General features: G+C 64.3%; 41 protein-coding genes and 1 riboswitch (2 of these 42 only partly in view). Of the genes, 15 read left to right on the plus strand and 26 right to left on the minus strand.

Annotated elements, in window-relative coordinates:
• The 4 genes from OU999_07920 to OU999_07935 all read left to right on the plus strand — a co-directional run.
• A protein-coding gene (locus OU999_07920) for a glycosyltransferase family 4 protein (GenBank protein WAC25098.1) crosses the window boundary here: on the plus strand, positions 1–465 show its final stretch. Its footprint begins 1,812 nt before the window's first position; 465 of the gene's 2,277 nt are visible here — the last part of the coding sequence; the start codon falls outside the window, past its left edge; its stop codon occupies positions 463–465.
• Complete coding sequence (locus OU999_07925; GenBank protein WAC25099.1) at positions 462–1,754, plus strand: glycoside hydrolase family 130 protein; 1,293 nt, start codon at positions 462–464, stop codon at positions 1,752–1,754. Before OU999_07920 ends, OU999_07925 begins: the two co-directional genes overlap by 4 nt.
• A gap of 181 nt (positions 1,755–1,935) precedes the next feature.
• A complete protein-coding gene (locus tag OU999_07930) occupies positions 1,936–4,092 on the plus strand; it encodes a prolyl oligopeptidase family serine peptidase (GenBank protein ID WAC25100.1) in 2,157 nt (718 codons plus the stop codon).
• A gap of 178 nt (positions 4,093–4,270) precedes the next feature.
• Positions 4,271–5,569: an amidohydrolase family protein gene (locus OU999_07935; protein ID WAC25101.1), complete on the plus strand. Its 1,299-nt coding sequence runs from the start codon at positions 4,271–4,273 to the stop codon at positions 5,567–5,569.
• Between the two features lie 145 nt (positions 5,570–5,714).
• Here OU999_07935 and OU999_07940 read toward each other — a convergent pair whose 3' ends face one another.
• The 4 genes from OU999_07940 to OU999_07955 all read right to left on the minus strand — a co-directional run bounded on the left by OU999_07940 (position 5,715) and on the right by OU999_07955 (position 9,975).
• On the minus strand, positions 5,715–7,745 hold the full coding sequence (locus OU999_07940; protein WAC25382.1) for a catalase: 2,031 nt from the start codon (positions 7,743–7,745) through the stop codon (positions 5,715–5,717).
• 365 nt (positions 7,746–8,110) lie between these two features.
• Positions 8,111–8,323, minus strand: coding sequence for a hypothetical protein (locus tag OU999_07945; GenBank protein WAC25102.1), 213 nt, complete (start codon positions 8,321–8,323; stop codon positions 8,111–8,113).
• A 182-nt stretch (positions 8,324–8,505) separates the two neighbouring features.
• Entirely contained in the window at positions 8,506–9,051 is a 546-nt protein-coding gene (locus tag OU999_07950; GenBank protein WAC25103.1) for a group 1 truncated hemoglobin, read from the minus strand.
• An 18-nt stretch (positions 9,052–9,069) separates the two neighbouring features.
• Positions 9,070–9,975 carry a DUF3034 family protein gene (locus OU999_07955; protein WAC25104.1) on the minus strand — a complete coding sequence of 302 codons (906 nt, stop codon included), beginning with the start codon at positions 9,973–9,975 and terminating at the stop codon, positions 9,070–9,072.
• Positions 9,976–10,083: 108 nt separating this feature from the next.
• On the opposite strand from OU999_07955, the gene OU999_07960 reads away from it, so the two are divergent.
• Positions 10,084–10,740, plus strand: a complete 657-nt coding sequence (locus OU999_07960; GenBank protein ID WAC25105.1) for a carboxypeptidase regulatory-like domain-containing protein — start codon at positions 10,084–10,086, stop codon at positions 10,738–10,740.
• 12 nt (positions 10,741–10,752) lie between these two features.
• The gene (locus tag OU999_07965; protein ID WAC25106.1) at positions 10,753–13,098 is read left to right on the plus strand and encodes an EAL domain-containing protein; all 2,346 of its coding nucleotides are present in this window, start codon (positions 10,753–10,755) and stop codon (positions 13,096–13,098) included.
• A gap of 71 nt (positions 13,099–13,169) precedes the next feature.
• Here the strand turns inward: OU999_07965 and OU999_07970 are convergent, their stop codons facing one another.
• Positions 13,170–14,324, minus strand: a complete 1,155-nt coding sequence (locus OU999_07970; GenBank protein ID WAC25107.1) for an aminotransferase — start codon at positions 14,322–14,324, stop codon at positions 13,170–13,172.
• Positions 14,325–14,488: 164 nt separating this feature from the next.
• Between OU999_07970 and OU999_07975 the strand changes: the two genes are divergently transcribed.
• Positions 14,489–15,034 carry a nuclear transport factor 2 family protein gene (locus OU999_07975; protein WAC25108.1) on the plus strand — a complete coding sequence of 182 codons (546 nt, stop codon included), beginning with the start codon at positions 14,489–14,491 and terminating at the stop codon, positions 15,032–15,034.
• A gap of 2 nt (positions 15,035–15,036) precedes the next feature.
• Here OU999_07975 and OU999_07980 read toward each other — a convergent pair whose 3' ends face one another.
• The 14 genes from OU999_07980 to OU999_08045 all read right to left on the minus strand — a co-directional run bounded on the left by OU999_07980 (position 15,037) and on the right by OU999_08045 (position 28,551).
• On the minus strand, positions 15,037–15,963 hold the full coding sequence (locus tag OU999_07980) for a TraB/GumN family protein (GenBank protein WAC25109.1): 927 nt from the start codon (positions 15,961–15,963) through the stop codon (positions 15,037–15,039).
• Positions 15,964–16,214: 251 nt separating this feature from the next.
• Positions 16,215–16,868 carry a CDP-alcohol phosphatidyltransferase family protein gene (locus tag OU999_07985; GenBank protein ID WAC25110.1) on the minus strand — a complete coding sequence of 218 codons (654 nt, stop codon included), beginning with the start codon at positions 16,866–16,868 and terminating at the stop codon, positions 16,215–16,217.
• Positions 16,869–17,046: 178 nt separating this feature from the next.
• Complete coding sequence (locus OU999_07990) at positions 17,047–17,592, minus strand: histidine phosphatase family protein (GenBank protein ID WAC25111.1); 546 nt, start codon at positions 17,590–17,592, stop codon at positions 17,047–17,049.
• Positions 17,592–18,383, minus strand: a complete 792-nt coding sequence (locus OU999_07995) for an adenosylcobinamide-GDP ribazoletransferase (protein WAC25112.1) — start codon at positions 18,381–18,383, stop codon at positions 17,592–17,594. The genes OU999_07990 and OU999_07995 overlap by 1 nt, the downstream gene beginning before the upstream one ends.
• A 1-nt stretch (position 18,384) precedes the next feature.
• Complete coding sequence (cobT, locus tag OU999_08000) at positions 18,385–19,383, minus strand: nicotinate-nucleotide--dimethylbenzimidazole phosphoribosyltransferase (GenBank protein ID WAC25113.1); 999 nt, start codon at positions 19,381–19,383, stop codon at positions 18,385–18,387.
• Positions 19,383–20,021, minus strand: coding sequence for a 5,6-dimethylbenzimidazole synthase (bluB, locus tag OU999_08005; GenBank protein ID WAC25114.1), 639 nt, complete (start codon positions 20,019–20,021; stop codon positions 19,383–19,385). Before bluB ends, cobT begins: the two co-directional genes overlap by 1 nt.
• Positions 20,018–21,475 (minus strand): cobyric acid synthase, encoded by a 1,458-nt coding sequence (locus OU999_08010; protein WAC25115.1) that lies wholly within the window; start codon positions 21,473–21,475, stop codon positions 20,018–20,020. Before OU999_08010 ends, bluB begins: the two co-directional genes overlap by 4 nt.
• Positions 21,463–22,389: an adenosylcobinamide-phosphate synthase CbiB gene (gene cbiB / locus OU999_08015; protein WAC25116.1), complete on the minus strand. Its 927-nt coding sequence runs from the start codon at positions 22,387–22,389 to the stop codon at positions 21,463–21,465. Before cbiB ends, OU999_08010 begins: the two co-directional genes overlap by 13 nt.
• Entirely contained in the window at positions 22,386–23,168 is a 783-nt protein-coding gene (locus OU999_08020; protein WAC25117.1) for an ABC transporter ATP-binding protein, read from the minus strand. The genes cbiB and OU999_08020 overlap by 4 nt, the downstream gene beginning before the upstream one ends.
• The gene (locus OU999_08025) at positions 23,165–24,136 is read right to left on the minus strand and encodes an iron ABC transporter permease (GenBank protein ID WAC25118.1); all 972 of its coding nucleotides are present in this window, start codon (positions 24,134–24,136) and stop codon (positions 23,165–23,167) included. The genes OU999_08020 and OU999_08025 overlap by 4 nt, the downstream gene beginning before the upstream one ends.
• Complete coding sequence (locus tag OU999_08030; protein ID WAC25119.1) at positions 24,133–24,975, minus strand: ABC transporter substrate-binding protein; 843 nt, start codon at positions 24,973–24,975, stop codon at positions 24,133–24,135. Before OU999_08030 ends, OU999_08025 begins: the two co-directional genes overlap by 4 nt.
• On the minus strand, positions 24,972–25,583 hold the full coding sequence (gene cobO / locus OU999_08035; GenBank protein ID WAC25120.1) for a cob(I)yrinic acid a,c-diamide adenosyltransferase: 612 nt from the start codon (positions 25,581–25,583) through the stop codon (positions 24,972–24,974). Before cobO ends, OU999_08030 begins: the two co-directional genes overlap by 4 nt.
• Entirely contained in the window at positions 25,580–26,590 is a 1,011-nt protein-coding gene (locus tag OU999_08040) for a pyridoxal phosphate-dependent class II aminotransferase (protein WAC25121.1), read from the minus strand. The genes cobO and OU999_08040 overlap by 4 nt, the downstream gene beginning before the upstream one ends.
• Positions 26,591–26,610: 20 nt before the next feature.
• A complete protein-coding gene (locus tag OU999_08045; protein ID WAC25122.1) occupies positions 26,611–28,551 on the minus strand; it encodes a TonB-dependent receptor in 1,941 nt (646 codons plus the stop codon).
• 142 nt (positions 28,552–28,693) lie between these two features.
• Positions 28,694–28,898: riboswitch (cobalamin riboswitch) on the minus strand.
• Between the two features lie 41 nt (positions 28,899–28,939).
• Here OU999_08045 and cobU point away from each other — a divergent pair.
• Entirely contained in the window at positions 28,940–29,470 is a 531-nt protein-coding gene (gene cobU / locus OU999_08050) for a bifunctional adenosylcobinamide kinase/adenosylcobinamide-phosphate guanylyltransferase (protein ID WAC25123.1), read from the plus strand.
• Between the two features lie 85 nt (positions 29,471–29,555).
• On the opposite strand, the gene OU999_08055 is transcribed toward cobU, so the two are convergent.
• The gene (locus OU999_08055) at positions 29,556–30,140 is read right to left on the minus strand and encodes a hypothetical protein (GenBank protein WAC25124.1); all 585 of its coding nucleotides are present in this window, start codon (positions 30,138–30,140) and stop codon (positions 29,556–29,558) included.
• 343 nt (positions 30,141–30,483) lie between these two features.
• Here OU999_08055 and OU999_08060 point away from each other — a divergent pair, with 343 nt between their 5' ends.
• From OU999_08060 to OU999_08085, 6 genes are all read left to right on the plus strand, one after another.
• Positions 30,484–31,281: a hypothetical protein gene (locus tag OU999_08060; protein WAC25125.1), complete on the plus strand. Its 798-nt coding sequence runs from the start codon at positions 30,484–30,486 to the stop codon at positions 31,279–31,281.
• Between the two features lie 95 nt (positions 31,282–31,376).
• Complete coding sequence (locus OU999_08065) at positions 31,377–33,056, plus strand: ABC transporter ATP-binding protein (GenBank protein WAC25126.1); 1,680 nt, start codon at positions 31,377–31,379, stop codon at positions 33,054–33,056.
• Complete coding sequence (locus OU999_08070; GenBank protein ID WAC25127.1) at positions 33,053–34,876, plus strand: glycosyltransferase; 1,824 nt, start codon at positions 33,053–33,055, stop codon at positions 34,874–34,876. Before OU999_08065 ends, OU999_08070 begins: the two co-directional genes overlap by 4 nt.
• Complete coding sequence (locus tag OU999_08075) at positions 34,863–35,267, plus strand: PqqD family protein (protein ID WAC25128.1); 405 nt, start codon at positions 34,863–34,865, stop codon at positions 35,265–35,267. Before OU999_08070 ends, OU999_08075 begins: the two co-directional genes overlap by 14 nt.
• A gap of 8 nt (positions 35,268–35,275) precedes the next feature.
• Positions 35,276–35,953: a glycosyltransferase family A protein gene (locus tag OU999_08080; GenBank protein WAC25129.1), complete on the plus strand. Its 678-nt coding sequence runs from the start codon at positions 35,276–35,278 to the stop codon at positions 35,951–35,953.
• 121 nt (positions 35,954–36,074) lie between these two features.
• Positions 36,075–37,181 carry a nucleotidyltransferase family protein gene (locus OU999_08085; protein ID WAC25130.1) on the plus strand — a complete coding sequence of 369 codons (1,107 nt, stop codon included), beginning with the start codon at positions 36,075–36,077 and terminating at the stop codon, positions 37,179–37,181.
• A gap of 105 nt (positions 37,182–37,286) precedes the next feature.
• Here OU999_08085 and bla read toward each other — a convergent pair whose 3' ends face one another.
• Positions 37,287–38,219: a subclass B3 metallo-beta-lactamase gene (gene bla / locus OU999_08090; GenBank protein ID WAC25131.1), complete on the minus strand. Its 933-nt coding sequence runs from the start codon at positions 38,217–38,219 to the stop codon at positions 37,287–37,289.
• Between the two features lie 95 nt (positions 38,220–38,314).
• Between bla and OU999_08095 the strand changes: the two genes are divergently transcribed.
• On the plus strand, positions 38,315–39,205 hold the full coding sequence (locus tag OU999_08095) for a LysR family transcriptional regulator (protein WAC25132.1): 891 nt from the start codon (positions 38,315–38,317) through the stop codon (positions 39,203–39,205).
• Between the two features lie 206 nt (positions 39,206–39,411).
• On the opposite strand, the gene OU999_08100 is transcribed toward OU999_08095, so the two are convergent.
• The 5 genes from OU999_08100 to OU999_08120 form a co-directional block, all read right to left on the minus strand.
• A complete protein-coding gene (locus tag OU999_08100) occupies positions 39,412–41,148 on the minus strand; it encodes a hypothetical protein (protein WAC25133.1) in 1,737 nt (578 codons plus the stop codon).
• A gap of 5 nt (positions 41,149–41,153) precedes the next feature.
• Positions 41,154–48,533 carry an MBG domain-containing protein gene (locus OU999_08105; GenBank protein ID WAC25383.1) on the minus strand — a complete coding sequence of 2,460 codons (7,380 nt, stop codon included), beginning with the start codon at positions 48,531–48,533 and terminating at the stop codon, positions 41,154–41,156.
• Complete coding sequence (locus OU999_08110) at positions 48,431–49,750, minus strand: MBG domain-containing protein (protein WAC25384.1); 1,320 nt, start codon at positions 49,748–49,750, stop codon at positions 48,431–48,433. The genes OU999_08105 and OU999_08110 overlap by 103 nt, the downstream gene beginning before the upstream one ends.
• A gap of 359 nt (positions 49,751–50,109) precedes the next feature.
• Complete coding sequence (locus OU999_08115) at positions 50,110–54,216, minus strand: MBG domain-containing protein (GenBank protein WAC25134.1); 4,107 nt, start codon at positions 54,214–54,216, stop codon at positions 50,110–50,112.
• Positions 54,217–54,455: 239 nt separating this feature from the next.
• Positions 54,456–57,671: the 3' portion of a filamentous hemagglutinin N-terminal domain-containing protein gene (locus OU999_08120; protein ID WAC25135.1), read on the minus strand. It continues 153 nt past the right edge of the window; 3,216 of the gene's 3,369 nt are visible here — the last part of the coding sequence; the start codon falls outside the window, past its right edge; its stop codon occupies positions 54,456–54,458.

The following is a 57,671-nucleotide window of genomic DNA, read 5'->3' on the forward strand; positions in this document are numbered from 1 at the left end:
TGCCGCCTGCCCGAGGCGCTGTTGCGAGCGGGCGTCCATCTGGGCGATGATGGCATGATCGCCTGCGGCCTGGAAACTCTCAGCTGGCTGATGGACCTGCAGACCGCCCCCCAGGGCCATTTCCGCCCCGTGGGCTCTGACAGTTTCGGCCAGCGTTTTGCCCGGCCCAAGGTGTTCGATCAGCAAGCTGTCGAGATATGGGCGGCGATCGATGCGGCTGCCGCAGCCTGGGAGGTGACCCGTGACCCGAACTGGCTGACCCATGCGCGCCGCGCCTATGACTGGTTCGACGGGGGCAACGATCGCTGCGTGAAGGTCGGCGATCCGCACAGCGGAACGAGCCGGGACGGAATCAACCCGCGCGGACTCAACCTCAACGAAGGGGCGGAATCGGTATTGTCCTACCAGCATGCACATTATTCCCTGCAGGCCTTGATGGCCAAGGCGGGGGTACATCATCCGTGAGCAGGCTCGCCCAGCACGAACTACGGCTGCACGCCGACCCCACCCGCGTCGTGGTCCGCCCCTTTCACCTCGCCTGGCAGGCAACCGGCCCGGATCTGGAACGGGTGCAACGGCTGGCGCGTGAAATCATCGCGCTCGACCCGCGAACCGTGCGGTCCGAACTGGCGGTGGTGCTGCGCGATTTCGCCGACCGCCACTGGCAGATCGAACGGGTGTTCCAGGATCGATTTGACGAGATCGAGCCGCGCCTTGACCTCGATGTCCCGCTGCGCCGCGAGACCCAATTGCTGATCGGTGCCTATTTCTGCCACGAATACAGCTATGCTGCAGCAGCGGTGATGAACCCCAGCGTGGTGCTGCATCCCGATCAGGACGGGCTGGACCCCGGCAGCATCCGCATCCTGATTTCGCTGCGCGCGGTGGGCGAAGGCCATATTTCGACCATCGCCTTTCGCGAAGGCACGATCTCTGCACAGCGTGAGCTGTGCCTGGTTCCGCAACCGACCTTTGCTACAGCCGCGATGGCTGGGCCGCTCATGGACCCTGTCACGCACGATGCGGTCACGCTGCACCGTCAGCCCGACAGCAGCCTGTCGGGCACCGTCATCTTCCCGATCACCGAGGCCCAGCGCAACGGGCTTGAAGACCTGCGTCTGGTGCAATTTTCAGACGATGATGGTGGGCAGCAGTGGATCGGCACCTATACGGCCTATAGTGGCCGCGACATCCGGTCGGAACTGCTGCAAACCCGGGATTTCCAGGACTTCACGCTGACGCCGATCAAGGGTGGGGCCGGTCGCAACAAGGGCATGGCGCTGTTTCCGCGCAAGATTGACGGGCGCTATTGCATGATCGGGCGGCAGGACGGCAAGAACCTGTATCTGCTGCGCTCAGACAGCCTCGACCATTGGGAAGGCGGCGAACTGCTGCTGGAGCCCCGCTATCCCTGGGAGCTGGTGCAGATTGGCAATTGCGGGGCCCCGATCGAGCTGGAGGAAGGCTGGCTGGTGCTGACCCATGGCGTCGGCGCGATGCGCAAATATGCCATCGGCGCCATGCTGCTGGACAAGGATGATCCATCCCGAGTGCTGGGGCGGACACCCAATCCCATTCTTTCCGCAGCCGATGAGGACCGCGAGGGCTATGTCCCCAATGTCGTCTATACCTGCGGCGCGATCAGGGTCGGCGACGATCTCTTCCTGCCCTATGGGGTCGCGGACAGCTCGGTCTGCTTCGCCTTTCTGGCCATTTCGGACATGCTGGCGGCGATGGACTTTTCCGCAAGCTGACCAGCTGCATGAGCCGACGACGCGGCCAGGGCCAGCAGGCGCTGACCCTGCGATAGCCGGCTGGCCTTTGATCGTCTGAGACGCCCGCTCACCGACACGATCTGCCCGTTCGCGGCAAAATCCTCACGCGCATGGCAAAGGCGGCGATGTGACAGCTCCCTGTCCCAACGGAGCCTCGCCGATGACCCTGACCGCCCCTCCCCCGATGCCGCTATCGGCCAGCACCGACCGAAGGAGCCTGTTATGCGGCCTGACCTCAGCCGGGCTGCTGGCAGGTTTGCCAGGCGCTCCGGCCTGGGCGGGTGGGCCGGCTGCATCCGGGGCCCGCAGCCGCACGATCCATGGCGTGACGATCACCGATCCCTTTGGCTGGCTTGACGAGGCGTCGCTCGATGACCCGGAAGTGGCGGCGCTGATGGCCAACCTTGCCGCTGCATCAGAACAGGTCATGACACCGCTCGCCGGGCTGGTGCAACGTCTGCGCGCCGAGGCCGATGCCGCCACCCCGTCGGCGCCCCCGCCCGCTCCCGTCGTGGACGGCGACCATGGCTATTGGAGCGCATGGGGCTCGGGCGGCCGCCAGCTCTGGCGCGCTCATCGGGTGACCGGCAAGCGCGAATTGCTGCTCGACGCCGCCGAGCCCGCTGCCGATGGAAAGCCGATTGGCGATTTCGTCGCCTGGGGGCTGTCGGATGACGGGAAGTTGCTGGCGTTCGCGACGATGAGTGCCCCCGAACACCATGACATCCGCTTCAAGCATGTCGCGACGGGCCGGATGCTGACCGATATCGTGCGCGATGTGGGCGTGCAGATCACCTCCGAGAGGATCATATGGAGGGCTGACAGCCGCAGCATCATCTATGGCGAAGTCGATGCCGCAGGCCGCCCCTGGCGCGCACGCATCCACCGGATCGGCCATCTGCAGGCCGATGGGCCGGTGTTGTTCGAGGAAACCGACCCCGCATTCTTTGTCGAGATCCGGCAGACGACATCGCGCCGCTTTGCGCTGATCAACAGCGTGTCGGTCGACACCAGCGAGGTGAGGCTGCTGGCCCGTTCGAGCCTGCAGGCTCCTCGGCTGGTCAGCGCCCGCCGGGCGGGCCGCGGCTATGCGGTCGATCATGGCGGCGGCGGAGCGCTCGATATCCTGACCAACGACACCCACCCCAATTTCCGGCTGGTGCGCGCCACGCTGGCAGAGCCGGACCGCTGGAGCGAAGTCCTGTCAGCGCAGGACCGAACCGGCCTCACATGGCATCAGGCGTTCAAGCGGCATCTGGTGGTGGCCGAGCGCAACGAGGGGATCAGCCGGGTACGGGTGCTCGACAGGGCGGCTCGCCAATGGCGTGCGATCGCATTTCCCGACGCCATCGCCGTCGCCGGGTTCGACCGCTGGACCGCCGGCCCCGAGGCCAATCGCGAACCCGATCCCGCCAGGCTCAGGCTGGGGGTGGAGTCGCTTGCTGCACCCAGGACGCTGTTTGACTACCGCTTTGCCGATGCCACGCTGGAACCGCTGCAGGCCGGATCAAGCGCCGCTGCAGGCTTTGTGTCAGAAAGGCTTTTCGCGACCGCACCCGATGGCACCGCGATCCCGATGTCGATGATCCGCCCGCATGGCCAGGCGCTGCGCGGTGCGGTTCTGTATGGCTATGGTGCCTATGGTGTTCCGTCCAATCCCGATTTCGATCCGCAGCGGCTCAGCCTGCTGACGCGCGGGGTGGCCTATATCATCGCGCATGTGCGCGGCGGTGGCGATCTGGGCGGCGCGTGGCACGATGCCGGGCGAGCCGAGCGGCGCGCCCAGCCTGTCGAGGATTTCATCGCCTGCGCTCGTGCGCTGACCGCGCAGGGCATCGTGCCAGCGGGCCGGATCGTCAGCATGGGCCGCTCTGCCGGGGGGTGGCTGGTCGGCGCGGCGCTGAACCGCGCTCCGGATTTATGGGCCGGGGTGATGGCTGATGTGCCATTCGTGGATGTGCTCACATCGCTGGTCGATCCGCGCAGCCCTGTTGCCGCTGCCGAGCTGTCGGAAGTCGGCGATGTCGCCCGCGATCCGGCTGCCTTCGCGCGCGCCCTGCGCCTGTGCGCCTATCAGAACATCCCCTCGGCCGGGCTGCCACCGGTCTATCTCACAGCCTCGCTTGCCGATGTGCGCATCGCCTGGAGCGGGGTGCTGAAATACGCGGCCCGGCTGCGCGCTGCGCACCCTGACAACGCCGTCGTGCTGAGACTGGACCGCGATGGCAACCATTGGGGCCCAGCCGATCCGGCAACCGGAGCGACATGGCGGGCCGAGCGGATAGCGTTCACGCTCGAGGCGCTGAGCATCGCCTAGAGCATCACCCAGCCAGGGTCGGCCAGGTGTGAATCTGGCGGCGCACAGATGTTTGGCGTTCCAGGCTATTGCGGTTACACCCCATGGGCACCGTGCGCCGCAAAGCCGCTCCGCCCGATGCACAACGGCAGCGCTTGGTGCACAAGCCACATGGCGGGTCTGGAACAGGGGAAAATGCATGAAGGCGGGAATTCTTGGCGCGTTTGTTGCGATGGCGATCGCGCTGCCTTCGGTGGCCTCGGCGCAGACATCCATCATTCATGCCGGTCGCCTGATCGACGTGCCCGGCAAGGCACCACGCGGACCATCCACGATCGTCGTAAAGGATGGTCGGATCGCATCGGTCGATAATGGCCATGCCAAGGTGCCCGAAGGTGCCGCATTCATCGACCTCAGCGATCGGACTGTGCTACCCGGACTGATCGACAGTCACGTGCATCTGACGAGCGACTCCGCCGGGCCCGCAGGGCAGCTGGAGGCCGTCACCCTGTCGCCCGCTGCTCAGGCCTTCAACGCCCAGGCCAATGGGATGAAGACGCTGCGCGCCGGCTTTACCACGGTCCGCAATCTGGGTGATGGCGACGGCGCGGTGCTCGCGCTGCGCGATGCGGTCAATGCCGGCAAGGCGATGGGGCCGCGGATCCTGGATGCCGGCAGCAGCCTGTCTGGCACCGCGGGCCATTCCGACAATGCACTGAGCTATCGCGACGAATTGCGTCCCTTCTTTGCCGGCGCGGGCAATATCTGCAATGGGGCCGAAGACTGCCGCCGCGCGACGCGACAGCAGATCGGGCGCGGGGCCGATGTCATCAAGGTGACCATCACCGGCGGCGTCAACAGCCGGATCGGCGCGGGGCTGGGCAGCCAGATGTTCGATGACGAGGCAGCGGCCATTGTCGCCACCGCACGGATGTTCGGCCGCAAGGTGGCGGTCCATTCGCATGGTGCCGACGGCACGCTCCAGGCCTTGAAACTCGGCGTCGATTCGATCGAACATGGCACGATGCTGACCGAGGAGGTCATCGCGCTGTGGACCAGAAGCAAGACCTATTATGTCCCGACCCTGTCGACCGTGAACGGGTACAAGGAACGGCTTGCGGCCAACCCAGATGCCTATGAGCCCGATGTCCTCGCCAAGATCAAATGGCGCATCGACATCACCGGCAAGACGCTGCAGACGCTCGCTCCGCGCGGCGTTCGGATCGCCTTTGGCACCGATGCAGGCGTGTCGAAACATGGCCGCAATGCCGACGAATTCGAGCTGATGGTCGCAAACGGCATGACGCCCGAAAGCGCGCTGATAGCAGCCACAGTCAACGCGGCTGACCTGCTCGGCCTTTCCGATAAGATCGGCACCATCGCTCCGGGCAAAAGCGCCGACATCATCGCTGTGGCGGGCGATCCGCTGACGGATGTGTCGGTCTACAAGGACGTCCAGTTCGTGATGGCACGCGGCAAGGTCATCGCGCTGGAGTGATGGAACAGCCCCCAGAGTTCTGACCGTCGTGCGTCTGATGTTGGGCACAGCGGCGATGAAGGGCATGCCGCGCCCCAGCGGCAAACCGAAGCATGGAGGGGAATGGCCTTGACCACCCCCGCCCCTCACCGCGTTGCGAGCCCCGTCAGGCCAGATCGCGAACCTTGGGTTCCCGATCCCAGTGCCTGACCGGCCCGACCTGCATGAATTCATCCGGATGGACCACGCCTGCGTCGGGTTCGATATTGGCCTTGGGCAACAGATGCTGCCGGGTGCCTTTACAGGCCCCGATGGTCTTGCAGTGATACCAGGCATCCGCAAACCAGGCGACTGCACCGACATCCCGGGCCAGCATCTCTGCCCGTTCCGGCGCCAGCATCGCCACAACCGCATCGAACAGGACCGAGGGTGACCCGGCCAGTTGCCCGTCAGCTTTCAGTTCGCCGCCGTCCAATGCCAGCGGGCCGATTTTCGGGGCGACCAGAAACGCCGATCCGCCCGCCTTTTCGATGTCGCTCACCAGATCGGTGATGGCGGATTTGCTCGAGCCCTGATCGAACAAGATGCCGATCTTGCGCCCCTTAAACGTGGGCTTGGCCTGTTTCTGGATCGACAGGGCATCGGAAGTGCCGAGGTCGACCGGTTCCCTCGCAGCCTTTGCCTTGGCCGGCAGATCCGTGCCCAGTCCTGCAGCCACCCGCTTGGCCAGATCCTCGTCCACGTTGCGCAGCCGCGCGATGACCCTGGGCGGGACATGCGCAATCGTCACCTTGGACAATTCGAAGACCAACGCCGATGCGATATGCGCTTGCTCATTCTCGGTCTGCGACCGGTAGAACAACCTGGCCTGGCTGTAATGGTCCGCAAAGGCCTCGGCGCGCACCCGCAGCTTCTCGGTCGGATCGTTGCGCTCCGCATTCTCCCGGAACGAGGTGAAACCCGTATCCGGGCAAGCGCGCGGTCCGCCGTCTTCTCCTGCCTCAGCCAGGCTGTTGGGCTCGTAATTGGCACGGCCTGTGGGCACGAGCGTCTGCATCAGACCATCGCGCTGGAAATTGTGAAACGGGCATTTGGGCGCGTTGATGGGAATCTGATGGAAATTCGTCGTCCCAAGCCGCGACTTCTGCGTGTCGAGATAGCTGAACAGACGCCCCTGAAGCAGCGGGTCGTTCGAGAAATCGATGCCGGGAACGAGGTTGGTCGGCATGAATGCCACCTGCTCGGTCTCTGCGAAGAAATTATCGACATTCCTGTTCAGCGTCATCCTGCCGATGACTTCCACCGGGATTACCTCCTCGGGTATCAGCTTGGTCGCATCGAGCACGTCATAAGGTTGCTGCGCAGCCCATGCCTCGTCGAATATCTGGACCGCCAGGTCCCATTGTGGATAGTCGCCCGCGTCGATGGCCTCCCACAGGTCGCGGCGATGGAAATCGGGGTCGGCACCGGCGATCTTGACCGCCTCGTCCCAGGTCGTGCTCTGAAGCCCCAGCACCGGCTTCCAGTGGAACTTGACGAACCTGCCCTCGCCCTCGGCATTGATGAACCGGAAGGTGTGGACGCCAAAGCCCTCGATCATGCGCAATGATCTCGGGATACCGCGATCCGACATGGCCCACATGACCATGTGCATCGCCTCGGGCATCAGACTGATGAAATCCCAGAACGTGTCATGCGCGCTTGCCGCCTGCGGATAGCCGCGATCAGCCTCCATCTTGACGCTGTGGACAAGGTCGGGAAACTTCATCGCATCCTGGATGAAGAAAACCGGAATGTTGTTGCCGACCAGATCCCAATTGCCTTCTTCAGTATAGAGCTTCACCGCAAAGCCCCGCACATCGCGCGGTGTATCGACACTGCCGGACCCGCCTGCGACGGTGGAAAAGCGAACGAAGACCGGGCAGCTATTGCCCTTGGTCTGGAAAAGCGATGCCTTGGTCCATTCCGGGATAGCGCGCGTCACCTCGAAGGTGCCGTGCGCACCCGAACCGCGCGCATGAACGATCCGCTCGGGAATGCGCTCATGGTCGAAATGAAAGATCTTCTCCCGCAGGACAAAGTCTTCCAGCAGGGTCGGACCGCGTTCCCCCGCCCTCAGGGAATTCTGATTGTCGGAAATTCGGTGGCCGAAATTGTCGGTCAGATGCGTATCGCGGCTGGCCGACTTGCCCTTCATGTCAACGTTTTGATGGACCTCGCCGCCATTACCGGTGGTCGCGATCAATTCCGCCGAACCCGCACCCGGTTGGTGATCGGCAAGCGCGTTGTCCGTGGCGGGCGATGCGAGGCTTGGTTTCTGTCTGGCCGGCATGTGCTGGGCTCCAATGTTAAGGGGTATACAGGCGGTGCGGCCATGCACTGAGTGGCATGGCCGCACGCCCGATCCTGAGGGACGGTGCCTGGCCGATTGATCGGTCATGCGGATCGATGTCCGGAAAAATGGCCGGGCTTCGGAAGACCTGAGCGGCAGCCGCGAAATCGTTCCCGAACGAGATGTCGCGCGCCTGGCTCATGCGCCAGCCGACATGCCGGTTGCGCCGCTTAAGCGGCTCGACCATTCTTGTCGTAATGCTTCTTGATGTAATAGCCCGCCACACCCACGGCGAGCATCGTGGGCAGGCTCATGCGGGACAGAACGAACGGAATGGCCGACGCGGCCAATGCACCCGTTGTGGCACCCTTTGCGCTGTCCGCTTTCGATGTCGGACCTGCGAGCTTGGCTCCGATGACGGCACCGATAACATTCTTGATCATAGGCTTTCTCCTGCGTTTCCCCAGTTACCGAGAGGATCGCAGAAGGTTCCAATCCGTGATGCGTTTGATGGCCACGCGAAAGGCCGGACACGCCTTTTCAAGATCGCCCCAGGTTCCGCGCGTCGAGTCCGTAATGCGGGGTGCTCGCACGGGGCCTTGCGCCACCGGCGCTGCGTATTCGGTCAGCGGGTGACCACGTCGCGCTTCATCGGAGCCAGCTTGGACAGGAAGCGGTTCTGCGCGGCAAAGCTGATCTTTTCCTTCGCCATGGCCGCCTGCAGGTTTTCGACGAGCACATTGAGGTCATCAATCTGCAGGCCGAGATCCTTGTGCGAACTGACCATGTCGCGCCCGCTGTAATCGCAACCCGCGTTGAGGATGTAGCAGAACTGTTCGAACAATGTGCGGCGCAGGCGGACCAAATCGTGCGAGACGAAGACTTCGGAAATCCGCGGGTCTGCAACGGAGAGATCGACCATGTCGTTGACGACGCGCCGGATGCCGTCCTGTCCGTGAAACGCATCGCGCATGCCGGACCCGGCAAACGGTTTCGAGCCTGCATTGGCATTGGACATTTCATAGGGATCGACCGGCACTTCACCCGTGACGGGATCGCGCTGCGGCTCTGGCGGCATCGTGGTCGCCTCCGATGCCTCGGCCTCGGCGGCGGGCGTGTCGGGCATGTCCTGCGCTGCGGACAGGGCAAGGGCGAGAATGAGGCTGATCATGATAGGTCCTGTCCGGTATCAGAATGCGGCTTGCAGCGAGAGAAAGGCGCCGCGCTGATTGTCCGCCGTGGCAATGCTGCCAAGATCGACATAGGCCGCCGTCACCGTCACATTGCGGGTTACGGCATAGGCGGCAAACAGATCGAACCAGTCATCTTCCCGCGCAATGGCCAGATTGTCCGGCTTGGTGCGATATTCGCCGCCGACGACGAAGCGGCGCGAGAACTGATAGGCGATCGACCCTTCGAACTGGGGCTTGTGATCGTTATCGGTTGCGCTGCCGAAGCCCAGCAGACCGTTCTGATTGGCCTTGGTGAAGCGCACCGTCGCATTGGCCAGGACGCTATGCGAAAGGAAGAGCTTGGTCGCGCTGATATAGAAATCGGTGCCATGGGGTGATGCCCCGCCGACTGCCGCGACCACCGCATCGTCGCTCGAGCGCTTGTGCTGCACGCCGACCGCGATCTGGGGCATGAGACTGGAGCCATAGACCGCATCTCCCGCGATCCTCAGCTTGGCTCCGAAGACATCCTGATTGAGCGTATAGCCACGCCCGAGCCCAAGCGCGGCGCCGATATCGATCGTATCGAGGTTCTGCCGCGCATAGCTCAGCTCAACGCGATCGAAGAACCCGACCGACAGACCGTAGCTCGTCCAGTTATAGTCGGGCAACTCGATGACCGTGCCATGCGCCGATCCGCCAATACCTTCCTGCGTGCCATTGCCGGCAATCGTGCTCCAGGTGGCAAGTCCGCCGCCGCCCGATCCCTCGATGGTGCTGACGCCATTGGTCAGCAGCAGCTTGCCGCCGTTGCGAATGTCCTGCGCCTGGGCTGCGGTGGCTGCACAAACGGACAGCGCGATCAGACAGGCAGTGCGGGTGAATATGTTGATGGCAATCATGCCGCTGGCCGTATCGGTCAAATCCTAACGCTCGGTTAACCAAAAGTGCCGACGAGCGAGTTGGGCACAATGGATCCAGAATTTGGTCAGGGCTCGCGCCGAACAACTTGTTTTTAACCACTTAAGGCCATGATCAAGGTCATGTTTGATCTTCGCTTCCCCTGGCATCTTGCCTTTTCAGCATTGGCAGCGATGCTGCTTCTGGTCCCGGGATCTGAGGCAGCCGCCCCGGCCACACTGGCCATTACGGTCAGGCAGGCCAGTGGCATGCCCGTGAAGGACGCGGTGGTCATGGTGTACCCCAAGTCCGGTGCTGCCCAGGGACCGATTCGCTTTGGCTGGAAAAATGAGATGGCCCAGTCGAACGTCACCTTCCTGCCAGGGACGCTCATCGTGCCTGCTGGTGCCACGGTGCGTTTCCCGAATTTCGACAAGGTCCGGCACAGCATCTACAGCTTCTCCAAGGCGGCAAAGTTCGACATCCAGCTGTATGGCCGCGACGAGACGCGCACCCACACTTTCGCGGTCCCAGGGAGCGTGTCGCTTGGCTGCAAGATCCACGACAAGATGCGTGGCTATATCAAGGTCGTGGATACCCCCTATGCGGCCAAGACCGATCATAACGGCCAGCTGAAACTGGCGCAGCTGCCCGGCGGCCCGGCGACCATCAGAGTCTGGCATCCCGCGCTGCGCAGCCGGACGGGCGAGCATCAGGAGGCGGTCACCCTCGCCCCCGGTCAGCCTGCGGCGCGTTCGGTCACCGTTGAACTGCGACCCAATCCATAAGCCGCCATGACAATGCCTGACCCCTCTGCCAACGACCGCTTCCGATCGCTCTCGACCCGCATAACCTTGTGGTATGCCGTGGTGATCGCGCTGACCTTCGGTGCCTTCATCATTGTCGCGGCAGACGGGGTGGAGCGCTATGCGCAGAACGTCGCGACCGGCGAGATGGCCGCCAACGGGGCAACCTTCGACAAGATCCTGGAGCTGGAAGCGGCGCAGATGCGCACATCAGCTGATGTGCTGGCGGCCGATTTCGGCTTTCGCGAGGCATTTGCCATCGGCGATGCGCCGACCATCGCCAGTGCGCTCGACAGCCTGCGCCAGCGCGCCGGTGCCCCGCTGGCGATCATGATCCCGCTGCAGGGCGACATCATCAGCACCGGGACCACGTTGCTGCCTGCCGACCACGATATGCTGTGGAGCGCGGTGGACTCAGGGGTCGATCGCGGTGTTTTTCAGGTTGGCGGCCGTTTCTACAACGGGGTCGCCGCACCCATCAAGATTCCCGATCTGGCAGGCTGGCTGGTCCTCGCCCGCCCGCTGAATACTGTTGCGATGCGCGACATGGCCAGGCTTGCCCCCGAAGGCATGTCGGCCAGCATTCGGGCAGGCGGCACGCTGTCCCATGGCATCACCCTGGCGCAAGCCAGCGGCAAGGCGCCCATTGCCGTCGACATCAAGGGTGAGCCGACGCTCTATTGGTCGCGGCGGCTGCCCTCCTTTGATGCGCAAGCCAAGCCGCGCCTGCTGCTGCGCTACGCCTTGGGCCCGGCGCTGGAACAATATGCGCCGATCAAATATCTGCTGATTGCCCTGAGCGGCCTAGGCCTGCTGATATCGACCGCGATCGGTGCATTTGTCGCGCGCGGCATTACCCGACCGATCGCTGCACTGGACCGGGCTGCGCGCGCGATCAGCGAAGGATCGCGCAACAGGGTGTCGATCAGGTCCTCCGATGAGGTTGGCAGGCTGGCCGCAAGCTTCAACATCATGGTCGATTCGATCACCGAGCGCGAGGAACGCATCACGCACATTGCGCTGCATGACGAGCTGACCGGCTTGCCGAACCGCAAGCTTTTCGCCGAGCAACTCGAATTTGCACTGGCCCGCCGCGCGAGAAACGAGCGCGTCGTGGTCATGTATTTCGACCTCGACAACTTCAAGGCGGTCAATGACACTTTGGGCCATCCGGTTGGCGATGAGCTGCTCAAGGCCGTGGCCGAGCGTCTCCGGCAGACGATCAACGGGGCCCTGATCAGCCGCCAGGGCGGAGATGAATTCGCCATCCTGCTCGACCAGATCGAACCTGGAGCCAATCTTGCCCTGCTCGCCGATCAGGTGATTGCAGTGTTCGGCGCGCCGTTCCAGCTGACCGGGCATTCGCTCGAGACCAGCTCCAGCATCGGCATTGCCGTCGCGCCGGGCGATGGCACCTGCCCCGACGACCTGATCAAGAATGCCGACCTGGCCCTGTACCGGGCCAAGAATGAGGGCCGCAATTGCTCATGCTTCTTCGAACAGGCGATGGACCTGGAGGCGCGCAAACGCCATCAGATGGAAATCGACATGCGCGAGGCCGTGCGCGGGAGACAGTTCCACCTCAATTATCAGCCACTTTTCAGCCTCGAGAAGAACCGGATCGTCGGCTTCGAGGCGCTGATCCGCTGGCAGCACCCCAAGCACGGTTTGATCTCCCCGGCGGAATTCATCCCGCTGGCCGAGGATACCGGCATGATCGTGCCGATCAGCGAATGGGTGATGAACGAGGCCTGCGCGCGCGCCAGCCAATGGCCTGAGGATGTGCGGGTCGCGGTGAACCTCTCGCCGGTGCTGTTCAAGAATGCAGGGCTGCCGCTGATGGTGATGCAGGCGCTCGATGCGACCGGCCTCAATCCCAGCCGGCTGGAGCTGGAGGTGACCGAGTCGCTGTTCATCGACAACGTCGAGCGCACCTTGGCAATGCTCAGTTCCTTGCGCGAATGCGGCATCCGGATCGCGCTCGATGATTTCGGCACCGGATATAGCTCGCTCAATTATCTGCGCTCGTTCCCGTTCGACAAGATCAAGATCGACAAGAGCTTCGTCAACGACCTGACGGCCGACCACAGCGCCCGTGCGATCATCGGTGCGATTACGGCGCTGGCGGGTGCGCTGGGCATGGAAACGATCGCCGAAGGCGTTGAGGACAGTGACCAGCTTGAGGCATTGCGATCGCAGGGGTGCACCAACATCCAGGGCTATTTCTTCAGCCGACCGGTGGACATCGCCCTGGTCGACGCGATGATTGCCAACATGCGCTATGAGGCTCGCGCCACCCAGGCCATCGCCAAGGCAGAACCCTCCCGCAAGGCCGCTTGATCGAGCGGCAGGTAGCGCCAGGCGTCTACACGCACCATCCGCGCAAACAGAGGGTCGCTCGTGCGGCCAGCCTATTTCAGGCGAGGCAATGCTTCTGCCAGCCGCTCCAATGCCCGCTCCAGAGTCGCGCGCTCCTTTGCGAAACAGAAGCGCACCAGATGGGTGGGCGGAGCATCGCTATAGAATGCCGATATCGGGATTGCGGCGATGCCGGCCTGGTCGATCATCGCATGGCAGAAGGCCATGTCCTCCATCGCGATGCCGGATGCGGCCACGTCCACGCTGACGAAATAGGTGGCGGCCGAGGGCACCGTTGCCAAACCGATCTTACGCAATCCGGCGCAGAAAAAGTCGCGCGAAGCCTGATGTTGCGCGCGGGCCATCGCGATCCAGTCATCCTGGCTGTTCAGCCCTTCGGCCACCGCCCATTGCAGGTTGGGCGGGGTGGTGAAGGTCAGGAACTGGTGCGCCTTGGCGAGGACACGCGCAATCGGCGGGGCTGCGCACATCCAGCCGACCTTCCATCCGGTCAGCCCGAATATCTTGCCGGCAGAACCGATCTTCACGGTCCGCTCGCGCATGCCCGGATAGCTCAGCAGCGATCTGTGCTGCGCCCCGTCATAGACCAGCGCCTCCCAGACCTCGTCACAGATCGCGATCAGATCATTGTCCACACAGGTTCGGGCGAGCAGCGCGAGGTCATCCGGATGTGCGGTGGTCCCCATCGGGTTCATCGGATCGTTGAGGAGCAGGACACGGGTCCGCGGGCTGATGGCATCGGCCAGGGCCTGGGCATCGATGCGCCAGCACGACCGATCGAAATCGACGATCCGGGCAATGCCCCCGGCACGCTGCACCAGCGGGCAATATGCGTCGTAGAGCGGCTGGAACAGCAGCACCTCATCGCCAGGCTGGATGATCGCAAGCAGGGCAGCAGCAATGGCCTCGGTCGCACCCGATGTCACGACGACCTCATCCGGGGCAAGTTCCAGCTGCTGATGCCGACGATACCAATCGGCGATCGCTGCCCGCAGTTCGGGCAGGCCGACCATCGGCGGATACTGGTTCGATCGATGCTGTAGCGCTGCGCATGCTGCATCGATGACCAGATCATTGCGCGGACCATCGGGAAACCCCTGCCCGAGATTGATCGCCCCGGTCTCCCGCGCGCGCATCGACATCGCCTCGAAAATCGTGGTGGGCATGTCGCGGTATATCGGGTTCATCGCGGCTCCTGAATCGATGGCACGCTGGGCGAACAGGTGCGCTGCGCAAGCCGCGTTCTATATCGGGCGGGCAGCTTGTTGCACAAATGCAATTGTCCTTGCGTGGCGCCGGCGCAGTAACAATCCGGGTTGCCACGATCGATCTGCCTCTGTAGCTGTAGTATATGAGCAATACAGTTAGCCATGGGCTGAAACGATCGATTCTGTGCGGCGTAGCGTCGCTGCTGGCCTGTCTCTCGGTGGCCGAGGCAAAGCCCGATGCCGCGACGCCTCACAATCTTGCATCGCCGGGCGATCCGCTGACGCAGGAGATAGGCGCGCTCGATGCGAGGGTGTTCGGTGCCTATAACAGCTGCGACCTGGCAACATTTTCGGCCTATTTCGACCCCAAGGTCGCCTTCTATCACGATACCGGCGGGGCGACGTTCGAGCGCGACGCGATGGTCGACGGCGTGCGCAAATATATCTGCGGCAAGGTGAAACGGGAACTGATCCCGGCAAGCTTCCGCGTCTATCCGATCAAGGACTATGGCGCGATCGAGGAAGGGGAACATCGCTTCTGCGACCTCGCCACAGGACAGTGCGAGGGCATTGCCAAGTTTGTGATGGTCTGGGCAAAGCGCGATGGCGCCTGGAAGATCACCAGCGTCCTAAGCTACGGCCATCGTGCTGCGACGCCGCAAGAGCCGGCAGGCGCTGCCGGCAGATAGGCTCAACGCCAATCGGGTCCGGCAATGGCAAAGCCTCGCGCCTCGAGCTGATCAAGCACGCCTTGTCGCTCGGCAAGCACGCCGAGCGGCACAACGGCGAGCGTCACCCCGTTCGTGCTGGACGCCTCGGCGATCAATCGTGTCCACTGATCCCGGATTTCTCCGCCAAGGTCCTCATCCTCCCATGGCCAGCACGTGCCGAGCGCGATCTCGAGCGGATTGGCCATAACGGCGGGAATATCAAATCTGCGCCAGTCGTCCCCGCGCGCCTGAACGACGGGTTGCCCTGCTTCGGTCGCGGCCATCGCGGCTTCCAGACACGCGATATGGCTCTCAGGCGCCGCCGCAGCCAGATTGTCCAGAAGATCCTCGCCGCGAAATCGCTCTGGCCGGATAATGGGTATGTCCGCCCGTTTTGCCGCCTTTTCGACGATGTCGGTTGCATCGTCCGTCGTGTCATTGTCGAAATCAAGCCGCCGCGCCAGCAGGTCGAAGGCGGACATCAGGAAACTGCCTCGATCATAGTCGACCTTGTACCGGGCCTCCAGATCAGCCAGGCGCGCCCGCTGCGGACTGCTCAGATAATCGGCGGCCACCCGTCCATCAGGCAGCTTGGTAAAGCTTCCTCCGCGGAAGATCAGACGGAACACATCGCCGGGCGAGAATTTCGGCGCGGCGCGCAGGATGACACGGTTGGCTTCGGCCGTGGCATCGCGCAGCCGTTCCGGCTCCCAGGGAGTGCTCTTGGGAACCGCGCGGATTTCACCGACCAGCAGCACGGTTCCGCTGGGCGTGTCGATCGTCCACATAGGCGCACCTGATCGCCTGGCGCTGACCACGATCTCGCTTTCCGCCTGCGCAGCCAGCGCGTGCGCGGGCATCGCACCCAAGAGCATGGCCGCAACCGCGAACAGGGACTTTGTCTTCATGCCCACAGCCTTATCATCCCGCGAATAGATGGTGTGTGAGCTTGAAAACGTGGGGTTGGCAGCCCGGAAAGCCAAGGCCCGGAATTGGCCGACCGTCGCTATGGCCCATATTGCTGCCACGGGCCTTCCCGGAGGAGAAGCCCATTGATTGCTCGATCCGCAGCACGCTGATGGGCATGCCTGCGCAAGGGATCGATGCGGCCAGGGGGCAAGATTTACGGCGCAAAAATCCTGAAAGCTTCAGCGCGAGATCATTTGCTGAGCGCGTGCAGCTTGCGACCGGTGACAGCGGTCTGGATGACGAACAGGATCATCATGCCTGCGCCGATTGCCGCGATAAACAGATCGAATGGCGAAAGGCCCGTGCCCATCACCGTGCCCGGCTGGGTGGTGAACATCGCCAGGCTCATGGCGATCAGGATCAGCCGCAATTCGGTGGGTCCGGCAGCAAGATAGGACAAGCGAAATTCGCCTGTTACGCGGGCCGCAAGGAAAGTGTGGATCGACAAGAGCAGGTAGCTGCCCAGCGCGAACATGGCGACATCCATGCGAATGAAGGCAGTCAGCCCCAGCCCGACGACAATGATGAGATTGGACAGGGCATCCATGCTGTGATCGATGAAATAGCCGTAATTGGGCCGCTCGATCTTGCGAAAGCGTGCCAGGCTGCCATCGAGGGAATCGCCGAACCAGTTGATGATGAATCCGGCGATCGCCAGCCACAGCCATTCGACCTGGAACAGGCTGAGCGCATAGCCTGCAAAAACGGTCAACGCGCCGCAAAAGCCCATCAGCGTCAGTCCGTCAGGCGATACCCAAGCAGGCAGCCGCGCACACAGCCAGTTCAGCAGCCGCCGTTCAGCGCCCGCGAGCATGTTGCCCTGTATCCGATTGACGCCGCTCATGACCGCCACCATGCGGTACAGGCGAGAATGGCGGAGGCTATGGGCACGGTCATCAGTAAATCCTTGGCAACTCTATGCATGTCCCCCCGCATAGGAGTGTGGGCTATAGGGCCATTAGCAAGGAAATCGAGGCCTACGTAAAAAGTCTGTAACAAATTCGTGCCGCAGACCAGGTTCTTCACCGCACAACCACGACCATGGCTCCGGCAGCGGGCATCAGGCCTGGCCAGTCATGGACGGGCACAGCCTGCAGCATGCCGACAATGGCCGCGATCGGCCCGCCATGGGTGACAACCAGCACCCGCTGCGACGGCAGCTTTCGCAAAGCCGCATTCGCCCTGGCCGCAAGTTCCATGGTGGTCTCGCCATTGCCGGGTCGAAAGCTCTCGGGAGCCTCGATCATCCCGTCCATCGCGTTGCCGGTTTCGCGATAGATCGCCGTCCAGCGCTTCCCCTCCCAGCTGCCGAAATCCCGCTCCATCCATGCCGGATCGGCGATTGCGGCGACGCCAACGAACGTGGCGATGGCATCGGCAAGGATCTGCGCGCGGCGAAGCCCTGAATGCAGCACCAAATCGGGCTTCCACTCGGCAAGCTCGGGCGCCAGCGTGCGCGCATGTGCAGCCCCGGCGCGGCTAAGGCCCATGTCGCTCTGCCCATAGCACCGGCCCCGCCATGCGCGTGCGACCTCGGTATGCCGGACCAGCAGGACCTGGGCGGACATCACAGCGCCGCCGTCGCTGCCAGCAGCAGGATGAGCTGCCCGGCATAGGCCGCAAAGCCCAGGCAATCCCCGGTGCTCCCCCCGATACGCCGCAGCATCAGCGTGCGGAACCAGAGCAGGAATGCAGCCGCGCCCAGCGATGCCACGATCAGGGCCAGCGGAGCGTGGATCGCAAATCCCAGCAAGCCGGGCAGCGCGGTCGCCATGGCCAGCAGCAGTGTGGAAAGCCCGACACCCGAGCCGATGTCCTTGGCCAGACCGGTGCCCTGCGGAGCGGGCGACACGATGCTCATCAACAGCACGACCAGCAATCTGCCGAAGGTGGCCGAGGCAGTGATGGTCGCAAACGCCACGACCGGGTTCATGCTCTCGATCACCGCGATCATCAGCGCGGCCCGCAAGCCGACCGCCAGGATCAATCCCACGCTGCCATAGCTGCCGATGCGGCTGTCCTTCATGATGCGCCGCACATCCTCCGCGCTCTGGCCACCGCCAAAGGCATCGCAGAAATCGGCAACGGCATCCTCGTGAAAGGCCCCCGTCAGCCTGGCTTCGACAGCCAGCGCAAGCAGCACCGCAACCAGCGAGGGCCAGAGGCTGTCCGCCGCCAGCGCTACGGACGACGTCATCGCTCCGACTGCCGCACCGACCAGCGGGAACCATCCGACCGCACGCACCAGCCCGGCGGCGACCTGTTCCGCGGTCAGCCCGGCGGTGCCGGGAACGGGAATGCGGGTCAGGAACTGCACCGCCAGCACCGGGGGTGCCCAGAATGGGGGCCGACCGTCCATGTCAGGCGCCGATATCCGCCAGCAGCGCGACATCGCGCAACAGCGCAGCGGCGCTGTCCAGCAGCGGCAGGGCGACCAGCGCGCCGCTGCCTTCGCCCAGCCGCATCTGCCATTCGAGCACCGGGGCAAGGCCCAGTTTCGCCAGCGCGGCGCGGTGACCGGGCTCAGCCGAAAGATGCCCTGCGATCATCACGGCACGGGTGCCCGGGCACAGATGATCGGCCAGCAGCGCAGCGGCGGTCGTGACATAGCCATCCAGCAGAACTGCGGCGCCCTGCTGCGCCGCCTCCGCATAAAATCCCGCTATCGCGACAATCTCGAACCCGGCAATGGCCGCCAGCGCAGCCTTGTCGGTGCAACCGCCGAGCCTGGCAACCGCTGCCGCCACGATGTCGCGCTTGACGCCGCGCATCGCCGCGTCCGCCCCGGCACCATGACCGGTCGCGATATCGGCATCGATGCCGGTCAGGGCATGGGTCAGGCAGGCGGCAGCCGTGGTGTTGCCGATGCCCATTTCGCCCGCGATGAGCAGGCGGTGACCCGCGTTGACGGCGGATTGGGCCTCGGCAGCACCCAGCGCCCAGGCCCTGTCGAACTGTGCCTCCGTCATCGCCGGACCCTGGCTGAGGTCCGCCGTGCCGGGCGCGACGGGTTGCGCGATGAAATGGTCGGGCCAGGGCCCGCGCGGTGGATGGATCATCCCGGCATCGACAACCCGCACATCGACGCCATGCGCCTCGGCCAGCGCAGTGCTGCTCGCCCGGCCCTTCAGGAAAGTCTCGACCATCGCGGTGGTGACCGCCGAAGGCCAGGGCGTGACGCCTTGCGCCACGACACCATGGTCGGCCGCGAACAGGACAAGACGTCGCGGACGGGTCTGCGGCCCGAGCGATTGGCTCGCCACGGCAAGATCGACCGCAAGCGCTTCCAGTCGCCCCAGGCTGCCCATGGGCTTGGCAAGGGCATCGAGCCTTGCCTGAACGTCTTTACGGATGATCATCAGCGCTCGAGCCGTGTCGTTTCAAAAGGCAGGCGGTCCTGCCATCCATGCCGGACCAGCTCGGGCGTTTCGCTCTCGCGCTCGGGATAGCCCAGGCACAGCAAGGCGACAAAACGCCAATGCGCAGGCACGTCGATCAGCGCGTTCATGCTCGCCGGATCGATGATCGACACCCAGCCCAAACCGACGCCGTGCGCGCGGGCGGCGAGCCATAAGGTGTGCACCGCAGTCACCACCGACCAGCACAGGGTTTCGGGCATCGTCGCCCGGCCCAGTCCGTGGCCCGCTTCCGTCTCCGCATCGCAAAAGACCGCGACAATCTCAGGCGCCTCGCGCAGGCCGTGCAGCTTCAGGCGCGCGTACAGCGCCTTGCGGTCTCCGCAATAGGGCTCGCCAGCGGCATGCTTGTGCGCATCGACCGAGGCGATCAGCGCTGCGCGGCGCTCGGGCGAAACGATGCGGACAAAGCGCCATGGCTGGGCATTGCCCACCGACGGCCCGCGACAGGCGATCTCGATCAGGCTGTCAAGCAGGCCATCGGGCAGCGGGCGCGTCTGGAAATGCCGCACATCGCGCCGCCATGTGAGCAGCTGCTCCAGCGCATCGCGAAAGGCCGTGTCGAATACCGGCCCGGTCATGCGCCCTGCCCCGCGATCGCCAGCAGCCGGTCGATATCGACATGCTCCTCAAGCGCGGCGGCCAGCGCATCGAGCGCCTGATCGACCCGGTGGGCTTGCGCGACCCCATCGCTCTGCGCGCCCAACCGCGCCAGCCAGGCCCCGCGCTGCGCGGGATGATCGAACAGCTGGTGGATATAGCAGCCCGCTATTCTTCCATCGGCGCTGACGGCGCCATCCTCTGCCCCGCTATCGAGCCGCAGCAGAGGCTGCACCGGCGCGGTTGCGCGGGTCTCGCCGACATGGATTTCATATCCGGCAAAAGGCTGGCTGTCGCGCAGGCTGATGCCGCTGACATCAACCACGCGCTTGTCTCCGGTGAGCCGGGTGGTGACCGGCAGATAGCCGAGCCCCGCCGCGGTGCCCGCCACCCCCTCGACGCCACCGGGGTCCTCGATGCTCTGACCCAGCATCTGGTATCCGCCACAAATGCCGAGCAAGGCCCCGCCGCGCCGGACATGCGCAGCGATATCGATGTCCCAGCCCTGCGCGCGCACAAAAGCAAGATCGGCGATCGTCGCCTTGGTACCGGGCAGGATGATCAACGCCGCGTCGCCAGGCAAGGGCTGGCCCGGCGGAACCATAACCAGCCGCACGCCGGGTTCGTGCATCAGCGGATCGAAATCGTCGAAATTGGCGATCCGCGACAGCATGGGCACTGCAATGGTGATCGGCCCCGCCGCGCCGCCAGCGCTGTCGAGTACCACCGCATCCTCAGCGGGCAGCTGCCGCGCTGCCGCCAGCCAGGGGATCACCCCCAGCCCCGCCCAACAGGTGCGGCGCGCGATCTCGGCATAGCCATCATCGAACAGACGGACATCGCCGCGAAACTTGTTGATCACAAAGCCCTGGATCATCGCCGCGTCCTCGGGATCGATCACGGCCCTGGTGCCGACAATCGAGGCGATCACCCCGCCCCGGTCGATATCGCCGATCAGCACGACCGGAACACCAGCGGCGCGCGCAAAGCCCATGTTCGCGATATCCCCTTCGCGCAGGTTGATCTCCGCCGGGCTGCCCGCGCCTTCGACGATGACGATATCGGCCCGAGCCTTCAGCCGCTCCCAGGACTGCAGCACGGCCGCGAGCAATTCGCCCTTGCGGTGCTGGTAATCCGCAGCCCCCAGCGTGCCGACCACCTTGCCGTGCACCACCACCTGCGCGCCGATGTCAGACTGCGGCTTGATCAGCACAGGGTTCATGTCGATCGTCGGCGCGGCACGGCACGCCAGTGCCTGGAGCGCCTGTGCGCGGCCAATCTCGCCGCCTTGCGCCACGGCGGCATTGTTCGACATGTTCTGCGGCTTGAACGGCAGTACTTTCAGCCCGCGATTGGCGAGCAACCGGCAAAGGCCTGCGACCAGCACCGACTTGCCGACATCGGACCCCGTTCCCTGCAGCATCACAGCAGCCATGCAAGACCTCCCACGCCAATCCAGAGCAGCAGGCACGCCCGGCGATAGACCCAGAGCGCCCGTTTCAAGTCCACAGCATCGGGTACCGGGCCATCGCCCAGCCAGGTACGGTGTGCGGGTTCGCCATCATAGCTGACCGGACCGCCCAGCCGGCGCCCGAGCACGCCTGCCATTGCCGCCTCGGGCCAGCCACCATTGGGCGATGCATGGTGGCGTGCATCGCGCAGCATTGTGCGCCACCCACCCCAGCCCGAGATGCACAGCAACACACCCGCAATCCGCGCTGGAATCCAGTTCACCAGATCATCGGTGCGCGCCGCTGCCCAGCCGAAATGGAGATAGCGCGCATCGCGGTGGCCGATCATCGAATCCGCGGTGTTCACGACCTTGCAGACCAGCAGGCCCGGAAGGCCCGCGACGAGAAACCAGAACGCCGGTGCCACAACGCCATCGCAGAAACTTTCGGCCAGGCTTTCGGTCGCGGCAACGGCGATCCCAGTTTCGCCGAGCGCCTCGGTGTCGCGCCCCACGATCCGCGCCACCGCCACGCGCGCGGCTGCTACATGGCCGCGCAGCAAGGGCGCTGCGACCGCGCGGACATGATCGTCGAGGCTGCGCTGCGCCAGGCCTGTCGAGGCGAGCAAAATGACAAGCACTATCGCAACGCTGCCTCCTGCCAGTTGCTCGAAGACCCAGCCGATAACCCCTGCGCTGCAGCCGACCAGCAGCAGCAGGCCAAGCCCCATCGCTTTGCGCCGCATCGCGCTGCCCGCGTTCCAGCGCCGCTCAAGCGCCGCGATGGCAGCACCGATCCATGTCACCGGATGGCCGATTGCCGCCAGCACCGGCGCGGGATAGCCGATGGCAGCCTCGCCGATCAGCGCCAGCAGCACCTGTTCGGGGCGCCCGATCATCCGTGGCGCACCATCGGCATGGTTACGATGAACGGCACTCCGCCCGGCGTCGTGCCGAACTGCGAGGCAACACCAAAGGTCTCGGCGATGCGCTGCGGCGTCATGACTTCGGCACAAGCGCCCTGCGCCACGGTGCGGCCATCGCGTAGCAGCAGAACCTGATCGGCCATCTGCACCGCGTGGTTGAGATCGTGCAGCACGACGATCACCCCCGCTCCGCCGCGCGCGACGTCGCGCAGGCACGCCAGGGTTTCGAGCTGGTGCGCGGGATCGAGATTGGCGAGCGGCTCGTCAGCCAGCAGCCATTGCGGCTCGCCTGCCAGCACGCGCGCGAGCAGCACCCGCGCCCGCTCGCCGCCCGACAGCGCGGTCATCGGTCGCGCGGCGAACTGGGTAACATCGGTCGCCGCCATCGCACGCGCCACGACGGCGCGATCCTCCGGCGTTTCCCCCCAGCCCTCACGGTGCGGATAGCGGCCCAGCCCCACCAGCGTTGCAGCATCGACATCCCAATGCACATCGCCGCCCTGCGGCAGCAGGCCGATCTGCCTTGCAAGGTCGCGCCGGCACAGAGCAGAGCGCAACTGACCGCCGACCAGCACCTGGCCCGCATCGGGCGTGAGCAACCCGGCAAGACACGCCAGCAGCGTCGATTTGCCCGCACCATTGGGGCCGAGCAATGCGGTCACGCGCCCGGGGGTGAAGACCGCGCTGACATCGTCCAGCACCCGCTGGCCGCCACGGTTCAGGGTGAGGCCATCGACGGCGAGCGTGTTCATGCCAGCCTCCGGCGCATGCGCAGCAAAAGCAAAAGGAAGAACGGCCCGCCGAGCATCGACATGGCAATCCCCAGCCGCAATTCGCTGACCGTCGGCATCGCACGCACCAGGCTGTCGGCGAGCAGCAGCAGCAATGCGCCTGCCAGCGCCGAAGGCAGCAAGACCGCCGAGGGCCGGTTGCCGACGAACGGGCGCACGAGATGCGGCACGATCAGCCCGACAAAGCCGATGATCCCCGCAGTCGCCACCGATGCGCCGACGCACAGCGCGACGCCGATCACGATCAGCAGTTGCAGCCGTTGGGGATCGGCCCCCATCGACCGGGCAGCGGACTCGCCCAGGGTCAACACGTCGAGCGAACGGCCCGTGAATGCCAGCAAAAGGCAGCCCAGCGCCATCAATGGCAGCGCCAGCCGCACATCGTCCCAGCTGCGGTCGGTCAGCGCGCCCATCAGCCAAGTAACGATCTGCGAGGTGGCAAACGGCGTGGGCGCAAGGCTGATCGCCAGCGCCGTCATCGATCCCGCCACGCTCGAGAGGATAACACCGGCGAGCGTGAAGACGATGATGCTGCCCGACCGGCCCACCAGCAAGGCGAGCAGCGCCATGGTGATCGCGGCGCCTGCCAGCGCGAATATCGGCAGCAGCCACGGCGCGGCAGCATAGCCGAAAAAGAGCGAGATCACCGCGCCCAGGGCTGCGCCCGAGGACACCCCGAACAGCCCTGGATCGGCGAGCGGGTTGCGCAGATAGCCCTGCATCGCCGCGCCCGACAGCCCCAGGCTCGCGCCGACCAGGGCTGCCAGAACCGTGCGCGGAAGGCGCAGCTCGGCGATGATCGGCCAGCGCGGATCGGCGTGCAGCCAGGCATCGAGCGGGATCCACACCTTGCCCGCGATCAGCGACAGCATCATGGCGGCGACGATGGCTGCAAGCAGCGAAAGGTTGATGCCGAGCGACCGAGTCACAGCGCGCGCCTGATCGTGGCCAGATGGCCCACCGCGTCGATGATCGTCGGGCCGCCGCAATGCAGCAGCCGCTCGGGATAGCGGCGTACCGCGATGGCCTGCTTCAGGCCCGCCAGCACCGGATGACTGAGCATGCGGTCGCTGCGATCCCCCGCCCCCACAGACAGCAGCACTTCGGGCGGGCGCGCGACAAGGTGCTCCAGCGGCAGGACGTCCCAGCGCTTGAGGCCATAATCGGCGCTCATGTTGCGATAGCCGGTCCGCTGCAAGAGTTCGCTGGCCAGCGTCCCCTCGCCCGGCACCAGCCCGCCACCCTGCCAGATCAGGGCGCGCGGCCCTGCGCCATGCTGCACCGATGCTGCGCGAACAGCCGCATCGATCCGCGCGATCAGTGCCTCACCACGTTCGGTCCGGCGGACGGCACTGGCGATTGTGCGGATTTGCGCCTCGCTCTCCGCGATGCTTTCCGGCACGCCGATCTGGATGAGCCGGATGTTCATCCGGTGCAGCGCGGCGATGGTTGCAGGCGCAACATGCGCTCCGGCGATCACGATATCGGGGGCCTTGGCAACCACCTCCTCTGCCGTGCCCGATGTCGCGGCAAAGCGCTGCGCCTGATCGAGCGGGATCGATGTCGCGCGCGGGTCCTGCGAATAATGGCTGATCGCGGCAATCTGCTCGGGCCTTGCCACCTGCATCAGCACTGCATCGACGCAGGGGTTGATCGACACGATACGCGGCAGACCTTCCGGTCCTGCACGCTGGGCCGAGCGGTCCGCCGCCTGCGACGAGCAACCCGCAACCGCCAGTCCCAGCAACAAGGCGAAGGCGCGGATCAATATTCGACGCCTTTCTGCGCCTTGAACCCGGCCTTGAACGGGTGCTTCACTTCCTCGAACTCGGTGACCAGATCGGCGATGGCGATCAGTTCGGGCTTCGCATTCCTGCCGGTGATGCAGATATGCTTGGTCAGCGGGCGGTCGTTCAGAAACGCGACGATTTCGTCGATCGGCAGCGTGTCCTGCCGCAACACGATGTTGAGCTCGTCCAGGATGATGAAATCATAATCCGGATCGAGGATCAGTTCCTTCGACCGCGCCCAGGCGGCCTTGGCTGCCTCGATATCGCGGGCACGATCCTGCGTGTCCCAGGTAAAGCCTTCGCCCATCACCTCGAAGGTCAGAAGGTCGGGATTGGCCTGGAAGAAATTCTTCTCGCCGGTCTCCCAGCTGCCTTTGACATATTGCACGATGCCGACCTTCATCCCCCAGCCCAGCGAACGGATCGCCATGCCGAAAGCGGAGGACGACTTGCCCTTGCCGTTGCCTGTGTGGACGATCAGCAGCCCGCGTTCGAGCGTGCGCCTGGCCTGCATCCGCTCGCGCGCGGCCTGCACCCGCTTCATCCGCGCATTATGGCGGGCGAAATCCTCTTCAGTCTCGGTCATGGCATCCTCCAGGTCGCAAAAGCCTCGTCCAGTCTGGCCCAGTCGCTCTCTTCGCGCGGCAGCCCGATCCGCAGCCAGCCGGGCGCATAATCGAACGGGCGGGTGAGCACGCCTGCCTGCGCCAGATGCACGAACAGGCGGTCGCGGTTCGGAACACGGATCAGCGCGAAAAATGCGGTGCGCCCGACAATGTCGATGCCATGCCGGTTCAGCAGACTGGCCAGCCGCTGCGAGGCCATGGCCAGCCGCACCCGCTGTGCATCGTGCCAGGCCGTATCGCGATAGGCGACCAGGCCTGTCGCGAGCGCCGGGCCCGAAACCGGCCAATCGCCGATCAGCGCGCGCAGGTCCGTTGCGATGGCTGGCGGCGCGATGACAAATCCCAGCCGCAAGCCTGCGAGCCCGAAGAACTTGCCGAAGGATCGCAGCACGATCAGCCCCGGCCAGCTGCAGCCGGCCAGGCTGCCCGACCGATCCGCATCCGCAAATGCCTCGTCGACGATCACATGACCGCCGCGCCTCGCCATCGTCAGGGCCGCCCATTCCATCAGTCGCGGGTCGGCGACCAGACCATCGGGGTTGTTGGGCCGGGCCAGCACCAGCACGTCATGCGTCGGCGCGATCATTCCGATATCGTCGATCGTGCAGGCTGCCGCATCGTGCCCGCCCCACATCGATGCATGGCCCGAATAGCCGGGCCGAACGATGGCCGGGCGGAAAACGAAGGACCGGCGTCCCAGCATCAGCCCCAGCAACCGCATCGCCAGATCGCTGCCCGGCACCGCCACGACACGCGCGGGGTCTGCCCCGAAGAAGCGGGCCGCGGCGGCCTCCAGCGCAGCAAGGTCGGCGGGGTCGGGCAGCCGCTCCATCGCCTCGGCGGCTATGCCGACAGGGTAAGGCCAGGGCGCGATGCCGGTGGACAGATCGGTCCACCGGGCAATGTGCGGAAAGGCGGCGCGCGCCATGTCGATGCGTCCACCGTGGCGGGCAAAATCATCGATCAAGGCCCGCGCCGCCTGTGCCATCAATAGGTCAACCGCACGCCGACATAGCCCGCCCGGCCTGGCGAGCCATAGCGGAACACCGTCTCGTAGCGCTCATCGAACAGGTTCTCGACGCGGCCATAGATTTCCACGCGCTCGGTCACCGGGAACGATGCGCGCAGGTCCGCGAGCACATAGCCTTCGACCTTGCGGCTGTTGTTGGCATTGTCGAAATTCGCGCCGACATGGGTCAGCGTGACCCCGGTCTCCAGCCCGAAACCCCAGCGATAGTCGATCAGTGCGGTGACGCTGTGCTGCGGGCGGCGGACCAGCTGGCGGCCGAAATTGGCATTGCCCGGCGAACGGTTGGTGGCGTCGGTATAGGTATAGTTCGCCTGCAACCGCAGCGCATCGACCGGCTGCATCATCAGGCCGATCTCGACCCCTTCCGCGCGCGCCTTCGACACATTGTCATAGGTGCCCGAAGGCCGGCCCGCGCAGATGCCGGTGCGCGGCAGCGGGCACGAGATGAAGATGATGAGATCATCAGACGTGCGGCGGAAATAGGTGGCGCTGGCCTGCAAACGGCCCTCCACCAGATCCTGCGTGACACCCGCATCCCAGCCTTTCGAGCGCTCGGGCTGGAGCAGCTGGTTGCCGAAATCGCTCTGCAGCTGGAATAATGAGGGCGCCTTGAACCCTTCGGCATAGCTGGCGCGTAGCGTCGTCCCGGTCTGGCTGATCGCGTAGACGCCGCTGGCGCCAAAGGTTGTCGCCCCGCCGAAGCGGTTGTGATCGTCATGCCGGACCCCGCCAGTCAGCGTCAATCCGGCCACCGGGCTGGCGACGATCTGCGCATACACGCTGTCGATCCGCGCCCGCCCGATCGAGGGCACCGCGCCGAAGCTGCTGCTGGAAAAGCGCGAGGTCTCGCGCTCCAGACCACCGGTCAGCTGCCAGCCGTCGGCGATATCGAAAATGCCCTGATATTCGATGCGCTCGTTGCGGCCATGGCCGGCGAACGTCTCGGCAGGCAGGCCATCGAGCGCGATACTGCTTCGCCGTGTATCGGTATAGGCATAGCCCAGCCGGTTGCGGAAACGTCCGTCGAGCAGCACGGCATTGATGCCGGTATAGCCGACGATCTCGCGGGTGCGCGATTCCTCGTTGACGTCGCCAAAGGCAAAGCTGGGCGGCGGGAAGCCATCGATGTTCACCCGGCCCTCGGAATACCAGCCACGCGCATCGACCGACAGCCAGTCGGTCAGCGCCAGGTTGAAATTGCCATTGGCGCCGTAATTTTCATAGCCGTCCTTCTCCACACCGCCGCGCGCCTCGCTGAACGCGGAAATGCCATCGGTGCGGAAATAGCCTGCGCCGATACTGGCCGAGAGCGGCCCGGCCTTGCCCGAGAGATTGCCGACGAGCTGGCCGGTATCGCGATAGCCATATTCGCCGCGCAGATTGACGCTGAGGTCCTCCGTCGGCTGGCGCGTGATCATGTTGACGACGCCGCCGATCGCCTGGCTGCCCCAAAGGACAGACGAAGGCCCGCGCAGCACCTCGATCCGCTCGATATTGCCGATCAGCAGATTGCCGAAGTTGAAACCGCCGCCCGGCGACGACGGATCATTGAGCTTGATGCCATCGACCAAGGCCACCGTCTGGTCGCTTTCGGCGCCGCGGATGAACACCGATGTCGATGTGCCGATGCCGCCGCTGCGTGCGATGCTGACACCCGGAATGGTGCGCAGCACATCGGCAACGGTCTGGGTCTGCCGCTGCTCGATCTCGGCTGCATCGATGACGGTGATCGACTGGCCGACCTTGTCGAGCGCTTGTGCGGTGCGGTTGGCGGTGACGACGATCACCGGTTCGCGCGCGGCTGCTCCGGCAAGCGTGTCCTGCGCCAACGCGGCACCGGACAGGCTGGCGCAGATGGCGGACGCAGAAATGGTAACTTTAAGAATGGAAGCAGGCATGTGTATCCCCTGTCAAACAACAAGGGGTAACGCGCGCCAATGGCACGACAGAGCTATCGCCGGCTTGTCACCTGCGCGCGCACCCCGACCGATGTCGTCACGCGAGGATGAACCCCGATCACGCTGAACACCCCGTCCGCGCAAAGGATCGACTGCGGCAGGCAGGTCTCCTGGCTCCCGGGTCATCGCACTCGCCCCACCTTCCCGGATGCAGAAGCATCCAGTGGCATATCAGGGCGACCGCTATCCGGTCACAGTTGCGGGGACAGCCGCGGATTACAGGTAGATACCTGCTTCCGCGTTCCCTATTAATCCCATCTCTGGGAACCTGTCGCGTCGCCGCATTATTGCGAGTGAAAACGCTTTGCAAGGGAAATGGACGGTTGCGGTGCTGACATTCATCACAGGCGGCGCACGCTCGGGCAAGAGCGCGCGGGCGCAGAAACTGGCCGAAGACCATGCCGGAGAGCTTGTCTATCTCGCGACCGCACAGGCTTTTGATGACGAGATGACCGATCGGATCGCGCGCCACCAGATGGATCGCGGGCCACGCTGGCGCACCGTCGAATGCCCGATCGACCTGCCCGAAGCTGTTGCCCGCGAGACAGCACCGGACTGTGTGCTGCTGGTCGATTGCCTGACCTTGTGGACCAGCAACCTGCTGCTCGCCGAACATGACTTTGCCGCCGCCTCACAGCGCCTGATCGACGCCCTGTCACAGGTCCGCGCACCCGTGATCGTGGTCAGCAACGAGGTCGGGCTGGGCATCGTCCCCGACAATGCGCTGGCGCGTCAGTTCCGCGATATGGCCGGTCGGCTGAACCAGAACATTGCCGCCATCGCGGACCGCGCCGAGCTAGTCGTCGCCGGGCTGGTCGTCCCGCTGAAAGGCCATCCCGCGAACGGCAATTTTCGCTGAATTGGCTATTGCCGGCTGCACTGGATGGCCATCGATTAGCCCATCGGATCTGCTCACACGAGGAGGGCCGCTGGAGCACAGACCGTCAGGACCAGAATGAAGGGTCGGAATTGTAGAAAAAGCCGCATCGGCCAAACGGGCTTTGAAGCCACCATGGGTGAGAGGCCGCCGAACAGACGCTCGGGCGGGCACCCGTTTCCGATATCAGCGGCAGGATAACGCGCCGGCCATGCCTTACTGCCCGGCGATCGGCCGTTTCCGGCAGCACGGCGGCGATATGGCCGGGGGCATGCCAGTCATGATTGGCCGCACTGATCAGTGCAACCGCACCGCGATTGGCGAAATGCTGCAGCCGGTCAATCGACCGCGCCCTTTTCCATCCGAAAGACGGCCCCCAATGCACAAGCCATTCGTACAGGCCGTTTGCATCCATCTCATAGACGTTCACACCATAGACGGGATGCGGTTCCTTGCCTGCAGCAATCTGGCGTATCGCATCCGATGTCCACCAGATGCGTGGCAGACGGGCACCGGCAGCATGGCAGAAATCATGGGCATAGATGTTGCAGAATGTCTTGCCCTGCGAGGGATACCATCGCAGATTTTGTGTGTGCTCGACATCGGCCCATGCAGCAAAGGCATGCAAGGGCGCGATGGACAGACCATCCATGGCATGGCGTTTCGGCATGCCAGGCTCGGTGAGCAAATAGGCGCTGGCAGGGTCCTGCCGCCGGACGACGCCATCGGGCGACGACAGAACGGGCCATGGAGCGATCGCCCGCTGGCGAGCCCCGAAGCGCGGGCGACGAGGCCATGTCCGCCTCGCGTGCCTCGCCAGAAAATGATAGAGGCGATGCAACATTCGAATGACCGACCTTCAAGACACGTCACATCGCAGTTTGCTTGTCGGCCAGCATATCACAGGGAAAAATGGCGACAACCGGCACGGATACGGCTTGCGGCCCCATATCAAGGCACTGCCATGTGCGCGGACCAGCCACGACGGGCAGCAGATGACCCCATCGTTCGCCGTGCCCAACTTCCGGCTGAACCGGGGCAATCTGCGCTTCCTGCCGCACCTGATCGAGGCGGGACAGGCTTTCGACATTCACCCCGCCATCATCGCGACGATCGTGACGGCCGAGGCAGTGACAAGGCCGTTGGATGGCAACGTTTCATGGGACGAGCGCAGCCAGAATGACCGAGGTGAGGCCGCCGGCCTTGCCCAGTTCACCCGGTCGAGCTGGCTGGCGCACGCCCGCCGGATCGGCAGCGTGGTCAACAGGCATGCCGAGGAAAAGGGGATGGCAGGGCAAGACGGAACGATCATCGACGAGATGTCGCTGCTCGAAGCCCGTTTCGATACGCGCCTGTCGCTGTTTGCCACGGCGGAAATGGCACGCCGCAACTGGGACTATCTGGATGACCGCGGCCTGGCGATGCACGCGCGCGGGATCGGGGAAGTCGCCAAGATACTGTATCTGGCGCACCATGAAGGCGCAGAGGGTGCTTTCCGCTATCTCATCGGCGCGCGCCCTGCCGTGTCGCGTGCACGTCTCGAAAGCAACCTGCCGCCCCGGCTCTGGCCAGCGGACAATCTCGCCAGGGCAGCCCGATCAGCCTATTATGCCTGGCTGGAGGACTATATTGATCGCCGGATCGATGTCCGCCGCTATCTGGCGGATAGTGCCGAGGTCACTGTGCCGAGGCTGGCCCGGCTGGGACGAAAAAAGCCCCTGAGACTGATGCTGCTGCGCTTGCGCGGCCTCGGCTCCAGAATCAGGGCAATGGCGGTTTCGCGAATGGGCTGAGAGCGCTTGGCAGCACCGCCTGAATGGCCACCCAAACCAACTATCGCGCGTGCTTTCCAGCTTGTACCCGATAGCATGAGGGCTATGGTCGTGCGATGGTCGCGGCGGCGCATTGGCGATGGTATGGCAGTTATCTTCAGCGCCGCTGGAGGGCCCTGGCGCTTTTTGCCCTGGCGGGCGCAGCACTGGCCGCCATCAATCTGCCGCTGCTCGTGCTTCTTCACCGGTCGCTTGACGCGGCGCTTTCCAGCAAGAGCCTTGTCCCGCTGGGCTATGCAGCGGCACTGTTCCTCGTGCTGCGAGCGGCAACCGCCGGTGTTACGATATTGATAAGCCGTCGTTCCGCGCCAATTCTGCGCCAGCTGGGCGCGGATATGCGGATCGAGATCGTCGAGGCTTTGCATACCAGGCTTTGGCAGGATGTCGCGTCGATGGAGGATGCCAGTATCCAGGCCAAGCTGATCCACGATACCGAGCGCGTGGAGCAGATGTCGCAACGGCTGTTCAACTCGGTCCTGCCACAGCTGGTGCCATTGGCGGGCTATGCGATCCTGGCGATCGTCCTTTCGTGGCAGCTCGCGCTGCTCGCAGCAGTCTTGGCCCTGGCGCTCCAGCTTGCAGCAAACGGAGCGCACCGCATGTTGAGCCGCGAGACGATCCGGTTCCAGCATATGTTCGACCGGTTTCATGTCGAGATCGTTCGCGTCCTCCACATGATGCCGACATCCATTCTGCTGGGGCATGAACGCGCCTCGATCCGGCAGTTCTCGTCAGAGGCCCGCCAATTGGCGGACAGCGGTGCCAGACTGTCCTGGACCATGGTCGCGGCAGCGCAACTGCAGGGCATGACCCATGCCGTCCTCATCTGTGCATTGCTGCTGGCAGGTGGTGCCATGGTGCTGGGAGGCACGATGACGCCAGGGGCATTGTTCACCCTTCTGGTCACGCTTCGGCTGGCAAGTGCCGCACTCGGACCGATCATCGCCGCCCTGCCCCTGACCATAGCGGGCGACAATGCCCTGTCCCACCTCTATCTGATGCGCGATCGGGGCCGCACGCTCGATGCCGAGACCGAGGATACAGCGCCTGACCTCGCCAGACTGGAGCTGCGCGACATTGGCTTTGCTTACGGATCACGGTCGATCTTGAACGGCGTGTCGCTGAACCTGGTGCCAGGCCAGGTGACGGCCATTGTCGCGCCGAACGGCATCGGCAAGACGACGCTGCTCAATATCGCCGCCGGGGTGCTGCATCCTGATCAGGGCACGGCCAACTGGATCACGACCGACGGCCAGCGGATCGATGCACGGCATTGCAGGCAGCAGATCGGTGCGGTCCCGCAACACCCCAGGTTCTTCCACGCCAGTTTCCGCGACAATATCCTGTGCCACCGGGCCAATCTGGGGGAAGCGGCATTGGCGCAGGCCATTGCGCAGGCGGCGCTCGTTCCTGTGATCGATCGGCATCCAGAGCGGCTGGAAGCCTTGGTGGTCGATGGTGGAGAGCTGCTTTCTGGCGGCGAGCGGCAACGCCTGGCCATCGCGCGCGCGCTGGTCAATCAGCCTGCGTTGCTCGTGCTCGACGAACCCACCAATCATCTCGACCACGGCGCGCTGGACCGAATTCTCGATGCGATCCTCTCGGTCAACCGACCACCAGCCGTGCTTGTGGCAACCCATGACGAACGCATGCTGCGCAGGGCTGACATCGTGTATCGGCTCGACACGGAGCGCTTGCAGATCTGCGATGCGGCAGACTGGATGGCGGTGGCATGAGATATGCCAATCCAGCCGACCAGACTTTGCGTTCCGATGCGGAACAGCTGAGCTTTTTTGATGCCGCCCTGGCAGCCAGCGAGAATGCGCTGCAACAAGCCGGGGCCATCGATCATGATCTGCTGATCGCGGGCAAAAGGGTCCGGCTGCGCTTTGCCGGATCCGCCATGGCCAGGCAGACCATGCGTGCCCTTGAGCCTTTGCAGGTCCCGACCGCAGGCGATCCTGATGTGCTTCTGATGATATGGGACAGCGACAGTACAGGCACCGCAATGCCCGCGCCAAAGCTCTCCAATCTCTGTTTCAGCCAGCGCGGCGACCTTTGGACCTTTCGCAGCCCGCGAATCCGCAGCGCGTTTCACCATTGGGACTATTCGCTGAACCTCTATGACCGGGAACGCGGCATCGGGATTTTCTGGGTGCAGAATGCGGCGAGCTTGCCCAGCTGGACCCGGGCCGCCCCCTTCCGAACGCTGTTCCACTGGTTCTTTGCCGATCAGGCCATGCAGTTGGTCCATGGCGCAGCGATAGGCATTGCTGGCGAGGGCGTGCTGATCTGCGGACCGGGCGGGGTCGGCAAATCGACCAGCGCGCTGACGGCGCTTGCGCAGGGCATGGATTTCGCAGCGGACGATTATGTCCTGCTGGCGCTGGCACCGGGCGAAACCGGAGGGTTGCAGGCCCATGCGCTTTATGCGAGCGCAAAGGTGCATCCTGCTGAGGCGCACAGGTTCCAGTCGCTTGGTTTCGATGCTCAACTTCCCTCCCCGTCCGGCTTCGACGAAAAGGCCGTGATCTATATCGGGGACAGGCTCACGCGATCGCTGAATATCCGCGCGATCGTGACTCCGCGATTCGGATGTTCGCACGAAACGGTGTTCGAACGATATGATGCTGATTGCGTCGTTGCCTCCGCCAGCTTTCCGACCCGCGCGCAATTGCCGCATTGCGGCGCGGAAGCCATCGACTTTATCCAGCGCGCGGCGAGCGCCGTGCCATATGGCAGGATGGTGCTGGGTCAGGCCATCGCGCAGGTGCCCGGCGCGCTGCTCAGGCTGCTGCGCGACCCCGCAACGGTCCTGCCAACAGGCCGAAGCCTGGCCCCTTCCCCGCTGGTATCGGTCATCATACCGGCCTTCAATGCCGGCGCGTTCATTGGTGAGGCGATCGAGAGCATTCTGGCGCAAAGTCATGATGCGATCGAAATCATCATTGTCGATGATGGCTCGACCGACGATACCGCAGCCTTGGCCGCCAGCTATGGCGCGGCTGTACGCCTGATACCGCAGAAAAATGCAGGGCCATCAGCCGCGCGCAACCGGGGCCTTGCCGATGCGCGTGGGGAATTTGTCGCGTTTCTGGATGCCGATGACCTGTGGCCCCGGCACAAGATACGGGCCGCGCTGCTTGCCTTCGATGATGCGCCTCAGGCCGAAGTCGTGCTGGGACATTCGCAGCTGTTCGAAAGCGACAAGCACAACGGCAAGCCCATTTTCGTCGCCAGCCCGATCGATACCTTCCCCTGGTCGATTGCAGCAGCGATGTTCCGCCGGTCGGTTTTCGAGAGCGTCGGGTCGTTTGACGAAGATCTCAGATTTGGCGAGGATACGGACTGGTTTGAACGCGCCGAACATCTGCGCGTGAACATCCGCAAGATCGAGGACATCGGCTTGCTGGTCCGGCGGCATGCGGGTAACTCGACCAGAGGCAAGACCGTGCAGAACATCTATCCGGCCCGGCTGGTGCACAAGCGAATTGTGCGCCAGCGCGAGGCCCGGGCGCCGTCAACACAAAGGCCGATGAGCGATGCGCATCAATGACGAGAATGTCTCTGCCGAAGACGTGGACGGCGAGCTGATTGCCATCAACTTTGCCACCGGCAGGTATTTCGCCATGCAGGGTGTCGCGCTGGAAATATGGAACTGGCTGCTGGCAGGCCAGAATGTCGAGCAGATCGTCGCTGCCCAGACCGGACGCGCGGGCTTTGATCCGGCAACCGCGCCGCAGCGGCTGCAGGCTTTTGTGGATCAGCTGTTGGCGGAGGGGCTGATCATTGCTGATGTTTCCGGCGGCAGATCGGCCGTTGCAGGTCCCGCCGCCACGCCCTGGCATGACCCCGTGCTGGAGGAATTTGACGATATGGCGGCCATGTTGAAGCTGGATCCGGTCATCGACATCGCGGTCGATGGATGGCCTGCTGCGCCTGCCTGAGCGCCAGCATGCCCGCCAGCACGTCAGCCAGCATCAGCGTGGTGATCCCGGCTTTCAACGCCGGCAGGTTCCTGGCCGACGCCCTGGCATCGGTTGCCAGCCAGTCCATGCCGGTTGCCGAGATACTGGTGATCGATGATGGATCCACCGATGATTGTGCAGCCATTGCCGAAGACTGGGGAGCGTCCGTGCGCGCTATCCGTCAGCCGCATTCAGGGGCTGCGTCAGCGCGCAATCATGGTGCACGGCTGGCTGAGAACGCCCTGCTGGCCTTTCTTGATGCCGATGATGTCTGGCAGCCTGGCAAGCTGGCAGCGCAATTGGCCGCGCTGGATGGAAGACACACGGATGCCGTGGCTTTTGGCTTTTGCCGCGAGTTCAGCGATCCGCCCGGTCGCTTCCCGGTCCGGTCGGGGCAGATGGCAGCGCCAAGCCCGTCTGCCCTGCTGGTGGCGCGTTCGACCTTCTTTCGGGTCGGACCGCTGCGGGAGGACATGGCTGTCGGCGAGATGGCCGACTGGATCACGCGGGCGCAGCGTGCCGGTGTCGAACCGCTGATGGTCGAACAGGCGCTGTTCGACCGCCGCGTGCATGCTGACAACCTGACCCGGCGTCTGGCGCGGCCGCGCTCTGCCTATATCGACCTCATCCGCGAACGACGCGATGCCGCCCGCCAACAAAGCTGACCGGCGCAGCCAGGTGCCCCGATTGCGCGCCTTTCCCTTTGGCGGCGGAACCAGGGTCTGGCCGGATCTGGACCAGTCGCTTCTGCTGCGCGCCGCGCTGGAGCCAGGCGCGGACGGGCATATGGCGTTTGCACGCTGGTGTCGGCGGCGGACAAAGGTTGGCGCCTGTGTCGATTATCCCAGCGACAGGCTGCTGCCGCTGGTTTTCAGCAACCTTGCCCAGACTCAGCCGCGCTTTCCCCATGCCGATCATCTGCGCGCATTATATCGCCTTTCCTGGGCCCGGAGCGAGCGGCAGCGCCGCGGCGCAGCCGAGGGCATAAGGGTATTGCAGCGTGCCGGCATCCCCGTGATGGTCAGCAAGGGATGCGCGCTCGCCACCGATTTCTACCGCACACCCGCAGAGCGCCCCTCGCATGATTGCGACATCCATGTACCAGAGCATCAACTGGGCGATGCGCTTGCGGCTCTCATGGATGCAGGATGGGTCGCCCATAAGGTGCAGCATGCTTTGCCTGCCCGGGATTGGACCGTGCTGGCCTTCGGCATGGCCATGCGTCACCCCGACCATGGCGAAATCGATCTGCACGGACGGCTGTTTCGCGATTCCCGCGATCCGGCCATCGAGGCCGCCGTTTGGCAAGACGCCGTGCCCTGTACGATCAAGGGCGTGGAGATACTTCGTCCATCGACCACGCATTTGTTGCTGCATGTCATGACAAACGGCATCAAGCCGGATCATGTCGCGACGCTGCAATGGGTTACGGACGCCGCGAGGATTCTGGAACTGGGCGCAGGCCAGATCGATTGGACCGACTTCTGGTCACTCGCACGCCAGACCCAGGTGATGGCGAGGGTCTGTGCCGGGTTGAACTTCCTGCAGGTTTTGCTGCCGGATCGGCCTTTGCCTTCGCCGGTCAGGCCAAGTCCGAACTGGATGGAATGGCTGGAGAGCAGAGCTTTGCGCCGACAGGATGAAGCTGGAGCAGCCACTGCCACCCGGCTGTTCGCCCTTGCCGCTATCGTGCGACGCTATCGGATGGCAGATTGGACGGACCGCGCCCGCTGGCTGAAGAGCGACATCGGTAAAATTGCCGGTCGTTCATGGCACAGATATTTCGGTACCGCAGATAGTTGCCTGATCAGCCGATCGGCGAGCCGATCAATCAGCTTCAGCGTCGAAGGAGCCGCGCCGACCTGGTCTGCGACAGGCTCGATCCATGGCTGAGTTCGGCAGTTCCCCGAAAACGGCAGGACGGGGCAATATCGCCTTGCCCCGTCGCTCATTCAGGCTACCGCTTGAAGCTCGCATCGAGCCAGGAGCAGATCGCGCCTAGTTCGCTGTCCCGTTACGCTCAGCCTCAAGCCGGTTCGCAAGCAGTCTGCGGGACCGCTCGACATATGTGCGGCATGCGCCAGGCTTGTCGTTATATCGTCCTTCGCCTGCATTATCGGGATGCGCGGAGATCAGGATGTCGCATGGCAGTCTATCCAACAGACTGTGGGTCGCCGCGAAACCTCTGACGATCGGCTCGCTTGACGTTGCGGTGTAGCGGTAGCCTTCGGCGGATACAGGGTTGAGGCTGGACGCAAAGACGATGACTTTGCACACCTGATCCTCGCATGCCCGCCAGCTCCAGCTCATGCTGCCCATGGTGTGCCCGGGCGTCGCGTGCGCGGTTATCGCCGTGTGCCCAAGCCGTATCGCTTCGCCGTCCTCGACCACCCGGACCTGCGTCACGCGCGGCCAGACGCCGCCATAAGCCAGCTGCGGATCATCCTCCAGAAGCGCTCCAGCCCGCAAGCCTTCAGCACCCCGTGCGCTTGCAATCACCGCCGCGCCGGTGTCACGAGCCAGCGCCGCAAGGCCGCCGCTATGGTCATAATGCGGCTCGGTGCTCAGAATAAATTTGATGTCTTTGGGGTCAAACCCCAGTTTGCGTACATTGTCCAGGATCGCCGGTGCCGCTTGCGGCAATGCGCCGTCAATCAGCACCAGCCCCGCGCCCGTATCGATCAGCGCGACGCTCAGACCGGCGAACCCCACGAGATAACTGCCACCGAGAATTTTCTCGGGCGGCAAAGGCGCAAGCCATTTCTCCGCTCTTTTCACCTCCATCGGCCGTGTCAGGGGATCGTCTTCTGCCTGCGGCGCTGAGTCTAGCGCTGCGCCCGCGACCAGCGGTGCCCGCGCTTCCTGCGCATGGCACCCTGCCATGCTGCTCAAGCTCGCCAGCCAGACCGCGACTGTCATTCGTTTGATCATCTTTATCTCCCTTCGCTTCCCGAATGCCAATCGGCCGAGCGCGCGACAAAGCATGATTTCTCGACAAAGCCATGAGAATATTTGATAGGTAGGCGATGGACCGGGCCCAACTCCCACTCAACGCCCTGCGAGCCTTCGAGGCGGCGGCACGCCATCTCAATTTTACCCGCGCTGCGATCGAGCTTTGCGTCAGCCAAGGCGCGGTCAGTCATCAGGTCGCGCAGCTGGAACGCCGCCTGGGCGCACGCCTCTTCCACCGACTACCGCGTGGGCTCGCGCTCACTGACGAAGGTCACGTCCTTGTTCCCGTCCTCGCCGAGATGTTTGATCGCGTGGGCGCGACGCTCGATCAGTACGGCGAAGGTCGCTTCCGGGAACTCCTGAAAGTCGGCGTCGTGGGTACCTTTGCAACCGGCTGGTTGCTCCCGAGGCTCGACATCTTTGCCCGCGCCCATCCGTCGATTGATCTGCGTATCTCGACCAACAACAACCGCGTTGACCTCGTTGCCGAAGGACTGGATTTCGCGATCCGCTTCGGTGACGGCGCGTGGCACGGCACCCATGCCGAACCGCTGCTCAGGGCGCCCATGACTCCGGTCTGTGCTCCGGCCATTGCAGCACGGCTCAAATCCCCCGCCGATCTCGTAAACGAGCGGCTATTGCGCTCGTATCGCCCGGATGAATGGGCGTTGTGGTTCGACGCCGCCGGCATAGCAGCGCCGAAACTCCGCGGTCCCATTTTCGATAGTGCGGCGCTGATGGGATCCGCCGCCGCCGCCGGTCTCGGCATCGCACTGGTGCCGACGGGGATGCTCACCCGCGAGCTCGCGTCAGAATTGCTCGTCCAGCCATTCCCGATTGAGGTCGATGTGGGCCGCTACTGGCTCACTCGCCTGATATCGCGTCCCGAGAATGCAGCCATGCGGCATTTTCGCGATTGGCTGATGGAAAAGATGAGCTGTACCTCCGCCCAATCCTCATCATAGGTCCGCGATCCACCCATCTTCCGCCACGCCCGACCTGGCAAGCTCTTCCCGACATCCGACCTGCGGCCTTGCCGCCCGCCCAGCAGCCGTACAGACGATCGATTGCCTGATGCGCCAGCTTCCGGGACGTTCCACATGCCTGGCACGTATACCAGGCATCTGGCCGGGAATGACCCGGTGCTTGCGCGGCGCTTGCTGGTTTGGCCTCAAAATCGGATGGCGAGCTGAACGGTGACCCAATCACCTCGCGCGTTGAAGTCATCGCTTTCGGTGTGGCTGTATTCGACCTGTGTGCTCAAGGTGGTGCGACCGAGCGGGACGAGAGCGCTGAGCCCTGCGCCATAAGCGCGGGTGGTCGTGCGTTCGAGTTCGAAGAAGGTCGGCCGCTCGAGCCGCGTCCGTGCGATCGCCGAAAAGGCGTAAGGGGCGAGGCGGATGTCGGTGTCATAGGCAACGGCATCGATCTGGTAGCGCGCGGCAAAACCGGAATCGCCAACCAGGCTGCCGCTCGGCGGGCCCGATATCAGATCAGGCGTTGCAACATTGAACTGCTCGGAACGCAGCAGCGGATCGCCAAAGCCGGTCTGGCTGCGCATGACGATGCGCGCAGCGATCGGAATCTTGGGCAGCGCCGCATCGACCGTGACGGAGGCGGCGAGCTTGTCGAACACCGCGTCGGCACCGATGCGCGAGAGCGGTTCGAAGATGGTGGCATCGCCGGCGCGGCGGGCGCCTGCAATATCGAGGCCGCGAGCATATTCGATCTCGGCCGAGGCGGACAGGCCGTTAGCTGCGCGCACGCCGGCGTTCAGGCTGGCGCGCGCCACCCGCGTCTCGTCGCGCGAAAGCGGCACGGGAAAGCCAAGCAGCAGCGAATCCTGCGTTTCCTTGTTGGCATCGAAGCTGGCTGTGGCGACTAGCCGCCCGGCACGATTGCGGACGATCGGATAGGAGGCGCGCCCGCCAAAATGCTCGAACCGGCTCGACAGCGCGAGGAACGCCGCGGCGCCCTTGGGGCGGGCGGTGCTGGCGGTGGCATCGGCGCCGATCACCAGACCGTCGCTGCCGATGGGCAGATCGGCATAAATGCCGGCATAGCGGCGCAGCGCCGACCGGCTGAACGAGGGATCGTCGAGCGCGGTGGCATAGGTGACGCCGATGCGCTCGCCCAGGCCCAGCAGGCTGTTGAACGCTACCGACAGCGTGGCCTGTTCGCGGCCCAGTTCGGGGCTGAGCCGGTTGTCGGCAGAGAGCACCGCCTGGACCGGACGGAAGCTGCCGGTGACGATGAGCACGGTTTCTCCGGTGGTGCTGCCGGGCGAGAGCGCGCTCGACAGCTCGACGCCGGAGATATCGCCGGCGAGCAGCACGGCGCGTTCCAGCACGTCGGCGCGCAGGTCCTTCTGCCCCACCAGACGGGCGAGATAGCGATCGATCACGCCGCGCACGCGCGGGTCCAGCGCGTCGGTGCGGACCTGGCTCACGAAACCCGAGACAAGCTGGAGGCGGATGCGGGCATTGCTGCGATCAAGGTCCTGCACCGGCACGAACACGCGCACCAGCGGATAGCCAGCGGCAAGATAGGCCTGCTGCACGGCGGAGGCGGAAGCGTAGATATCGGCGAGCGTCACCTGGCTGCCCGGTCGGGGCAGCAGCGCGGACGCATCGACCTGTGCCGCCGCGAAACTGCCATCGAGCGTGACCTCGCCGATGGTCAGGCGCACCGCGTCCGCCCCGGCAGGCGCAGCGGTCACCCCTCCGATCGTGAAGCGGATATCGGCGTCCTTCTGCGTCCGGTCGATCTCGGCCCCTGGCGGGGTCTGGCTCTGCGAAGGCAAGCTCTGGGGCGGCAGGCCCTGGGCGAGCAGCGGCTGCACCGGCAGCGCGCACGACGCGAACAGGGCAATGCGCAGCGCAGGGCGCAGGATGGTTGCAAAAGGCATGGAGATCAGTTTCCGGTGGCCAGACATACGCCGCCTGCGGAAACGAGGCAGCCTTGATTGGCGGTGTTGATGATGGGATTGTCGCCGGGCGCGGTGCCCGATCCACTGGCAGGATCGGCAGCGCCGCCGGGCATGGCGAAGATCATCGGATCGCCCGACCCACTGGGGTCGGATGCGGAGCCGCTGCCATTGGTCTGCGTACCGCCGCCCGGGTTGGACAGCGGATTGCCGAGCAGGTTGCCCACCGAATTGCTGGCCGCATCGACGCCCGACAGGCCCAGGCCGGGTGGCACGCTCTGGTTGGGAGAACGCACGGCCGGATTGATAGTCAGCGTTCCGGGCACGAACTGGATGGCATAGTTGAAGTTGGCAAGCGTGCCCTGGCGGATCATGTAGCTGCCCGCGTCCTCACCCGCGTCACGCGCCAGCGCGCCCGCAAGGCTGTCGCCATTGACCAGCCCCAGCCCGCCAACGGCATAGGTCAGCGCAGGATCAAGCGCACCAAGGGCCTTGGACAGGCTTTCCGCCGTCACCGTGATGGGTCGCGGCGTGATCGTGAGGTTGGCGCCGTTGTAGGTCAGCGCGTAGTTGGAGGATGCAGACAGAGTACCCCGGGTGATGGCGTAGGTGCCGGTGTTACTCGTTACTCCGGCTCCCGTCGCCAGCGCGCCGGTGAGCGTGTCGCCATTGACCAGACCCTGGCCGCCGACCGTGTAGGTCAGCGCGGGATTTGCGTTGCCATAAATGCGGGTGAGAGCGTCAGCGGTGATCGTCAGCGGGCGAGCCGTGACGGTCAGGTTCGCACCAGTATAGGTCAGCGCATAGTTCGAGCTCGCCGCCAGCGACCCTTGCGTGATCGTGTAGGTGCCGACATTGCTGGTCAGCCCTGCCGTTGTCGCCAGCGCGCCGGTCAGCGTATCGCCGTTGACCAGGCCCTGGCCACCGACCGTGTAGGTCAGCGCCGGGTTCACATTGCCATAGATGCGGGTGAGCGCATCGGCCGTGACCGTCAGCGGACGGGCGGTTACCGTCAGGTTCGCACCAGCGTAGGTCAGCGTATAGTTGCTTCCAGCCGCCAGCGATCCTTGCGTGATCGCGTAACTGCCGACGTTCGAAGTGAGCCCTGCCGTGGTCGCCAGCGCGCCGGTCAGAGTGTCGCCGTTGACCAGGCCCTGACCGCCGACCCTGAACGTCAGCGCATGGTTGCCGTTGCCATAAATCCGGCTCAGCGCATCTGCCGTGATCGTCAGCGGGCGCGCGGTGATGGTGAGGTTCGCACCGGTATAGGTCAGCGCGTAGTTCGAGCTAGCTGCGAGCGACCCTTGCGTAATCGCATAGGTGCCGACGTTCGAAGTGAGCGCTGCCGTGGTCGCCAGCGCGCCGCTCAACGTATCGCCGTTGACCAGGCCATGGCCACCAACAGTGAAGGTAAGCGCCGGGTTCGCGTTGCCATAGATGCGGCTGAGTGCATCGGCGGTGACCGTCAGCGGACGGGCCGTGACGGTCAGGTTCGCGCCGGTATAGGTCAGCTCATAGTTGCTGCCAGCGGCCAGCGACCCTTGGGTGATCGCATAGCTGCCGACGTTGCTGGTCAAGCCAGCTGTCGTCGCTAGCGCGCCGGTCAGCGTATCGCCATTGACCAGGCCCTGGCCGCCAACCGTGTAGGTCAGCGCGGGGTTGGCATTGCCATAGATGCGGGTGAGCGCATCGGCAGTGACCGTGATCGGCCGTGCGGTTACCGTCAGGTTCGCACCGGTATAGGTCAGCGCGTAGTTGCTGCCAGCCGCCAGCGAGCCTTGCGTAATCGCGTAACTGCCGACGTTGCTTGTCAGCCCAGCCGCTGTCGCTAGCGCGCCGCTCAGCGTGTCGCCATTGACCAGGCCATCTCCGCCGACCGTGTAGGTCAGTGCCGGGTTCGCATTGCCATAAATGCGGCTGAGAGCGTCAGCGGTGATCGTCAGCGGGCGGGCAGTTACCGTCAGGTTCGCACCAGCATAGGTCAGCGCGTAGTTGCTGCCAGCGGCCAGCGTCCCCTGCGTGATCGCATAGCTGCCGACGTTGCTCGTCAGTCCAGCAGTGGCCGCTAGCGCGCCGGTGAGCGCGTCGCCGTTGACCAGGCCTTGGCCGCCGACCGTGTAGGTGAGCGCCGGGTTCGCATTGCCATAAATGCGGGTGAGAGCGTCAGCCGTAACCGTGATCGGCCGTGCGGTAACGGTAAGGTCTGCGCCAGTAAAACCAGTCAGCGTGTAATTTGAGGAAGCCGCCAGCGAGCCTTGCGTGATCGCATAACTGCCAACGTTGCTCGTCAGCCCTGCCGTTGTCGCTAGCGCGCCGCTCAGCGTGTCGCCGTTGACCAGGCCCTGGCCACCAACAGTGAAGGTAAGCGCCGGGTTCGCGTTGCCATAGATGCGGCTCAGCGCATCTGCCGTGACCGTCAGCGGACGGGCCGTCACCGTGAGGTTGTTGCCGACATAGGCCAGCGCGTAGTTCGAGCTCGCCGCCAGCGATCCTTGCGTGATCACGTAACTGCCAACGTTGCTTGTCAGCCCAGCGGTGGTGGCAAGCGCGCCGGTGAGCGTGTCGCCGTTGACCAGGCCCTGGCCACCAACAGTGAAGGTAAGCGCCGGGTTCGCGTTGCCATAGATGCGGCTGAGTGCATCGGCAGTGACCGTGATCGGCCGTGCGGTTACCGTCAGGTTCGCACCGGTATAGGTCAGCGCGTAGTTGCTGCCAGCCGCCAGCGAGCCTTGCGTAATCGCGTAACTGCCGATGTTGCTTGTCAGCCCAGCCGCTGTCGCCAGCGCGCCGCTCAGCGTGTCGCCATTGACCAGGCCATCTCCGCCGACCGTGTAGGTCAGTGCCGGGTTCGCGTCGCCATAGATGCGGGTGAGAGCGTCAGCGGTGATCGTCAGCGGGCGGGCGGTTACCGTCAGGTTCGCACCGGTATAGGTCAGCGCGTAGTTGCTGCCAGCCGCCAGCGTGCCCTGCGTGATCGCATAGCTGCCGACGTTGCTCGTCAGCCCAGCGGTCGTCGCCAGCGCGCCGGTCAGCGTATCGCCGTTGACCAGGCCCTGGCCACCGACCGTGTAGGTCAGCGCGGGGTTGGCATTGCCGTAGATGCGGCTCAGCGCATCAGCCGTGACCGTCAGCGGACGGGCCGTGACGGTCAGGTTCGCGCCGGTATAGGTCAGCTCATAGTTGCTGCCAGCGGCCAGCGTGCCCTGCGTGATCGCATAGGTGCCCACGTTGCTGGTCAGCCCAGCAGTGGTCGCTAGCGCGCCTATCAGCGTATCGCCATTGACCAGGCCCTGGCCACCGACCGTGTAGGTCAGTGCCGGATTGGCATTGCCGTAGATGCGGGTGAGCGCATCGGCAGTGATGGTGATCGGACGCGCGGTGACGGTGAGGTCTGCGCCGGTGTACGTCAGCGCATAGTTCGAACTCGCCGCGAGCGAGCCTTGCGTGATCGCGTAGCTACCCACATTAGACGTCAGCCCAGCCGCTGTCGCCAGCGCGCCGGTCAGCGTGTCGCCATTGACCAAGCCCTGGCCACCGACCGTGTATGTTAGTGCCGGATTGGCATTGCCGTAGATGCGGCTGAGCGCATCTGCCGTGACCGTCAGCGGACGGGCCGTGACGGACAGGTTGGCACCGGTATAGGTCAGCGCATAGTTCGAGCTCGCCGCAAGCGTCCCCTGCGTGATCGCATAGGTGCCGACGCCACTCGTCAGCCCCGCCATCGTCCCCAGCGCGCCGGTGACCGTATCGCCATTGACCAGGCCCTGGCCGCCCACCGTGAACGTCAGCGCAGGGTTGGCGTTGCCGTAGATACGGCTCAGCGCATCTGCCGTGACCGTCAGCGGACGGGCCGTCACCGCGAGGTTGTTGCCGACATAGGTCAATGCATAGTTCGAGCTCGCCGCCAGCGAGCCTTGCGTGATCGCATAGCTGCCCACGTTGCTCGTCAGCCCAGCGGTGGTGGCAAGCGCGCCGGTCAGAGTGTCGCCGTTGACCAGGCCCTGCCCTCCGACCGTGAACGTCAGGGCGGGGTTCGCGTTGCCATAGATACGGCTCAGCGCATCTGCCGTGACCGTCAGCGGACGGGCCGTGACGGACAGGTTTGCGCCGGTATAGGTCAATGCGTAGTTCGAGCTAGCTGCGAGCGACCCTTGCGTGATCGTGTAGGTGCCGACATTGCTTGTCAGCCCTGCCGTTGTCGCCAAAGCGCCTGTCAGCGTATCGCCATTGACCAGACCCTGGCCGCCAACCGTGAAGGTGAGCGCGGGGTTCGCATTGCCATAGATGCGGGTGAGCGCATCTGCCGTGACCGTCAGCGGACGCGCCGTCACCGTGAGGTTGTTGCCGACATAGGTCAGCGCGTAGTTCGAGCTAGCTGCGAGCGACCCTTGCGTGATCGCATAGCTGCCCACGTTGCTCGTCAGCCCTGCCGTTGTCGCCAGCGCGCCGGTGAGCGTGTCGCCGTTGACCAGGCCCTGACCGCCGACCGTGTAGGTAAGCGCCGGGTTCGCGTTGCCATAGATGCGGGTGAGAGCGTCAGCGGTAACCGTAATCGGCCGGGCCGTGACGGTCAGGTTTCCACCGGTATAGGTCAGCGCATAATTGCTGCCAGCCGCCAGTGAGCTTTGCGTAATCGCATAGGTACCGACGTTGCTGGCCAGCCCGGCGGTGGTCGCCAAAGCGCCTGTCAGCGTATCACCATTGACCAGACCCTGGCCGCCAACCGTGTAGGTCAGCGCGGGATTTGCGTTGCCATAGATACGGCTTAGTGCATCGGCGGTGACCGTTATCGGCCGCGCCGTCACCGCGAGGTTGTTGCCGACATAGGTCAGCGCATAGTTCGAGCTAGCCGCCAGCGTGCCCTGAGTGATCGCGTAACTGCCGACGTTGCTCGTCAGCCCCGCTCCCGTCGCCAGCGCGCCGGTGAGCGTGTCGCCATTGACCAGCCCCTGGCCACCGACCGTGTAGGTCAGTGCCGGGTTCGCGTCGCCATAGATGCGGCTGAGAGCGTCAGCGGTGATCGTCAGCGGGCGGGCAGTTACCGTCAGGTTCGCACCAGCATAGGTCAGCGCGTAGTTGCTGCCAGCCGCCAGCGAACCTTGCGTAATCGCGTAACTGCCGACGTTGCTCGTCAGCCCAGCGGTGGTGGCAAGCGCGCCGGTGAGCGTGTCGCCATTGACCAGCCCCTGGCCGCCGACCGTGTAGGTCAGCGCGGGATTTGCGTTGCCGTAGATACGCGACAAGGCATCCGCAGTGACGGTGATCGGACGCGCCGTCACCGTGAGGTTGTTGCCGACATAGGTCAGCGCGTAGTTCGAGCTAGCTGCGAGCGACCCTTGCGTGATCGCATAGCTGCCAACACTGCTCGTCAGCCCGGTAGTGGTCGCTAGCGCGCCGGTGAGCGTGTCGCCGTTGACCAGGCCCTGGCCACCGACCGTGTAGGTCAGCGCGGGATTTGCGTTGCCGTAGATGCGGGTGAGCGCATCGGCGCTCACGGTGATCGGGCGCGCGGTGACGGTGAGGTTCGCACCGGTATAGGTCAGCGCGTAGTTGCTGCCAGCCGCCAGCGAGCCTTGCGTGATCGCATAGCTGCCCACGTTGCTCGTCAGCCCAGCGGTGGTGGCAAGCGCGCCGGTCAGAGTGTCGCCGTTGACCAGGCCCTGCCCTCCGACCGTGAACGTCAGCGCGGGGTTGGCATTGCCATAGATGCGGGTGAGCGCATCGGCAGTGACCGTGATCGGCCGTGCGGTTACCGTCAGGTTCGCACCGGTATAGGTCAGCGCGTAGTTGCTGCCAGCCGCCAGCGAGCCTTGCGTAATCGCGTAACTGCCGACGTTGCTTGTCAGCCCAGCCGCTGTCGCTAGCGCGCCGCTCAGCGTGTCGCCATTGACCAGGCCATCTCCGCCGACCGTGTAGGTTAGTGCCGGGTTCGCATTGCCATAAATGCGGCTGAGCGCATCTGCCGTGATCGTCAGGGGACGGGCAGTTACCGTCAGGTTCGCACCAGCATAGGTCAGCGCGTAGTTGCTGCCAGCCGCCAGCGAACCTTGCGTAATCGCGTAACTGCCGACGTTGCTCGTCAGCCCAGCCGCTGTCGCCAGCGCGCCGGTGAGCGTGTCGCCATTGACCAGACCCTGGCCGCCAACCGTGAAGGTGAGCGCGGGGTTCGCATTGCCGTAGATGCGGCTGAGCGCATCTGCCGTGACCGTCAGCGGACGGGCCGTCACCGTGAGGTTGTTGCCGACATAGGCCAGCGCGTAGTTCGAGCTCGCCGCCAGCGATCCTTGCGTGATCACGTAACTGCCAACGTTGCTTGTCAGCCCGGCTGTCGTCGCCAGCGCGCCGGTGAGCGTGTCGCCGTTGACCAGGCCCTGGCCACCGACCGTGTAGGTCAGCGCCGGGTTCGCGTTGCCATAGATGCGGGTGAGCGCATCGGCGGTGACCGTCAGCGGACGGGCCGTGACGGTCAGGTTCGCGCCGGTATAGGTCAGCTCATAGTTGCTGCCAGCGGCCAGCGACCCTTGGGTGATCGCATAGCTGCCGACGTTGCTGGTCAAGCCAGCTGTCGTCGCTAGCGCGCCGGTGAGCGTGTCGCCATTGACCAGGCCCTGGCCACCAACAGTGAAGGTAAGCGCCGGGTTCGCGTTGCCATAGATGCGGCTGAGAGCGTCAGCGGTGATCGTCAGCGGGCGGGCAGTTACCGTCAGGTTCGCACCAGCATAGGTCAGCGCGTAGTTGCTGCCAGCCGCCAGCGAACCTTGCGTAATCGCGTAACTGCCGACGTTGCTCGTCAGCCCAGCGGTGGTGGCAAGCGCGCCGGTGAGCGTGTCGCCATTGACCAGCCCCTGGCCGCCGACCGTGTAGGTCAGCGCGGGATTTGCGTTGCCGTAGATACGCGACAAGGCATCCGCAGTGACGGTGATCGGACGCGCCGTCACCGTGAGGTTGTTGCCGACATAGGTCAGCGCGTAGTTCGAGCTAGCTGCGAGCGACCCTTGCGTGATCGCATAGCTGCCAACACTGCTCGTCAGCCCGGTAGTGGTCGCCAGCGCGCCGGTGAGCGTGTCGCCATTGACCAGGCCATCTCCGCCGACCGTATACGTGAGAGCGGGGTTGGCATTGCCGTAGATGCGGCTGAGCGCATCTGCCGTGACCGTCAGCGGACGGGCCGTGACGGACAGGTTGGCACCGGTATAGGTCAGCGCATAGTTCGAGCTCGCCGCAAGCGTCCCCTGCGTGATCGCATAGGTGCCGACGCCACTCGTCAGCCCCGCCATCGTCCCCAGCGCGCCGGTGAGCGTGTCGCCGTTGACCAGGCCCTGGCCACCAACAGTGAAGGTAAGCGCCGGGTTCGCGTTGCCATAGATGCGGCTGAGTGCATCGGCAGTGACCGTGATCGGTACCGTGCGGTTACCGTCAGGTTCGCACCGGTATAGGTCAGCGCGTAGTTGCTGCCAGCCGCCAGCGAGCCTTGCGTAATCGCGTAACTGCCGACGTTGCTTGTCAGCCCAGCCGCTGTCGCTAGCGCGCCGCTCAGCGTGTCGCCATTGACCAGGCCATCTCCGCCGACCGTGTAGGTCAGTGCCGGGTTCGCGTCGCCATAGATGCGGGTGAGAGCGTCAGCGGTGATCGTCAGCGGGCGGGCGGTTACCGTCAGGTTCGCACCGGTATAGGTCAGCGCGTAGTTGCTGCCAGCCGCCAGCGTGCCCTGCGTGATCGCATAGCTGCCGACGTTGCTCGTCAGCCCAGCGGTCGTCGCCAGCGCGCCGGTCAGCGTATCGCCGTTGACCAGGCCCTGGCCACCGACCGTGTAGGTCAGCGCCGGGTTCACATTGCCATAGATGCGGGTGAGCGCATCGGCCGTGACCGTCAGCGGACGGGCGGTTACCGTCAGGTTCGCACCAGCGTAGGTCAGCGTATAGTTGCTTCCAGCCGCCAGCGATCCTTGCGTGATCGCGTAACTGCCGACGTTCGAAGTGAGCCCTGCCGTGGTCGCCAGCGCGCCGGTCAGAGTGTCGCCGTTGACCAGGCCCTGACCGCCGACCCTGAACGTCAGCGCATGGTTGCCGTTGCCATAAATCCGGCTCAGCGCATCTGCCGTGATCGTCAGCGGGCGCGCGGTGATGGTGAGGTTCGCACCGGTATAGGTCAGCGCGTAGTTCGAGCTAGCTGCGAGCGACCCTTGCGTAATCGCATAGGTGCCGACGTTCGAAGTGAGCGCTGCCGTGGTCGCCAGCGCGCCGCTCAACGTATCGCCGTTGACCAGGCCATGGCCACCAACAGTGAAGGTAAGCGCCGGGTTCGCGTTGCCATAGATGCGGCTGAGTGCATCGGCGGTGACCGTCAGCGGACGGGCCGTGACGGTCAGGTTCGCGCCGGTATAGGTCAGCTCATAGTTGCTGCCAGCGGCCAGCGACCCTTGGGTGATCGCATAGCTGCCGACGTTGCTGGTCAAGCCAGCTGTCGTCGCTAGCGCGCCGGTCAGCGTATCGCCATTGACCAGGCCCTGGCCGCCAACCGTGTAGGTCAGCGCGGGGTTGGCATTGCCATAGATGCGGGTGAGCGCATCGGCAGTGACCGTGATCGGCCGTGCGGTTACCGTCAGGTTCGCACCGGTATAGGTCAGCGCGTAGTTGCTGCCAGCCGCCAGCGAGCCTTGCGTAATCGCGTAACTGCCGACGTTGCTTGTCAGCCCAGCCGCTGTCGCTAGCGCGCCGCTCAGCGTGTCGCCATTGACCAGGCCATCTCCGCCGACCGTGTAGGTCAGTGCCGGGTTCGCATTGCCATAAATGCGGCTGAGAGCGTCAGCGGTGATCGTCAGGGGACGGGCAGTTACCGTCAGGTTCGCACCAGCATAGGTCAGCGCGTAGTTGCTGCCAGCGGCCAGCGTCCCCTGCGTGATCGCATAGCTGCCGACGTTGCTCGTCAGTCCAGCAGTGGCCGCTAGCGCGCCGGTGAGCGCGTCGCCGTTGACCAGGCCTTGGCCGCCGACCGTGTAGGTGAGCGCCGGGTTCGCATTGCCATAAATGCGGGTGAGAGCGTCAGCCGTAACCGTGATCGGTACCGTGCGGTAACGGTAAGGTCTGCGCCAGTAAAACCAGTCAGCGTGTAATTTGAGGAAGCCGCCAGCGAGCCTTGCGTGATCGCATAACTGCCAACGTTGCTCGTCAGCCCTGCCGTTGTCGCTAGCGCGCCGCTCAGCGTGTCGCCGTTGACCAGGCCCTGGCCACCGACCGAGTACGTCAATGTCGGATTTGAACTTCCGTAGAAACGGCTCAGCGCATTGGCGGTCAAGGTGATCGAACGCGGATCGATCGTGAGATTCGCGCCGTTGAAGGTCAGCGCATAGTTGCTGCCCCCTGACAGACTTCCCTGGCTGATGGCATAACTGCCGACACCCGATGCCTGAGTCGCTGTCGTCGCCAGCGCACCGGTGAGCGTATTGCCGTTGACAAGGCCCATGCCCCCCACCGTGAAGGTAAACGCAGGATTGGCATCGCCATAGATGCGATTCAGCGCATCCGCCGTGACCGTGATGGGCCGCGCCGTGACGGTCAGATTCGCACCGCTATAGGTCAGCGCGTAGTTGCCGCCTGCGGAAACCGAGCCCTGTGTGATCGCATAGCTGCCTACGTTGGTCGTCAAGCCGGCGGTCGTAGCCAGCGAACCGGTGACAGTATCGCCGTTGACAAGGCCCTGGCCGCCAATCGTAAAGGTCAGTGCGGGGTTGGCTTCGCCATATATGCGGGTGAGCGCATCGGCAGTAACCGTGATGGGACGCTGCACGACCAACAGCGATCCATTGGCAAAGGAGAACTGATAGCCCTCGGCCGAGGCCAGCGTCCCCAAGGACGGGGTGATGGCGTAAGTTCCGATCGCGGTCGTCAAATCGGCAGCCGTTGTGAAGGCAGGCGCGCCCGCGATCGATCCGGCTGCTGTGTCGCCATCGATAAAGCCGGTGATGCCGAAGGTGAAGCTGGGGTTGGCATCGCCGTAATTGCGGGTGAAATTGTCGGCCGTGACCGTCAGCACCGGTGCGATGCGATAGGCAAAGAAACTGCCGCCGGGGTTCAGCGCAGCAAACGCAGTGGCGTTGGATACATTGTAACGCTTCAGATAGCCGGTCACGCCTTCAGTCGTTGTCGCAGGTGCGTCGGAGAAGACGCCATAGGTGCCGCCGCCGGTCAGCGAGAAAGCGCCGGTGCCCGCATTGTTGGTGAACGTGCCCGTCTCGGCCCGGATGTCGATTGCCCGACCCGTGCCCGATGCCCTCAGCACCGCGCCCGAGCGAACGATGATGTCGCTGCCCGCCGTCGTGCCCGCATTGGTCACGCTGATGCTGCCCGCCGTGATACTGCCCAGCGTAATCGCACCGCTGGTAGAATTGGTTAGCCCGGTGCCATTGCCGATTGTAATCGAAACATTGCCCGAGCCAGCATTGATGGCAACCCCCGCGCCCATGGTGATCGCAGCAGCACCGGTTGAACGGTTGAGATTCACCGTAGTCAGGTCGCTGCCGCCACTGTTTGCGATCAGCGTCAAGTTGCCGTCATCGGTAATGATTGAGCCATTGAGCAGGATCGACCGCCCAGCGCGCAGTGTCAGCGCGCCACCCGCTCCGCTGGAATTGGATGCACCAAACGGCGTTGAAACCGTGATATCGTTCGAGGCTTCAAGCGTAATCGCCTGGCCAGTCGACAGCGCGGTTTGCAGCGCGGTGTGGGATATGTTGCTGGTGCCGGTGGCATTGTCGGCGAACAGCAGGCTGCCGACAGCAGGTTCAGCCGGAGTCACCAGCCGCATGGCTGCAATCACCGAACTGTTCGGGGAGCCGAGAACCAGAGACTTTCCGTCATTGTTGAAGGCAACGGCATTACCAATTCCCGCCAGCGCCCCGCCGGTCGTGTCAAAATTGCCGGTGCCGGTATAGCCGCGACCAAAGATATTTGTAAGGCTTGCGCCGCCAAAGTTGGCGTTGGAAAAACTGTAGACACGCACTGCGCCGGCACCAACAACGGTGTTGCTGGCCCCAGCGTCATTGCTGGCCCCAACGGCCAGTTTGTCACCGGCCGCGTTCAGAGCAACCGACGAGCCCAGCAGGTCGCCGGCCTCCAGCGCGGATCCGGGATCGATCGTGTATGAGCGCCCGATAATGCTCGCGAGCGTTCCGCCACCAAAGCTGGTACTGGTAAAATTGAACAGCAGGACTGCACCGGATTCCGCAGCACCATTTGTGCTGCCATCGTCGCCCGATGCGCCGACCGCCAGCCTGTCTCCTGACGCATTCAGGGCTACTGCCGAACCCAGGCGATCGCCGGCTTGCAACTGGGTACCAACATTGACCGATGAGCCAGTATTGAACAGATAGCCAATCGTGCCAAGGTGCGCAACGCCACTGAAATTGTTGTCGGTAAAGAAGAACAGCCGCACCGATCCGGAATCGATCAGCTGGTTCTGGAAGCCATCGTCGCCGATGGCGCCAACGACCAGGCGATTCCCGCTGGCATTCAGTGCGACGGACGTCCCGAAGCCGTCGTCGGTTTCCAGACTGGTCCCAAGATCGAGATTGCCCGTGCCCGAGTAGCCCCGACCGATCGTACTTGCGAGGGCTGCACCGCCGAAGCTGGTATTGGCGAAAGTGAACAGGCGGACTGATCCGGCTCCCGACGCGATGTTGCCGGATCCGTCATCGCCTATGGCACCGACCGCCAGTCTGTCGCCGCTTCCATTGAGCGACACCGAACGTCCGAAATTGTCATTGGCCTCCAGCGAAGCGCCGACATCGAAATTGCGAGTTCCAATATAGCCCCGGCCGATCGTGCCTGCGAGCGCCCCACCTGCGAAACTGGATCCGGTGAACCTGAAAAGATGGACCGCCCCTGCATTTTGCACGCTGTTGCCAAAGCCATCGTCGCTGGGTGCGCCGACCGCCAGGCGGTCGCCGGCTGCATTCAAGGCTACCGAGATGCCGAACTGATCAGTGACGTCAAGCATCCCGCCGAGGTCAAGGCTGCTGATGTCGCTGGCGGTAAAGCCGCTTCCGATCACTCCGGCTAGCGCAGCGTTGCCAAAAAAGGCGTCGCCGAATGTGACCAAACGGACAGAGCCAACCGCGCCAACCGCATTGCCAAAACCATCATCGCCCGTCGCGCCAATCACGAGCCTGTCGCCAGCGGCATTGAACGCGACGGACGTGCCCAGCGAGTCTGAGACTTCAAGTCCCGTGCCGAGATCGAGATCGCCAAGGCCGGTATAACCTCGTCCGATGACGCGGGTAGCGCCGCTGCCCGTGTAAGTGTTGGCGGTATAGGTGAAGAGCCGGACGGCACCGGAATTGGTGGCCGTGTTACCAAATCCATCGTCGCCTGGAGTGCCGACTGCCAGCCGGTTGCCCAGCGCATTGAGGCTGACCGATCGACCAAAGCCGTCCGAAGCTTCCAGGTCTGTGCCGAGGTCGAGGTTGCTGCCGCCGGTATAGCCTTTGCCGATGATGGCCGTCAGTGTGCCGGAACCGAAGCTGGTGTTCCCAAAGCTGAAGAGACGCACCGCGCCGACGCCTGAAGTTGCATCCGTAGCGCCCGCATCTCCATTGGCTCCGACAGCCAGCCGGTCGCCCGCTGCGTTGAGCGATACCGATATCCCGAACTGGTCATTATTGCCCAGCGCAGTCCCCAGATCGAGATTGCCTGTCCCGGTATAGCCGCGGCCAATGATGCCGACGAGTGTCGGGTTGGCAAAGCTGGTGTTGGAAAAAGTGAACAGCCTTACCGACCCTGAGGATGAGGCTATGTTGTTGAAACCGTCGTCGGAAATGGCACCAACCGCCAGCCTGTCGCCTGCTGCATTGAGGGAGACGGATGAGCCGAACTGATCGAAATTTTCCAGGCTCGCGCCCACGTCCAGATTGCCGGTTCCAAAATATCCCCGGCCAATGGTTCCTGCCAGAAGACCGCCGGCAAAGCTGGTGTTGGTGAAGGTGAACAGGCGGACGGAACCCGAGCTGAAGTTGCCGTTGCCGGGGCCGCTATCGGCATTGGCGCCTGCGGCCAACCTGTCCCCTGCGGCATTGAGCGAAACGGACGTGCCGAAATTGTCATTGGCTTCCAGGTTGCTTCCGAGATCGATATTGCCGGTGCCTGTATAGCCGCGCCCGATAATGCCGGCCAGTGCGCCGCCACTAAAGCTGTTGTTCTTGAAGGTGAATAGCCGGACTGCACCGGAATTCGACACGAGATTGGTTGTACCGTCATCGAAAGGCGCGCCAACTGCCAGCCTGTCGCCTGCAGCGTTCAATGAGACCGAGGTGCCGAATCCATCATTGGCCTCAAGCCCGCTCCCCAGATCGAGCGAATAGCCACCGGCATAACCGACCCCCAAGGTCCCGATCTGGTTGACGGTACCGAAAAATTGCTGCCGACAAAGCTGAACAGCCGAACCGAGCCGGAGCTCACGGAGACGTCGCCGAAACCGTCGTCGCCAACCGCGCCCGCCACCAGCCGGGTCCCGTCAGCAGTGAGTGCCACTGCGCTACCAAACTGGTCATCGACCGCCAGCGACGATCCGGGGTCGAAATCCTTGGTCCCTGCATAGCCCCGCCCGATCGTGGCCTGCAGCGTCCCCCCGGTAAAGTTGCTGAGTGAGTAGATAAACAGGCGGACGGCGCCGGATCCGGAAACGCTGTTGGTTGAACCGGCATCGCGCACGGCCCCGACGGCCATGCCATTGGTGCTCAGCGCAACCGAGCTACCGAACATGTCACCGCTTTCCAGGGCAGTGCCCAAGTTGTCGTCGCCTGTGCCGGTATATCCGCGTCCTGTGGTTCCGGAAAAAACCCCGCCACCAAAGTTGCTGTCGGTGAATACGAAGCGCCTGACGGAACCAGCTCCGGGCGCATCATTGGCAAATCCAGCATCGCCAGTGGCACCGACTGCGAGCCTGTTGCCAATTCCGTTCAACGCCACTGCCGAACCAAATCGGTCGGCATTCTCCAGCGCCGAGCCCAGATCCATGTCACCGGAGCCGGTATAGCCCCGGCCGATCGTGCCGACGAGCTGACCTCCCGAGAAGCTGGTGTCAGCAAAGGTGAACAGCCGTACCGCGCCAGTACCGGAGAACGCATTGCCGAAGCCACCGTCAGCACTGGCGCCAACGGCCAATCGGTTGCCGGCCCCGTTCAGGGAAACCGAAATGCCGAAGGAATCGTTCGCGTCGAGTGCAGTGCCGAGGTCAATATCGTTAGCACCGGCATAGCCAAGCCCGATCGTGCCGGCCAGGGCGCCACCCGCAAAGCTGGTGTTGGAGAAGGTGAACAGCCTTACCGACCCGACATTGCTGGCATTGTTGTTCGCACCTGCATCCGACACGGCACCAACCGCCAGCCTGTCGCCCAACTGGTTCAGCGATACAGACCTGCCAAACTGGTCTTGCGCCTCCAGCGCCGCCCCCAGATCGATATTGCCCGCGCCGGTATAGCCGCGTCCAATCGTCCCGACCAGGGCGCCACCGCTGAAGCTGGTGTCGGTGAATGTGAACAGGCGGACCGATCCGCTATTGAAAGCCGTATCACCAAAGCCGTCATCAAGATCGGACCCGACCGCCAGCCTGTCGCCCGTACCGTTCAAGGCAAGCGAGACGCCAAACTGGTCCCCGCCACCAACGTCATTACCCGCAGCGATTCCGGGCGCGACGCCCACGCCGAGAATGGCCGCATATTGCCACGCAGCTGCCTGCGGGAAAGTGCCGATGACGATGTTCCTGGGATCGAGGAGCAGTTCGCCGCCCAGGCCGGTGTCGATCGCGGCAAGGTCGACATAGCGCAGTTGCTCCTTTCCGGAGACCTCCGCCGTGCCGCCGCCGCGGATGCCGGTCGCCTTGATCGCGCCCAGCATCGTCGTCTGCTGGTCCGACCAGATGATCGCGCCGCCGCCGATGCCGCGCGACGACGACACGTCGATCTGAACACCGTCGTTGACGAAGTTGGTCGCCGCATTGGCGATCGGCGCGAGCGGGCCGAAACGGCCCTCGAACCGTTCATAGTCGCTGCGTGTTGCGCGGTCCGCAGCGCCGCCCTGGAAGGCGCCGCCGACGCGCACCAGCCCGCCCTGTTTCATCCCCCGCGCGGAAAGCTGCGTCGACAGCAGCCGGATCGACTTTCCGCCAATGTCGATATTCCCGCCCAGGCCCAGCAGGCCGTCGGCGCGGTAGGTGCCGCTGGTCGCGACATCGCCCAGGCCGGACACCCGAATGGTTCCGCCACTCAGGCCGCCCGACACATCGCTGATGCCGCCGACATTTTCGGTGATCGAACCGCCCGACGTGTAGCGGATCGTGCCGCCATCGCCGCGAAGCGCGCTCGCCTCGACCGTCGCCGCCAAAGACAGCGCGCTGCTCGCCGCCACCGTAACGCTGCCGCCGCCGCGCTCGCCCGAAGCGCTGATCTCGCCGCCCAGCGCCACCGCGCGGCCCGAGATGTTCACCGCGCCACCGGTCAGCCCCGTGCCGCCGCTGGCATCGATCCGGCCCAGCGTCTGCACCACGCCGTCGCCGCCATCGATCTTGACGCTGCCCAGCCGAATCTGGCCGTTCGGTTCTTCGCGGAAGCTCGTCGCAACCAGATCGCCCTCGATCCGCACTGCGCTGGTCATCAGGTCGCGCGCGGCCTGCGCGCTGATATAGATCTGTCCGCCTTGCGCCTCGCTGCGCCCGGCGGCCGTCACCAGCGCCTGCAGTTCGCGTCCGAAAACATCCTTCAGGCCCGCTGCATCCGATACCGGCACCGCGATCTGCAGGAAGCGATCGCCGCCGAAATCGAGCGTGATCGCATCGCCCGCGCCATAGGCGATCCGCCCCAGCCGCGCGGAGACCACGCCTTCGTTGACCACCGAACTGCCCAGCAGTGCGACATCGCCACCGTTGGCGCTGATCGCGCCGCCGTTGAAAATGCCCTTGGCCGCGCCCGTGCGGCGGAAGGTAAAATTGCCGCTGAGGAAATCGGCATCGGCGATGTCGAGCGTCGAGGCGACAAAGGACCCGGTATCGATCTTCGCGCCTGCGCCAATCGCGATGCCATTGGGGTTGATCAGGAACAGCTTGCCGGTGGCGGTGAGCGTACCGGCGATACGGCTGTCGGTATCACCGGTGACGCGGAACAGCGCGCGCGATGCTGCGCCCGGCTGCTGCACGTCGACCGTGGCACCTGCCGCAATATCGAAGCTCTGCCAGTTGACGATGGCCTTGTCGCTCGATTGCTGCACCGTCAGCTTGGTCGGCGAGCTCTGGCTGAACCCGACGGTGCCGAACACCACATCCGCGCCCACCGGCATAGCGCGCGGCACGCTGAGCGTGACCGGTGCTGCGGACGACGCGGCGCCTGCTGGCGATCCGTCGGAAACTGGCGCGGATATGCGGATATCCTCGACCGCAACCGGGGCAGCAATCCGGACATCCTCGACCGTGACCGGGGCCGATATCCGGATATCGTCAACCAGCACCGGGGCAGCGATGCG

The sequence above is a fragment of the Blastomonas sp. SL216 genome (assembly GCA_026625625.1).
Lineage (GTDB): Bacteria > Pseudomonadota > Alphaproteobacteria > Sphingomonadales > Sphingomonadaceae > Blastomonas.

Excerpts from the sequence above, each read along its gene's own strand:
- OU999_08070 (WAC25127.1), top strand. The coding sequence starts at position 33,053 with ATGAGATATGCCAATCCAGCCGACCAGACTTTGCGTTCCGATGCGGAA.
- OU999_07960 (WAC25105.1), top strand. The coding sequence starts at position 10,084 with ATGATCAAGGTCATGTTTGATCTTCGCTTCCCCTGGCATCTTGCCTTT.
- OU999_08100 (WAC25133.1), bottom strand. The coding sequence starts at position 41,148 with ATGCCTTTTGCAACCATCCTGCGCCCTGCGCTGCGCATTGCCCTGTTC.
- OU999_07940 (WAC25382.1), bottom strand. The coding sequence starts at position 7,745 with ATGAAGGGCAAGTCGGCCAGCCGCGATACGCATCTGACCGACAATTTC.
- OU999_07950 (WAC25103.1), bottom strand. The coding sequence starts at position 9,051 with ATGATCAGCCTCATTCTCGCCCTTGCCCTGTCCGCAGCGCAGGACATG.
- bla (WAC25131.1), bottom strand. The coding sequence starts at position 38,219 with ATGATCAAACGAATGACAGTCGCGGTCTGGCTGGCGAGCTTGAGCAGC.
- OU999_07980 (WAC25109.1), bottom strand. The coding sequence starts at position 15,963 with ATGAAGACAAAGTCCCTGTTCGCGGTTGCGGCCATGCTCTTGGGTGCG.
- OU999_08065 (WAC25126.1), top strand. The coding sequence starts at position 31,377 with ATGGTCGCGGCGGCGCATTGGCGATGGTATGGCAGTTATCTTCAGCGC.
- OU999_07970 (WAC25107.1), bottom strand. The coding sequence starts at position 14,324 with ATGAACCCGATATACCGCGACATGCCCACCACGATTTTCGAGGCGATG.
- OU999_08060 (WAC25125.1), top strand. The coding sequence starts at position 30,484 with ATGACCCCATCGTTCGCCGTGCCCAACTTCCGGCTGAACCGGGGCAAT.
- OU999_08055 (WAC25124.1), bottom strand. The coding sequence starts at position 30,140 with ATGGATGGTCTGTCCATCGCGCCCTTGCATGCCTTTGCTGCATGGGCC.
- OU999_07930 (WAC25100.1), top strand. The coding sequence starts at position 1,936 with ATGACCCTGACCGCCCCTCCCCCGATGCCGCTATCGGCCAGCACCGAC.
- cobO (WAC25120.1), bottom strand. The coding sequence starts at position 25,583 with ATGACCGAGACTGAAGAGGATTTCGCCCGCCATAATGCGCGGATGAAG.
- OU999_07965 (WAC25106.1), top strand. The coding sequence starts at position 10,753 with ATGCCTGACCCCTCTGCCAACGACCGCTTCCGATCGCTCTCGACCCGC.
- OU999_07985 (WAC25110.1), bottom strand. The coding sequence starts at position 16,868 with ATGAGCGGCGTCAATCGGATACAGGGCAACATGCTCGCGGGCGCTGAA.
- OU999_08075 (WAC25128.1), top strand. The coding sequence starts at position 34,863 with ATGCGCATCAATGACGAGAATGTCTCTGCCGAAGACGTGGACGGCGAG.
- OU999_08010 (WAC25115.1), bottom strand. The coding sequence starts at position 21,475 with ATGGCTGCTGTGATGCTGCAGGGAACGGGGTCCGATGTCGGCAAGTCG.
- OU999_08095 (WAC25132.1), top strand. The coding sequence starts at position 38,315 with ATGGACCGGGCCCAACTCCCACTCAACGCCCTGCGAGCCTTCGAGGCG.
- OU999_07995 (WAC25112.1), bottom strand. The coding sequence starts at position 18,383 with ATGGACGGTCGGCCCCCATTCTGGGCACCCCCGGTGCTGGCGGTGCAG.
- OU999_08085 (WAC25130.1), top strand. The coding sequence starts at position 36,075 with ATGGCGTTTGCACGCTGGTGTCGGCGGCGGACAAAGGTTGGCGCCTGT.
- OU999_07935 (WAC25101.1), top strand. The coding sequence starts at position 4,271 with ATGAAGGCGGGAATTCTTGGCGCGTTTGTTGCGATGGCGATCGCGCTG.
- OU999_07990 (WAC25111.1), bottom strand. The coding sequence starts at position 17,592 with ATGTCCGCCCAGGTCCTGCTGGTCCGGCATACCGAGGTCGCACGCGCA.
- OU999_08080 (WAC25129.1), top strand. The coding sequence starts at position 35,276 with ATGCCCGCCAGCACGTCAGCCAGCATCAGCGTGGTGATCCCGGCTTTC.
- OU999_07975 (WAC25108.1), top strand. The coding sequence starts at position 14,489 with ATGAGCAATACAGTTAGCCATGGGCTGAAACGATCGATTCTGTGCGGC.
- OU999_08020 (WAC25117.1), bottom strand. The coding sequence starts at position 23,168 with ATGAACACGCTCGCCGTCGATGGCCTCACCCTGAACCGTGGCGGCCAG.
- OU999_08045 (WAC25122.1), bottom strand. The coding sequence starts at position 28,551 with ATGCCTGCTTCCATTCTTAAAGTTACCATTTCTGCGTCCGCCATCTGC.
- cobT (WAC25113.1), bottom strand. The coding sequence starts at position 19,383 with ATGATCATCCGTAAAGACGTTCAGGCAAGGCTCGATGCCCTTGCCAAG.
- OU999_07945 (WAC25102.1), bottom strand. The coding sequence starts at position 8,323 with ATGATCAAGAATGTTATCGGTGCCGTCATCGGAGCCAAGCTCGCAGGT.
- bluB (WAC25114.1), bottom strand. The coding sequence starts at position 20,021 with ATGACCGGGCCGGTATTCGACACGGCCTTTCGCGATGCGCTGGAGCAG.
- cbiB (WAC25116.1), bottom strand. The coding sequence starts at position 22,389 with ATGATCGGGCGCCCCGAACAGGTGCTGCTGGCGCTGATCGGCGAGGCT.